Annotated in this window: 60 protein-coding genes and 2 tRNA genes (2 of these 62 cut by a window edge); 31 read left to right on the forward strand and 31 right to left on the reverse strand. The window is 59.9% G+C overall.

Annotated elements, in window-relative coordinates:
• On the forward strand, window positions 1-446 hold the 3' portion of the coding sequence (locus tag KUW67_RS00205) for an N-acyl homoserine lactonase family protein (RefSeq protein WP_224823251.1). It extends 349 nt beyond the left edge of the window; 446 of the gene's 795 nt are visible here — the last part of the coding sequence; the start codon falls outside the window, past its left edge; it ends in the stop codon at window positions 444-446.
• On the opposite strand, the gene KUW67_RS00210 is transcribed toward KUW67_RS00205, so the two are convergent.
• Complete coding sequence (locus tag KUW67_RS00210) at window positions 443-1,657, reverse strand: FAD-binding domain-containing protein (RefSeq protein WP_224823252.1); 1,215 nt, start codon at window positions 1,655-1,657, stop codon at window positions 443-445. The two genes, KUW67_RS00205 and KUW67_RS00210, sit on opposite strands and share 4 nt — an antisense overlap.
• Before the next feature lie 176 nt (window positions 1,658-1,833).
• On the opposite strand from KUW67_RS00210, the gene KUW67_RS00215 reads away from it, so the two are divergent.
• The 5 genes from KUW67_RS00215 (at window position 1,834) to KUW67_RS00235 (ending at window position 5,118) form a co-directional block, all read left to right on the forward strand.
• Window positions 1,834-2,463 carry an ATP-dependent Clp protease proteolytic subunit gene (locus KUW67_RS00215; protein WP_224823253.1) on the forward strand — a complete coding sequence of 210 codons (630 nt, stop codon included), beginning with the start codon at window positions 1,834-1,836 and terminating at the stop codon, window positions 2,461-2,463.
• Between the two features lie 114 nt (window positions 2,464-2,577).
• On the forward strand, window positions 2,578-3,843 hold the full coding sequence (gene clpX / locus KUW67_RS00220) for an ATP-dependent Clp protease ATP-binding subunit ClpX (protein WP_224823254.1): 1,266 nt from the start codon (window positions 2,578-2,580) through the stop codon (window positions 3,841-3,843).
• A gap of 64 nt (window positions 3,844-3,907) precedes the next feature.
• The gene (locus KUW67_RS00225) at window positions 3,908-4,291 is read left to right on the forward strand and encodes an NADH:ubiquinone oxidoreductase subunit NDUFA12 (RefSeq protein ID WP_224823255.1); all 384 of its coding nucleotides are present in this window, start codon (window positions 3,908-3,910) and stop codon (window positions 4,289-4,291) included.
• 27 nt (window positions 4,292-4,318) lie between these two features.
• Window positions 4,319-4,765, forward strand: a complete 447-nt coding sequence (gene mlaD / locus KUW67_RS00230) for an outer membrane lipid asymmetry maintenance protein MlaD (RefSeq protein ID WP_224823256.1) — start codon at window positions 4,319-4,321, stop codon at window positions 4,763-4,765.
• Entirely contained in the window at window positions 4,762-5,118 is a 357-nt protein-coding gene (locus KUW67_RS00235; protein WP_224823257.1) for a DUF2155 domain-containing protein, read from the forward strand. The genes mlaD and KUW67_RS00235 overlap by 4 nt, the downstream gene beginning before the upstream one ends.
• On the opposite strand, the gene aat is transcribed toward KUW67_RS00235, so the two are convergent.
• The 8 genes from aat to KUW67_RS00275 all read right to left on the reverse strand — a co-directional run bounded on the left by aat (window position 5,082) and on the right by KUW67_RS00275 (window position 13,126).
• The gene (aat, locus tag KUW67_RS00240; protein ID WP_224823258.1) at window positions 5,082-5,723 is read right to left on the reverse strand and encodes a leucyl/phenylalanyl-tRNA--protein transferase; all 642 of its coding nucleotides are present in this window, start codon (window positions 5,721-5,723) and stop codon (window positions 5,082-5,084) included. The genes KUW67_RS00235 and aat overlap by 37 nt on opposite strands.
• Window positions 5,724-5,750: 27 nt before the next feature.
• Window positions 5,751-7,097: an acetyl-CoA carboxylase biotin carboxylase subunit gene (accC, locus tag KUW67_RS00245; protein WP_224823259.1), complete on the reverse strand. Its 1,347-nt coding sequence runs from the start codon at window positions 7,095-7,097 to the stop codon at window positions 5,751-5,753.
• A 9-nt stretch (window positions 7,098-7,106) separates the two neighbouring features.
• A complete protein-coding gene (gene accB, locus KUW67_RS00250) occupies window positions 7,107-7,607 on the reverse strand; it encodes an acetyl-CoA carboxylase biotin carboxyl carrier protein (RefSeq protein WP_224823260.1) in 501 nt (166 codons plus the stop codon).
• 194 nt (window positions 7,608-7,801) lie between these two features.
• Window positions 7,802-8,557 carry an ABC transporter ATP-binding protein gene (locus KUW67_RS00255; protein ID WP_224823261.1) on the reverse strand — a complete coding sequence of 252 codons (756 nt, stop codon included), beginning with the start codon at window positions 8,555-8,557 and terminating at the stop codon, window positions 7,802-7,804.
• Window positions 8,558-8,569: 12 nt separating this feature from the next.
• Window positions 8,570-9,325, reverse strand: coding sequence for an ABC transporter ATP-binding protein (locus KUW67_RS00260; RefSeq protein WP_224823262.1), 756 nt, complete (start codon window positions 9,323-9,325; stop codon window positions 8,570-8,572).
• 13 nt (window positions 9,326-9,338) lie between these two features.
• Window positions 9,339-10,589, reverse strand: coding sequence for a branched-chain amino acid ABC transporter permease (locus KUW67_RS00265; RefSeq protein ID WP_224823263.1), 1,251 nt, complete (start codon window positions 10,587-10,589; stop codon window positions 9,339-9,341).
• Window positions 10,590-10,592: 3 nt separating this feature from the next.
• Entirely contained in the window at window positions 10,593-11,624 is a 1,032-nt protein-coding gene (locus tag KUW67_RS00270; protein ID WP_224823264.1) for a branched-chain amino acid ABC transporter permease, read from the reverse strand.
• A gap of 143 nt (window positions 11,625-11,767) precedes the next feature.
• A complete protein-coding gene (locus KUW67_RS00275) occupies window positions 11,768-13,126 on the reverse strand; it encodes a substrate-binding protein (protein ID WP_224823265.1) in 1,359 nt (452 codons plus the stop codon).
• A 223-nt stretch (window positions 13,127-13,349) separates the two neighbouring features.
• Between KUW67_RS00275 and KUW67_RS00280 the strand changes: the two genes are divergently transcribed.
• The 5 genes from KUW67_RS00280 (at window position 13,350) to KUW67_RS00300 (ending at window position 19,122) form a co-directional block, all read left to right on the forward strand.
• Window positions 13,350-14,657, forward strand: coding sequence for a helix-turn-helix transcriptional regulator (locus KUW67_RS00280; protein WP_224823266.1), 1,308 nt, complete (start codon window positions 13,350-13,352; stop codon window positions 14,655-14,657).
• Window positions 14,658-14,765: 108 nt separating this feature from the next.
• The gene (locus KUW67_RS00285; RefSeq protein WP_224823267.1) at window positions 14,766-15,137 is read left to right on the forward strand and encodes a response regulator transcription factor; all 372 of its coding nucleotides are present in this window, start codon (window positions 14,766-14,768) and stop codon (window positions 15,135-15,137) included.
• A 1-nt stretch (window position 15,138) separates the two neighbouring features.
• Window positions 15,139-15,429: a hypothetical protein gene (locus tag KUW67_RS00290; protein WP_224823268.1), complete on the forward strand. Its 291-nt coding sequence runs from the start codon at window positions 15,139-15,141 to the stop codon at window positions 15,427-15,429.
• Window positions 15,429-18,119 carry an ATP-binding protein gene (locus KUW67_RS00295; protein WP_224823269.1) on the forward strand — a complete coding sequence of 897 codons (2,691 nt, stop codon included), beginning with the start codon at window positions 15,429-15,431 and terminating at the stop codon, window positions 18,117-18,119. Before KUW67_RS00290 ends, KUW67_RS00295 begins: the two co-directional genes overlap by 1 nt.
• A 58-nt stretch (window positions 18,120-18,177) precedes the next feature.
• On the forward strand, window positions 18,178-19,122 hold the full coding sequence (locus tag KUW67_RS00300) for a FliM/FliN family flagellar motor switch protein (RefSeq protein ID WP_224823270.1): 945 nt from the start codon (window positions 18,178-18,180) through the stop codon (window positions 19,120-19,122).
• Between the two features lie 3 nt (window positions 19,123-19,125).
• On the opposite strand, the gene KUW67_RS00305 is transcribed toward KUW67_RS00300, so the two are convergent.
• On the reverse strand, window positions 19,126-19,557 hold the full coding sequence (locus KUW67_RS00305) for a TIGR01244 family sulfur transferase (protein WP_224823271.1): 432 nt from the start codon (window positions 19,555-19,557) through the stop codon (window positions 19,126-19,128).
• A gap of 246 nt (window positions 19,558-19,803) precedes the next feature.
• On the opposite strand from KUW67_RS00305, the gene KUW67_RS00310 reads away from it, so the two are divergent.
• Both KUW67_RS00310 and KUW67_RS00315 read left to right on the forward strand, forming a co-directional pair.
• Window positions 19,804-20,049 carry a hypothetical protein gene (locus KUW67_RS00310; RefSeq protein ID WP_224823272.1) on the forward strand — a complete coding sequence of 82 codons (246 nt, stop codon included), beginning with the start codon at window positions 19,804-19,806 and terminating at the stop codon, window positions 20,047-20,049.
• 125 nt (window positions 20,050-20,174) lie between these two features.
• Window positions 20,175-22,208: an enoyl-CoA hydratase-related protein gene (locus KUW67_RS00315; protein ID WP_224823273.1), complete on the forward strand. Its 2,034-nt coding sequence runs from the start codon at window positions 20,175-20,177 to the stop codon at window positions 22,206-22,208.
• On the opposite strand, the gene KUW67_RS00320 is transcribed toward KUW67_RS00315, so the two are convergent.
• Window positions 22,197-23,216, reverse strand: a complete 1,020-nt coding sequence (locus KUW67_RS00320) for a nuclear transport factor 2 family protein (RefSeq protein WP_224823274.1) — start codon at window positions 23,214-23,216, stop codon at window positions 22,197-22,199. The genes KUW67_RS00315 and KUW67_RS00320 overlap by 12 nt on opposite strands.
• 93 nt (window positions 23,217-23,309) lie before the next feature.
• Between KUW67_RS00320 and KUW67_RS00325 the strand changes: the two genes are divergently transcribed.
• Window positions 23,310-23,834, forward strand: a complete 525-nt coding sequence (locus tag KUW67_RS00325; RefSeq protein ID WP_224823275.1) for an ester cyclase — start codon at window positions 23,310-23,312, stop codon at window positions 23,832-23,834.
• 3 nt (window positions 23,835-23,837) lie between these two features.
• On the opposite strand, the gene KUW67_RS00330 is transcribed toward KUW67_RS00325, so the two are convergent.
• Complete coding sequence (locus KUW67_RS00330; protein ID WP_224823276.1) at window positions 23,838-24,053, reverse strand: hypothetical protein; 216 nt, start codon at window positions 24,051-24,053, stop codon at window positions 23,838-23,840.
• Between the two features lie 129 nt (window positions 24,054-24,182).
• Between KUW67_RS00330 and KUW67_RS00335 the strand changes: the two genes are divergently transcribed.
• Window positions 24,183-24,440 carry a DUF2312 domain-containing protein gene (locus KUW67_RS00335; RefSeq protein WP_224823277.1) on the forward strand — a complete coding sequence of 86 codons (258 nt, stop codon included), beginning with the start codon at window positions 24,183-24,185 and terminating at the stop codon, window positions 24,438-24,440.
• Window positions 24,441-24,457: 17 nt separating this feature from the next.
• Here KUW67_RS00335 and KUW67_RS00340 read toward each other — a convergent pair whose 3' ends face one another.
• Window positions 24,458-24,802 (reverse strand): Lin0512 family protein, encoded by a 345-nt coding sequence (locus KUW67_RS00340; RefSeq protein WP_224823278.1) that lies wholly within the window; start codon window positions 24,800-24,802, stop codon window positions 24,458-24,460.
• Window positions 24,799-25,149, reverse strand: a complete 351-nt coding sequence (locus tag KUW67_RS00345; RefSeq protein WP_224823279.1) for a Lin0512 family protein — start codon at window positions 25,147-25,149, stop codon at window positions 24,799-24,801. Before KUW67_RS00345 ends, KUW67_RS00340 begins: the two co-directional genes overlap by 4 nt.
• Before the next feature lie 90 nt (window positions 25,150-25,239).
• Here KUW67_RS00345 and KUW67_RS00350 point away from each other — a divergent pair, with 90 nt between their 5' ends.
• Window positions 25,240-26,115, forward strand: coding sequence for a DMT family transporter (locus KUW67_RS00350; RefSeq protein WP_224823280.1), 876 nt, complete (start codon window positions 25,240-25,242; stop codon window positions 26,113-26,115).
• On the opposite strand, the gene KUW67_RS00355 is transcribed toward KUW67_RS00350, so the two are convergent.
• From KUW67_RS00355 to KUW67_RS00370, 4 genes are all read right to left on the reverse strand, one after another.
• Window positions 26,112-26,987, reverse strand: a complete 876-nt coding sequence (locus KUW67_RS00355) for a hypothetical protein (RefSeq protein ID WP_224823281.1) — start codon at window positions 26,985-26,987, stop codon at window positions 26,112-26,114. The genes KUW67_RS00350 and KUW67_RS00355 overlap by 4 nt on opposite strands.
• Window positions 26,988-27,067: 80 nt before the next feature.
• Window positions 27,068-28,474 carry a carnitine 3-dehydrogenase gene (locus KUW67_RS00360; protein WP_224823282.1) on the reverse strand — a complete coding sequence of 469 codons (1,407 nt, stop codon included), beginning with the start codon at window positions 28,472-28,474 and terminating at the stop codon, window positions 27,068-27,070.
• Window positions 28,471-29,379 carry a 3-keto-5-aminohexanoate cleavage protein gene (locus KUW67_RS00365; protein WP_224823283.1) on the reverse strand — a complete coding sequence of 303 codons (909 nt, stop codon included), beginning with the start codon at window positions 29,377-29,379 and terminating at the stop codon, window positions 28,471-28,473. Before KUW67_RS00365 ends, KUW67_RS00360 begins: the two co-directional genes overlap by 4 nt.
• A gap of 151 nt (window positions 29,380-29,530) precedes the next feature.
• Window positions 29,531-29,614: transfer RNA gene (locus KUW67_RS00370), tRNA-Tyr, on the reverse strand.
• 102 nt (window positions 29,615-29,716) lie between these two features.
• Between KUW67_RS00370 and rlmB the strand changes: the two genes are divergently transcribed.
• The 4 genes from rlmB to KUW67_RS00390 all read left to right on the forward strand — a co-directional run bounded on the left by rlmB (window position 29,717) and on the right by KUW67_RS00390 (window position 32,122).
• A complete protein-coding gene (gene rlmB / locus KUW67_RS00375; protein ID WP_224823284.1) occupies window positions 29,717-30,499 on the forward strand; it encodes a 23S rRNA (guanosine(2251)-2'-O)-methyltransferase RlmB in 783 nt (260 codons plus the stop codon).
• A gap of 9 nt (window positions 30,500-30,508) precedes the next feature.
• Window positions 30,509-30,823, forward strand: coding sequence for a hypothetical protein (locus tag KUW67_RS00380; protein ID WP_224823285.1), 315 nt, complete (start codon window positions 30,509-30,511; stop codon window positions 30,821-30,823).
• 114 nt (window positions 30,824-30,937) lie between these two features.
• Window positions 30,938-31,402 carry a YHS domain-containing (seleno)protein gene (locus KUW67_RS00385; RefSeq protein WP_224823286.1) on the forward strand — a complete coding sequence of 155 codons (465 nt, stop codon included), beginning with the start codon at window positions 30,938-30,940 and terminating at the stop codon, window positions 31,400-31,402.
• Window positions 31,403-31,651: 249 nt separating this feature from the next.
• A complete protein-coding gene (locus KUW67_RS00390; RefSeq protein WP_224823287.1) occupies window positions 31,652-32,122 on the forward strand; it encodes a CoA-binding protein in 471 nt (156 codons plus the stop codon).
• Between the two features lie 36 nt (window positions 32,123-32,158).
• Here KUW67_RS00390 and KUW67_RS00395 read toward each other — a convergent pair whose 3' ends face one another.
• The 4 genes from KUW67_RS00395 to hisA all read right to left on the reverse strand — a co-directional run bounded on the left by KUW67_RS00395 (window position 32,159) and on the right by hisA (window position 35,824).
• Entirely contained in the window at window positions 32,159-33,817 is a 1,659-nt protein-coding gene (locus tag KUW67_RS00395) for an ABC transporter substrate-binding protein (RefSeq protein ID WP_224823288.1), read from the reverse strand.
• Between the two features lie 202 nt (window positions 33,818-34,019).
• On the reverse strand, window positions 34,020-34,328 hold the full coding sequence (locus KUW67_RS00400; RefSeq protein ID WP_224823289.1) for a phosphoribosyl-ATP diphosphatase: 309 nt from the start codon (window positions 34,326-34,328) through the stop codon (window positions 34,020-34,022).
• Entirely contained in the window at window positions 34,325-35,086 is a 762-nt protein-coding gene (gene hisF / locus KUW67_RS00405) for an imidazole glycerol phosphate synthase subunit HisF (RefSeq protein ID WP_224823290.1), read from the reverse strand. The genes KUW67_RS00400 and hisF overlap by 4 nt, the downstream gene beginning before the upstream one ends.
• 9 nt (window positions 35,087-35,095) lie before the next feature.
• Window positions 35,096-35,824 carry a 1-(5-phosphoribosyl)-5-[(5-phosphoribosylamino)methylideneamino]imidazole-4-carboxamide isomerase gene (gene hisA / locus KUW67_RS00410; RefSeq protein ID WP_224823291.1) on the reverse strand — a complete coding sequence of 243 codons (729 nt, stop codon included), beginning with the start codon at window positions 35,822-35,824 and terminating at the stop codon, window positions 35,096-35,098.
• A gap of 136 nt (window positions 35,825-35,960) precedes the next feature.
• Between hisA and KUW67_RS00415 the strand changes: the two genes are divergently transcribed.
• The gene (locus KUW67_RS00415; protein WP_224823292.1) at window positions 35,961-36,347 is read left to right on the forward strand and encodes a DUF2147 domain-containing protein; all 387 of its coding nucleotides are present in this window, start codon (window positions 35,961-35,963) and stop codon (window positions 36,345-36,347) included.
• A gap of 1 nt (window position 36,348) precedes the next feature.
• On the opposite strand, the gene hisH is transcribed toward KUW67_RS00415, so the two are convergent.
• Window positions 36,349-36,987, reverse strand: a complete 639-nt coding sequence (gene hisH, locus KUW67_RS00420) for an imidazole glycerol phosphate synthase subunit HisH (protein WP_224823293.1) — start codon at window positions 36,985-36,987, stop codon at window positions 36,349-36,351.
• 3 nt (window positions 36,988-36,990) lie between these two features.
• Window positions 36,991-37,578, reverse strand: coding sequence for an imidazoleglycerol-phosphate dehydratase HisB (hisB, locus tag KUW67_RS00425; protein WP_224823294.1), 588 nt, complete (start codon window positions 37,576-37,578; stop codon window positions 36,991-36,993).
• A 157-nt stretch (window positions 37,579-37,735) separates the two neighbouring features.
• Here hisB and otnK point away from each other — a divergent pair, with 157 nt between their 5' ends.
• Genes otnK through KUW67_RS00440 form a run of 3 tightly spaced genes read left to right on the forward strand, consistent with a single transcriptional unit; the run spans window position 37,736 to window position 40,397 of the window.
• The gene (gene otnK / locus KUW67_RS00430; RefSeq protein WP_224823295.1) at window positions 37,736-38,983 is read left to right on the forward strand and encodes a 3-oxo-tetronate kinase; all 1,248 of its coding nucleotides are present in this window, start codon (window positions 37,736-37,738) and stop codon (window positions 38,981-38,983) included.
• Entirely contained in the window at window positions 38,980-39,642 is a 663-nt protein-coding gene (locus KUW67_RS00435; protein WP_224823296.1) for an aldolase, read from the forward strand. The genes otnK and KUW67_RS00435 overlap by 4 nt, the downstream gene beginning before the upstream one ends.
• Before the next feature lie 2 nt (window positions 39,643-39,644).
• Window positions 39,645-40,397 carry a hydroxypyruvate isomerase family protein gene (locus KUW67_RS00440; protein ID WP_224823297.1) on the forward strand — a complete coding sequence of 251 codons (753 nt, stop codon included), beginning with the start codon at window positions 39,645-39,647 and terminating at the stop codon, window positions 40,395-40,397.
• Between the two features lie 181 nt (window positions 40,398-40,578).
• On the opposite strand, the gene KUW67_RS00445 is transcribed toward KUW67_RS00440, so the two are convergent.
• From KUW67_RS00445 to KUW67_RS00460, 4 genes are all read right to left on the reverse strand, one after another.
• Window positions 40,579-40,653: transfer RNA gene (locus KUW67_RS00445), tRNA-Gly, on the reverse strand.
• Between the two features lie 73 nt (window positions 40,654-40,726).
• Window positions 40,727-41,113 (reverse strand): MAPEG family protein, encoded by a 387-nt coding sequence (locus KUW67_RS00450; RefSeq protein ID WP_224823298.1) that lies wholly within the window; start codon window positions 41,111-41,113, stop codon window positions 40,727-40,729.
• The gene (locus KUW67_RS00455; protein WP_224823299.1) at window positions 41,114-44,557 is read right to left on the reverse strand and encodes a pyruvate carboxylase; all 3,444 of its coding nucleotides are present in this window, start codon (window positions 44,555-44,557) and stop codon (window positions 41,114-41,116) included.
• Between the two features lie 96 nt (window positions 44,558-44,653).
• Window positions 44,654-45,787 (reverse strand): alpha-hydroxy acid oxidase, encoded by a 1,134-nt coding sequence (locus KUW67_RS00460; protein WP_224823300.1) that lies wholly within the window; start codon window positions 45,785-45,787, stop codon window positions 44,654-44,656.
• Window positions 45,788-45,965: 178 nt separating this feature from the next.
• Here KUW67_RS00460 and KUW67_RS00465 point away from each other — a divergent pair, with 178 nt between their 5' ends.
• Complete coding sequence (locus KUW67_RS00465; protein WP_224823301.1) at window positions 45,966-48,506, forward strand: ATP-dependent helicase; 2,541 nt, start codon at window positions 45,966-45,968, stop codon at window positions 48,504-48,506.
• 91 nt (window positions 48,507-48,597) lie between these two features.
• On the opposite strand, the gene KUW67_RS00470 is transcribed toward KUW67_RS00465, so the two are convergent.
• The gene (locus tag KUW67_RS00470; protein ID WP_224823302.1) at window positions 48,598-49,194 is read right to left on the reverse strand and encodes a LysE family translocator; all 597 of its coding nucleotides are present in this window, start codon (window positions 49,192-49,194) and stop codon (window positions 48,598-48,600) included.
• A gap of 73 nt (window positions 49,195-49,267) precedes the next feature.
• Here KUW67_RS00470 and KUW67_RS00475 point away from each other — a divergent pair, with 73 nt between their 5' ends.
• Window positions 49,268-49,720 carry an Lrp/AsnC family transcriptional regulator gene (locus tag KUW67_RS00475; protein ID WP_224823303.1) on the forward strand — a complete coding sequence of 151 codons (453 nt, stop codon included), beginning with the start codon at window positions 49,268-49,270 and terminating at the stop codon, window positions 49,718-49,720.
• Here the strand turns inward: KUW67_RS00475 and KUW67_RS00480 are convergent.
• Both KUW67_RS00480 and KUW67_RS00485 read right to left on the reverse strand, forming a co-directional pair.
• Entirely contained in the window at window positions 49,717-50,103 is a 387-nt protein-coding gene (locus KUW67_RS00480) for a VOC family protein (RefSeq protein WP_224823304.1), read from the reverse strand. The genes KUW67_RS00475 and KUW67_RS00480 overlap by 4 nt on opposite strands.
• Before the next feature lie 154 nt (window positions 50,104-50,257).
• Complete coding sequence (locus KUW67_RS00485) at window positions 50,258-50,473, reverse strand: DUF1127 domain-containing protein (RefSeq protein WP_224823305.1); 216 nt, start codon at window positions 50,471-50,473, stop codon at window positions 50,258-50,260.
• Window positions 50,474-50,718: 245 nt separating this feature from the next.
• Here KUW67_RS00485 and KUW67_RS00490 point away from each other — a divergent pair, with 245 nt between their 5' ends.
• The 5 genes from KUW67_RS00490 to KUW67_RS00510 all read left to right on the forward strand — a co-directional run.
• Window positions 50,719-51,792, forward strand: a complete 1,074-nt coding sequence (locus tag KUW67_RS00490) for an Mrp/NBP35 family ATP-binding protein (protein WP_224823306.1) — start codon at window positions 50,719-50,721, stop codon at window positions 51,790-51,792.
• A gap of 663 nt (window positions 51,793-52,455) precedes the next feature.
• A complete protein-coding gene (gene mraZ, locus KUW67_RS00495; protein ID WP_224823307.1) occupies window positions 52,456-52,959 on the forward strand; it encodes a division/cell wall cluster transcriptional repressor MraZ in 504 nt (167 codons plus the stop codon).
• Between the two features lie 3 nt (window positions 52,960-52,962).
• Window positions 52,963-53,946, forward strand: coding sequence for a 16S rRNA (cytosine(1402)-N(4))-methyltransferase RsmH (gene rsmH / locus KUW67_RS00500; protein ID WP_224823308.1), 984 nt, complete (start codon window positions 52,963-52,965; stop codon window positions 53,944-53,946).
• A complete protein-coding gene (locus KUW67_RS00505) occupies window positions 53,947-54,312 on the forward strand; it encodes a cell division protein FtsL (protein WP_224823309.1) in 366 nt (121 codons plus the stop codon).
• A protein-coding gene (locus KUW67_RS00510; protein WP_224823310.1) for a penicillin-binding protein 2 crosses the window boundary here: on the forward strand, window positions 54,309-54,935 show its 5' end (the start). It continues 1,158 nt past the right edge of the window; the window shows 627 of its 1,785 coding nt (coding positions 1-627); the start codon lies at window positions 54,309-54,311; its stop codon lies beyond the right edge, outside the window. The genes KUW67_RS00505 and KUW67_RS00510 overlap by 4 nt, the downstream gene beginning before the upstream one ends.

The raw sequence follows: 54,935 nt of genomic DNA on the forward strand, positions 1-54,935 counted from the left end.
CTTTCGCGACAGGGCCGTGCATGTGTCACGACACGCTGCGCATGCCCTACACGGCAGAGCATATTTGCGAGGCGATCAAGCGGCTCTATACCGGGCGGATGGTCTTTCACGAGGGTGACGGGCAGGTCGCCGATGGCGTCACAGTTCACCGGATTGGCGGGCATTCGCAGGGTCTTCAAGCGGTGCGGGTCAAGACGTCCGAAGGATATATGTGCCTGGCGTCTGATGCAGCGCATTATTATGAAAATGCGTTTGCAAACAAACCCTTCCCAATCGTTGTTGATGTGCAGGATATGCTTGAAGGATTTGGCAAGATCGTCGCTTTAGCGTCCAGCCCGAAGCTGATGATACCCGGTCATGATCCGCTTGTCCGCGAGATTTTTCCGCAAGATCAAACGGACTTTATTTACAGGCTCGACAAAGGGCCAACGCGCTGGCCGTTTTAGGCCGCTTTCAGGCCTTTCAATCGACCGACCAATTTCGGGATTTTTTCTTTGAAGCGGAAGAACCCGTGGGTCGCGTGCGGCCAGGCTTCGGTGTCGAAATCACGCAAGGCGCGGATGAGTGTGATCCCTTTGGGCTGCAGACGACGCGCCAGTTCTGACAGGGTCTCTGCGGTAGGTCCCACCGGCGCGTAGGGTGTCACAATCTGAACAATTCCCGCCTTGGCCGCCCAATTCTCTATAGCATCAAGATTGGGCAACAGGCCTTTGCTATCGTTGAAGGATTCCTTGTACCGAACCAGACAATCGTCCATCGCTGCGGCTGTGAAATTCTCTACAACGGGGCTTGTTGCGAGCGGGCTGCGCTTGTCCGTACATAGAAGTGCTGCTGTTGTTGCAGGCTTGAAACTGCTGCCTAGAATGTAGCCGGGGCTCATGTCCTCTTCGGTCAGCAGCAAGCCGGTGGGCGCGGTTCTGTCCCAGCTTTCCGGCATCGGTGGGTTGATCCGATCTGGATGAGGATCACCATCTAACGGTTCCGCAAAGCTGGATAATTCACCTTCTGGGTTAAATCGACCTTCTGTGTAGCGGGCGATATTTGACGGGCGCGCAAGGTAGGTTTTCCCTTTGGTTTGCAATCCCGCAACCCAGCGCCAGCCCAGCGTGTTGGAGGCCGGGTCCCCGTCAATCAGATGGCGCAGGAAGAAATCTGCGCCCAGCTCCCAAGGCAGCCGCAGCGTAAAAATCCAGATGGAGGCGAACCACATCCGCGCATGGTTGTGCAGATAGCCAGTCTCGACCAACTCTTGCGCCCAGTGATTGAACGCCGCGATGTCGGTCTCCCCCCGACACGCCTCCTCCCATGCCGCGCGCAAGCCAGCCTCAGTCTGCACCCGGTTCAATGCGCCCTGGACGCCTGCGCGATAGGATGTCCACACGGATGGCCGCATCTCCAACCAGCCTTTCCAATATGTGCGCCAGTACACCTCCTGCACGAATTTCTCAGCGGTTGAGAGCGCATAGCGCCCCAGCACCGCCTCAAGCACCTCCTGCTCGGTCACCATGCGGTGGCGGATATAGGGCGACAGGCCTGACACATGCGGATGGCCTTCCAGATCGTAGTTCCGCTTGCTCGCATAGGCCGAGGTTTTCGGCACAAATGCTTGCAATCGCTCCAAAGCGGCGGTGCGGGTCGGGGTGAAGGCTGGTTGCATCGGGCTCTCGCTACGCTTACGTCGGTCCTCCGCGATTTAAACCGCGTAAGCGCTGGGTCAAAGGCAAGGCAAAGCTGTCTTATTCTCGGGGTGCCCTTGCAGGCCCCCAAAGGCAGGCCTAAGACTCTGTTAGCTTATCCCAGCTAGAACCCTTTTTGACGTTTGAGGCAGGCACAATGCATGATCCCGTAAACACCTACATGAACCTCGTCCCGATGGTGGTCGAACAGACCAGCCGCGGCGAACGTGCCTACGACATTTTCTCGCGCCTGTTGAAGGAGCGGATTGTCTTCATCAACGGCCCGATCCACGACGGCATGTCCCATCTGATCGTGGCGCAGCTGCTGCACCTTGAGGCGGAGAACCCGACCAAGGAAATCTCGATGTATATCAACAGCCCCGGCGGTGTTGTAACCTCGGGTTTGTCGATCTACGACACGATGCAATATATCAAACCGAAGGTTTCCACGCTGTGTATCGGGCAAGCGGCCTCTATGGGGTCAGTGCTGCTGGCGGGTGGCGAAAAGGGCATGCGTTTCTCGTTGCCCAACAGCCGCATCATGGTCCACCAGCCTTCGGGGGGATATCAGGGCCAAGCCTCTGACATCATGATCCACGCGGCCGAGACGCAGAAGCTGAAGGATCGCCTGTACGACATTTATGTGAAGCATACGGGCCAGACCAAGAAATCCGTGGAAAAGGCGCTGGATCGCGACAATTTTATGTCGCCTGAAGAGGCAAAAGACTGGGGCCATATCGACGAGATCGTCGAGAGCCGCAAAACAGACGACGCTGACGACAAGTAATCTCCACGGATTTTGACGTTGTAGACCGGAAATGGCTGTCCTAAGCTGCCTGCTAAGGACAGCCTATTTTGGCAAATCTGATGACAAATGGGGCCCGGCCCCGAGAGGTATGTGATGTCGAATTCGTCGAGCAGCGACAGCAAAAACACCCTGTATTGCAGCTTTTGTGGCAAAAGCCAGCATGAGGTCCGCAAGCTGATTGCAGGTCCGACAGTGTTCATCTGCGATGAATGTGTTGAGCTGTGCATGGACATCATCCGCGAAGAGACCAAGACCGCCGGCCTGAAAGCCAGCGACGGTGTGCCGACCCCGCTCGAGATTTGCGAAGTGCTTGACGATTATGTGATCGGTCAGGCCCACGCCAAGCGCGTGCTGTCGGTTGCGGTGCATAACCACTACAAACGGCTCAACCATTCCGGGAACTCGTCCGAGATTGAGCTGGCGAAATCCAACATCATGCTGATCGGTCCGACGGGCTGCGGTAAGACGCTGCTGGCCCAGACGCTCGCGCGCATTCTGGACGTGCCGTTTACCATGGCCGATGCGACCACGCTGACCGAGGCTGGCTATGTCGGCGAAGATGTCGAGAATATCATTCTGAAGTTGCTGCAAGCCTCGGAATACAATGTGGAACGCGCGCAGCGCGGCATCGTCTATATTGACGAGGTCGACAAGATCACGCGCAAGTCCGACAACCCCTCGATCACCCGCGATGTGTCGGGCGAGGGCGTGCAGCAGGCCCTGCTGAAGATCATGGAAGGCACCGTCGCCTCCGTTCCGCCGCAAGGCGGGCGTAAGCATCCGCAGCAGGAATTCCTGCAGGTGGACACAACGAATATCCTGTTCATCTGTGGCGGCGCGTTTGCGGGTCTTGAAAAGATCATCGCGCAACGTGGCAAGGGTTCTGCCATGGGCTTTGGTGCCGATGTGCGCAACAATGATGACCGCGGCGTGGGTGAAATGTTCACCGAGCTTGAGCCGGAGGATTTGCTGAAATTCGGTCTGATCCCGGAGTTTGTTGGCCGCTTGCCCGTGATCGCGACCCTGCAAGATCTGGATGAAGATGCGTTGGTCACGATCCTGACCCAACCCAAGAACGCCCTGGTTCGCCAGTACCAGCGTCTGTTTGAATTGGAAGACACCAAGCTGACCTTCACCGAGGATGCGCTTTCCGCCATCGCCAAGCGCGCGATTGAGCGTAAGACCGGCGCGCGGGGCCTGCGCTCTATCCTTGAGGATATCCTGCTGGATACGATGTTCGATCTGCCCGGTATGGACAGCGTCACCGAGGTCGTGGTGAACGAAGAAGCGGTCGGATCGGATGCCCAGCCGTTGATGATCCACGGCGAGGGCGAGAAAGAAAGCGCCAGCGCAAGCTGATCCATCCACTGGACGAATGCGAGTGGATCGGGCATAGCTGAGCCAACGCAAGCCGGAGGCCCCGATGGGTATCTTGAACACACTTCTGCGCGCCGTGACGTGGTGGAATAGCCAGACCCTTGGCACACAGCTTTGGACATGGCGCAAAGGTGTGCGCGTTGGCGAAGATGCTGACGGCAATGTGTTCTACAAAAACAGCGATGACAGCCGCCGCTGGGTGATTTTCAACGGGGAGGCCGAGGCCTCACGCGTGTCGCCCGAATGGCATGGCTGGCTTCACCGCACATGGGACACGCCGCCGACCGAAGCACCTTTGCCGCGCAAAACCTGGGAAAAGCCCCATCAGGAGAACCTGACGGGCACAGCGATGGCTTATGCGCCTGCAGGCTCGATCCGGCGCAAGACGCCGGAAGCGAAATCCGATTACGAGGCGTGGAGCCCGGAATAACAACAGCGATTAAGGCTTGGGTGGGTCATGTCTGAAAACAAAACCGAAGTGATCGTCGGCACTGCCGTTTTGGCCGCCGCCATCGGCTTTCTCGTCTATGCGGGGCAGGCCACCGGCTATAGCAACGACACTGGCGAATATGATCTGATCGCAAGCTTCCGATCGGTTGAGGGGATTTCTGTTGGCACCGATGTGCGAATGGCGGGTGTGACAGTAGGTAGCGTCAAAGCCCTTGATTTGAATGCAGAAACTTTCCGGGCGGACACAACCCTCGCCATTTCGGATAGCATTGTTGTGCCGGATGATACCTCTGTCGCGATTGCATCTGAAGGGTTGCTGGGCGGCAATTTTGTCGAGCTTGTGCCAGGTGGATCGCCCTTCAATCTTGAGCCGGGGGACGAGATTATCGACACCCAAAGCTCGGTCAGCCTGATCTCGCTCCTGCTGAAATTCGTCTCGGGTAGCGGCGAATGAAGGCACTTTGGGCTGCAGCGTTCATCGCATGTGCCGGAATGGCGTCGGCCCAACAGGTCAGCAATGCCCCTGGGGCCACGATCCGTGGTCTTGATAAAGTCACCGGGGCGCTTGTTGATATGACCCTGTCGACCGGAGAGGCCAAGATGGTCGGGCGGTTGCAGGTCTCCCTCGGCCAGTGTCGTTATCCGACGGACAATCCGGCGGGCAACGCCTACGCTTGGCTTGAAATCTACGATGCGGTTGAGCGGCAGATGGTTTTTTCCGGCTGGATGGTCGCGTCGGCCCCGGCGCTGAACCCGCTTGATCATCCGCGCTATGACGTTTGGGTGTTGCGTTGTAGCACCGAATAGCCGTCTGGCACCGCATCCTGCGCATAGAAATCGGCATCCGCTTCTATCGCTGCCTCGAGTTTTTCGCGATAAGCCGCGCGCGATATTTCCTGCGCGCCAAGGCTGACCAGATGCGGCGTGACGAACTGCGTATCGAAAAGCTGAAAGCCGCCCATCCGCAGCCGATCCACCAGATAAGCCAGCGCGATCTTTGAGGCATCGCGCCGTTTACTGAACATGCTTTCCCCGAAAAACGCGGCCCCAATAGTGACGCCATAGACTCCCCCCACCAGTTCAGGGCCGTCCCAAACCTCTTGGCTTTGTGCAAAGCCAGCACGATAAAGCGTGCTGTAAAGCTCTTGAATGGTGGGATTAATCCAGGTTTCATCCCGATCTGCGCAAGCCGAAACCACGCTATCAAACGCTTCGTTCACGGTTAGCAAGTAAGGCTCTTGCCGAATGCGACGGCCCAAAGAGCGCGAGATATGAAAGCCATCCAAAGGCAGAATGCCACGACGCTTTGGGTCAACCCAGAACACCTCTGGATCATCGCGGCCTTCAGACATCGGAAAGATGCCCATCGTATAGGCGCGCAGCATCAATTCCGGTGTTAGAACGGCGTCCATGTCGTCTCCAGGCTGGACGCCCTCAGGCTATTCCAGGTTCGTCTCAAGCCATTTTTCGAGCCAGTGGATATTATAATCCCCGGTTTGCACAGCCTCTTCGGCCAAAAGTGCGTGGAAAAGCGGCACGGTGGTGTCGATCCCGTCGACAATCAGCTCTCCCAACGCGCGGTTCAATCGGGCCAGCGCCTCGGGCCGGTCGCGACCATGCACGATCAGTTTGCCGATCAGACTGTCGTAATAGGGCGGGATCCGGTAGCCGTCATACAGCGCGCTGTCCATGCGGACGCCAAGGCCGCCGGGGGCGTGATAAGCGGTCACCGTGCCGGGGCAGGGCGAGAAATTCGGCAGCTTTTCCGCGTTGATGCGCACTTCGATGGCATGGCCGTTCAGCTCAAGCTCTTCTTGGGTGAAGGACATGGGCAGTCCTTCCGCGACGCGTATCTGCTCGCGCACCAGATCAACGCCGAAAATCGCTTCGGTCACAGGGTGCTCCACCTGCAGGCGCGTGTTCATTTCGATGAAGTAGAACTCGCCATTCTCATAGAGAAACTCGATCGTGCCCGCACCGATATAGTTGATATCGGCGACCGCATCCGCGCAGACCTTACCAATCTTGGCGCGGGTTTCCGCATCAATCGCGGGGCCGGGGGCCTCTTCGAACACCTTCTGGTGGCGCCGTTGGAGCGAGCAATCGCGTTCGCCCAGATGCACTGCATTGCCCTTGCCGTCGCCAAAGACCTGGATCTCGATATGGCGCGGCGTGCCGAGGTATTTCTCGATGTAAACCTCATCATTACCGAACGCCGCCTTACCCTCCGAGCGGGCATTATGGAACGCGTCTGCCAGATCATCGGCAGTTTTGGCCAGCTTCATGCCGCGCCCGCCACCACCTGCGGTGGCTTTGATGATAACCGGGTAGCCGATCTCTTCGGCGACGGTCCGGGCGGTGTCCAGATCAGGAACGCCACCATCCGAGCCGGGAACGCATGGCACTCCCAGTTTTTTCATCGTGTCCTTGGCGGTGATCTTGTCGCCCATGATGCGGATATGCTCGGCCGTGGGGCCGATAAACGTAATGTCGTGATCCTCGACGATCTGCACGAAATTGGCGTTCTCCGAGAGGAACCCGTAGCCGGGATGGATCGCCTGCGCGCCGGTGATTTCACAGGCCGAGATGATCGCTGGGATCGACAGGTAGCTGTCAGTGCCAGCGGGCGGGCCGATGCAGACGCTTTCATCGGCCATGCGCACATGCATCGCATCCGCATCCGCAGTCGAGTGCACGGCAACCGATTGGATGCCCATCTCGCGGGCGGCGCGGATCACCCGCAGCGCAATCTCGCCCCGGTTCGCAATGAGGATTTTGTCAAACATATCCGCGCCTTATTCGATGATGACCAGTGGCGCGCCAAATTCGACAGGGGCGCCGTCTTCGACCAGAATGCGGGTCACCGTGCCGGATTTGGGCGCGGGGATCTGGTTCATCGTTTTCATCGCTTCGATAATCAGCAGCGTCTCGCCTTCTTTGACCTGTTGACCGGTCGAGATGAACGACGGCGCGCCCGGTTCGGCTTGCATATAGACGGTGCCAACCATGGGGGAGGTCACAGCACCTGGGTGGCTGGCAGGATCATCGCCTGCCGGTGCAGCGGCTGCAGCTGGCGCTGACGCGGCCTGAGCGGCAGGTGCCGGGGTCGCAGCAGGCGCAGCCGGAGCGGCAACGTGTTGAACGACTTGCTGGGTCCGTGCCACGCGCACATCCAGAGAGTTGTCCTCACCATATTCGCGGCGCACTTCCAGTTCTGTCAGATCATTTGCGCGCAACAGTTCTGCCAGCGCCTGAATGAACTCTACGTCGCCGTCATGGGATTTTGTCTTTGTCATTTTGTGTTTTGCCCTCGTGGTCCCCAACAGGCCTTTGGCCCTGATTTCGGACAGGTATAGTGCAAGGTTGACGTAGTGAAAAGCGCCATGCCTTGTCAATATGTGGGGGAGGGATTGGGAATTGCGAGGGGAAAGACCCGTATGGCTTCCCCGGCATTCGCGAGGCCCCCGGGGCAAGCCCGGGGCGCGCTGATTTAGATGGCTAGGTATTCGGCCCGCAGTTCGGCGTTTTCAAGCACTTCGGCAGCAGCGCCATCAAACACGATGCCGCCAGTGTCGAGGATCACGGCCCGGTCGGCCAACTCCAAAGCCCGGATCGCGTTCTGCTCGACGATCACCGTTGTCATGCCCTGTTCCTTGATGTGAATAAGCGTCTTTTCGATCTCGTCCACGATCACAGGGGCCAGACCCTCGTAAGGTTCATCCAGCAAGAGCACCTTGATATCACGGGCCAGTGCACGAGCAATCGACAGCATCTGCTGCTCGCCGCCCGACAAGGTCGTGCCTTCCTGGTTCTTACGCTCGCCAAGTCGCGGGAAAAGGTCATAGAGACGCTCAATCGACCAGCCAATGGGCGGGGCGATCTGTGCCAGCTTGAGGTTCTCTTCAACCGTCAAGCCCGCGATGATCCGGCGATCCTCTGGAACAAGGCCAAGGCCCACACCGGCGGCTTCATGGCTGGCCATGTTATGCAGCGGCTTGTGATCGAGCCAGATTTCCCCATGGGTGACCTGCGGATCGCCAAGCCGTGCAATCGACCGCAAGGTCGAGGTCTTGCCAGCCCCGTTACGGCCCAGAAGGGCAAGGATTTCGCCTTCATGGACATTAAAGCTGATGCCCTGCACGATGTAGCTTTCGCCGTAATAGGCGTGCATGTCCCAGACCGACAGAAAAGCCGGAGCAGTGGTCGCCATATTGGCGTTCTTCGAGAAGTCGGGTTTGACGTTCATCTGATATGCTCCTTACGCGCTTTCACCAAGATACGCTTCGCGCACTTTGGGATGGCCTTTGATGTTCTCGGGGCTGTCCTCAACCAGCGGTGTGCCTTGGGCCAGCACCGTGATCCGTTCGGCCAAGGAAAACACAACGTGCATGTCATGCTCGATGATGGCGATGGTAATATCGCGCTTTTCCTTGATCTCTTTGAGCAGGTCGATCGTGTTGTTCGTGTCGGCCCGCGCCATGCCCGCTGTGGGCTCATCCAGCAGCAGCAGGCGCGGCTCTTGCGCCAGACACATCGCGATCTCAAGGCGGCGTTTGTCGCCGCGCGACATAGCGGCGGCGTGCATGTCCCGCTTCTCATAGAGGTTCATATCCTCAAGCATCGTCTTCGCCTTTTCGATGACGTCCAGCTGGTGACGCACTGCGCCAAAGCCGTTCATCTCGAACGAGCCATCGCGTTTGGCAAAGCACGGGATCATCATGTTCTCCATGACGCTGAGATCGGCAAAAATCTCAGGGGTCTGGAACACGCGGCTGATGCCCATCTGATTGATTTCATGCGGGCTGCGGCCCAGCACGGACTGCCCATCAAACATCACAGATCCGGTATCAGGGATCAGCTTACCCACAAGGCAGTTCAGCAGCGTCGACTTGCCCGCCCCATTCGGCCCGATGATCGCGTGCACGGTGTTTTCGGCAACGCTCAGGTTCACATCGGACAACGCCTGCAACCCGCCAAAGCGCTTGCCGACATTTTTGACTTCAAGAATTCCCATCTGTCAGCACTCCTTATTCAGCGGGTTTCACATCGGCGTCGGCATCGGACTTCTTGTCCTTTGCCTTACGCCCACGCAGGGCAGCCATGATGCGCTGTCCGCCTTCCACAAGCCCACCGGGCAGGAAGATCACGACAGCCATGAACATCAGACCCAGCGTCAGGTGCCAGCCTTTACCGATAAACGGATAGATCAGCGTCACGACCAGATCCTCAAGCCCGTCGGGCATCCATGCGAACCACTGGTGCAGGATTTCCGAATTGATCTTGGACAGGATGTTTTCCATGTACTTAATCAGACCTGCGCCCAGAACCGGCCCGATCAGCGTGCCGACACCACCAAGGATGGTCATCAGAACCACCTCGCCCGAGGCCGTCCAGAACATCCGCTCAGGACCGGCCAACGGGTCCATCGCGACCATCAGACCACCGGCAAGGCCTGCATACATGCCCGACACCACAAAGGCGGCCAGCATGTAAGGCTTGGGGTTCAGGCCGGTATAATTCAGCCGTTGCTGGTTCGATTTGATCGCCCGCAGCATCATCCCGAAAGGCGAGCGGAAAATACGGATCGAGATATAAAAAGCGATCAGCATCACGAAGGCGCTGAAGTAATAGCCTGCCGAGAAGGTGAAAACCCAGTCACCCACATTCATCTCGGTCGCGCTGCGCATCTCGATGCCAAAGAAGTTTGGCACAGGCGTGTTGCCATCAGCGCCGGCCTTCGCACCCAGAATACGCGGGTCTTGAACCGAAAGCTGAAGACCTGTCTCACCACCGGTTAGGCCTTTCTGCATCAGGCCTTGCTTGTCAGGGCCGTCCATATCGGTGGCCAGCACCGAATAGGCCAGCGCATAGGACATCATCGCAAAGGCCAGCGTCAGGATCGAAAAGTAAATGCCGGAGCGCCTTAGGCTGATATACCCGATCAGCACTGCAAAGAGACCGGACAGAACAACCGACAGCAGCAGGGCAGGGACCACGTTCATCCCAAAGAGCTTGAACATCCACATTGCGGCGTAAGACCCGACACCCAGGAAAGCGGCGTGTCCGAAGCTGAGATAGCCGGTCAGGCCGAACAGGATGTTAAAGCCAATCGCGAAGATACCGAAGATCACAAAGCGCTGCATCAGGTCGGGATAGCCCGCATTGAACTGCGCCATCTCTGATCCCTCGGGGAAGGGGTTCAGCAAGAAAGGTGCCAGCATCGTCAGACCGATCACGATCAGGAAGAGGCGCGTGTCTTTTTTCTCAAGTCCAAGCATCGCTTAGTCCTCCATCACGCCTTTGCGGCCCATCAGGCCACGCGGACGTGTCAGCAAAATGATGATGGCGACCAGATAGATGATGATCTGGTTGATGCCGGGAAGCAGGTCGACGACCTGGCGCATGGACGCAAAGCTCTCCAGGATGCCCAGCAGGAAGCCCGCCAGCACAGCGCCCGGAAGCGATCCCATACCGCCGACAACGACCACGACGAAACTCAGGACCAGAAAGTCCATGCCCATATGGTAGTTCGGACTGTTGATGGGCGTGTACATCACGCCTGCCAATCCCGCGACGCAGGCCGCGATTGCAAACATGATGGTGAAGCGCTTGTCGATATTGATGCCCAGCAGGCCCACGGTCTCGCGGTCTGCCATCCCGGCGCGGACGACCATCCCGAAGGTGGTGAATTGCAGGAAGGCAAAGACACCGGCAATGATGATCATGGCAAAGAAGAAATAGACCAGACGCCAGTAAGGATAGATGATCGTTCCCGGCTCAAACCCGAGCATCGTGCCGAAGTCAAAGCTGCCCGTGAAGGCGGGCGGGGCAGGCGTCGGGATCGGGTTTGCACCGTAGAAATACTTGATGATCTCCTGCAACACGATGGCCAGACCGAAGGTCACAAGGATCTGGTCTGCATGGGGGCGCTTGTAGAAATGCTTGATCAGACCGCGCTCCATGATGAAGCCCACGGCGATCATGATCGGGATCGAAAAGAGGATCGCCAGCGGCACGGACCACTCGATGATCGAGGCCCCGACTTCGGGGCCAAACCAGTCATAGATGTAAGGCACTTCCACGCGCAGCGGATTGCCCAAAAAATCTGTCTGCGTTTCGTCGACAATCTCATGGCTCAGCGACAGGATGTTATTCAGGGTGACCGCGCAGAACGCGCCCAGCATGAACAGCGCACCATGGGCGAAGTTGACCACGCCCAGCGTGCCGAAAATCAGCGTCAGACCAAGGGCGATCAACGCATATGCGGATCCCTTGTCCAAGCCGTTGAGAATTTGCAGGAGGATGGCGTCCATGGATGTCACCTTTGTTCAATGATAGAGCCAACTGGCGAGGCTGGGTCGTGTGGGTCAGTCGAAAATTGCGGCTGACTTTGGGTGCTGCTCTTTGAAAAAACCTGCGCGAGTTGCCCCGCGCAGGCTCTGTTCACTCGTTACGCTTACGCGCCGGGGTTACAGGCACCCAGCTGACCGCCTGCAAACTGCGGGTGGTCGGGCGCATAGGTGACCTGAGCGGCCGGCGTGACTTCCACGATCTCCAGAAGATCGAACTCGGAGGTCGGGTTCTCTTTCCCTTTCACGACCAGTACGTCTTTGAAGCACTGGTGATCTTCGGCGCGATACAGCGTCGGGCCATTGCCCAGACCGTCGAACTCGAATCCTTCAAGGGCTTCGACAACCGCACAAGGGTTGAACGACCCCGACCGCTCGACAGCGTCTGCATAAAGCATCGTCTGCACGTAGCATGTGTGCGCGGCCTGCGACGGCGGGAAGCCGTATTTGGTGCCGAAGGACTGAACGAACGCTTTTGAGCCTTCGTCCTGCAGCGACCAGTGCCAGTTGGTGGAGCCGAAGATGCCTTTCACGTTGGCACCGGCACCCTTGGCCATCAAACGGCTGTAGAGCGGCACGATGATCTCGAAGTTCTTGCCGTTCACGACGCGATCCCGCAGGCCGAACTGAACAGCGTTCGTCAGCGAGTTGACCATGTTGCCGCCATAGTGGTTCAGAACCAGCACGTCTGCATCAGACTGTAGAACCGGCGTGATGTACGACGAAAAGTCGGTCTGTGTCAGCGGTGTCAGCACCTGACCAACAGTTTCCCAACCCATCGCTTCTGTCGACGAGCGCACGGCCTCTTCGGTCGTGTAGCCCCAGTTGTAGTCAGCGGTCAGGTGATAGGCCTTGCGGTCCGTGCCGTAGTTGTTGGCAAGGATCGGGGCAAGGGCTGCACCGGACATGTAGCTGTTGAAGAAATGGCGGAAGCCGTTGCGACGACGGTCTTTACCGGTCGTGTCGTTCGAGTGGGTCAGACCCGCCATGAAGATCACGCCAGCCTCTTGGCAGAGCGCCTGCACGGCCACAGCCACACCCGAGGACGAGCCACCGGTGATCATGATTGCGCCGTCTTTTTCGATCATCGACTTGGCAGATGCACGCGCCGCGTCAGACTTGGTCTGCGTGTCGCCCGTCACATACTCGACCTTCTTGCCGAGGATGCCGTTGCCTTGCAGCGCTTGACTGCTGAAGGTCGACATCATGCCACCATCGCCTTCACCGTTCAGGTGCTCGACTGCAAGCTCATAGGCGCGCAGTTCGTCTGCGCCCTCGTCAGCATAGGGGCCGGTTTGCGGTACGTTGAAGCCCAGCGTGACCGATCCGCCTTCCGGCGCATTGGTGAAGCCTGTGCCAGCTTGTGCCCAGGCTTGGCCGTCAAAAATGGTGGGAACCGCAAGGCCCGCACCGGCAACCGCACCTGTCTTGAGCACGCCGCGGCGTGTCACATTCGTCTTGGACATAGAAATCCTCCCGATTTTTTTGAATGCCCGTCATGCCTCCTCCAGCGCGCGGGCGATGCTTTTTACAGCGTATCGGCAGTATCAGGCCGAAATAGAAAATCTCGCAACAAATACATCATTTTATTGAATTTTTTTGTGAAGAAATACACAATGCTTTGGTATACAGTGTAAACGATTTTTCTCGCAGGTGCAGAAAGCCTCTGAAAAGGTAAGGAAAAACCCAATGCCGCGCAACGCACTTACCGGCAGCCGCATTCGCGACAGACGCACCGCTAAAGGTCTGAAACAAGCCGATCTGGCGCGCCAAGTGGGGATTTCTCCGAGCTATCTGAATTTGATCGAGCATAACCGTCGCAGAATCGGCGGTAAATTGCTGATTGATTTGTCGCGCGTCCTTGAGGTCGAAGCCACCCAATTGACCGAAGGGGCCGAGGCCGCCTTGCTGACCCGGATGCGGCAGGCCGCGGCGGATACAGCCAAAACCGGCGCCGAGGAAGATCGCGCCGACGAGTTTGCGGGCCGCTTTCCTGGCTGGGCCGGTCTGGTTGCCGCACAGCACGACCGCATCGCGCAATTGGAGCGGACAGTGGAAACCCTGACCGACCGGCTCACTCATGATCCGTTCTTGTCGACGTCGCTTTACGATGTCGTCTCATCCGTGACCTCGATCCGTTCAACCTCGTCCATTCTTGCGGGCGAGGAAGATCTCGACGACGAATGGCAATCCCGGTTTCTGCAAAACCTCGACAATGACAGCCGCCGGTTGGCTGAAAGCAGTCAGGCGCTTGTGGCCTATCTCGATGGGGTGGGCGACGCGCAAGGTGGCGCCACCTCGCCGCAAGAAGAGCTGGAGGGCTATCTGCTGCGCAACGGCTATCATTTGCCCACGCTTGAAGATGGCAGTGCCACACCGCAAGATCTGGTGGCGGATGCGGCCCTCGCTTCCGAGCCCGCGCAGATCCTCGCACTGGCCTATTTCACGCGGTATGAAGCCGATGCCTTGCAGCTTCCCCTCGAAGGGTTTTTGGAACGGTTCGGCACAACACCTGACCCTGCAGCCCTGGCTCAAAGCTACCGCACGGATATCGCAACCATCTTGCGCCGCATCGCGACGATGCCCGACGAGGGTGCCGAGCAGCGGATCGGTCTGGTGACATGCGACGCCTCTGGCACGCTCACATTCCGCAAGGAAAGTCCCGGCTTCTCGATCCCCAAATTCGGCGCGGCCTGTCCACTTTGGCCACTTTATCAGGCGCTGATCCGACCGCATACACCGGTTGAGGCGGTGGTAGAGCAGGCCAGCCGTACCGCGCCCCTCTTTCGGTGCTACGCGATTGCGCAACCGCTGCGGCCTGCCAGCTTTCACGGGCCCGATGTGATCGAAGCCACGATGCTGATCATCCCGCTGGAAGGTGCGCATGAACTGGCCGCAGGCGCGAAAGCGCAACCGATTGGCTCCAGCTGCCGCATCTGCCCGCGCGAAGCCTGCATCGCCCGGCGCGAGCCCTCCATTCTGGCCGATGGATTTTAACGCGCCCACCTTCGCGCGCCGCGCCTTGTTCCAAAGTTTTGACTTGGCACGACCGGCGCGCCATAAAAGTCCTAACAACAATAAGAACATCATGGGAGGAACGGCAGAATGGGCAAACATGTCCTTCTGATCGAAGATGAACCGAACATCATCGAAGCGATACGGTTTATCCTGTCGCGCGACGGCTGGTCCGTGGATACCCATTCCGATGGGGCCAACGCGGTTGAGCGCGTGCAATCCATGCGCCCCGATCTCATCATCCTCGACGTGATGCTGCCCAACAAATCGGGCTATGACATCCTGCGCGATCTGCGCGACGATCCGATGACGGCCAAGCTGCCCGTCTTGATGCTGACCGCGCGCGGCCAGACCAAGGACCGCGAGCTGGCCGAACGGCTGGGCGTGAACGAGTTCATCACCAAGCCCTTCTCCAACAGTGATATTCTGGCCAGCGTGCGCGCACTGGCCGGGGCAGGCTAGGGTGGCCGCCCCTCGCGAGCCGCTTTTTCTGGGGCGCGACAGCTACCGCCGCCGCCGTCTGACCGATGCCGCACGGCTATTGCCGCTGGTCGGTGTAATCCTTCTGACGATCCCGCTTTTGTGGGGAGAGCGCGATGGGCAGGCACCCTCAACGGCGACAGCGGGCCTCTATGTTTTTGGCGTCTGGGTAGGGCTCATTCTGTCGGGGTATCTTCTGGCTTTGCGCTTGAACCAGACCGAACCTGACGCGCCCCAAGATGACCCGGACGCCGATGCTCCGGAGGGTCGCTGATGGTGACCTTCAACCTTCTGATCCTCGTCTCTTTGGCCTATGTCATTTTCCTGTTCGCGGTTGCGTTTTTCGCCGAACGCCGCGCGCAACAAGGCCGGACCGGGTGGATGCGCGCGCCTTTGATCTACACGCTGTCGTTGTCGGTCTATTGCACCGCCTGGACGTTTTACGGCGCCGTCGGCTATGCGACACGGTCGGGGTTGGAGTTTGTCACGATCTACCTTGGCCCCACGCTGGTCATGATCGGCTGGTGGTGGATCTTGCGCAAACTGGTGCGGATCGGCCGGACCCATCGGATCACCTCTATCGCGGACCTGATCTCGTCGCGCTTCGGCAAATCCACGGCTCTTGGTGTCTGCGTGACCGCCTTTGCTGTGATCGGCACCACGCCATATATCGCGCTGCAATTGCAATCCGTCACGCTCAGCTTTGATGCGTTCAACGGCACCGCGCGCGCGGATGAACAAGCCTTGCAGTCAACCGCGTTCTGGATCGCAGCGGGCCTCGCGATCTTCACCGTGATCTTCGGCACGCGCAATCTGGACGCCAACGAGCGCCATCACGGCGTTGTCATGGCGATCGCCGTCGAGGCTGTCGTCAAACTCGCAGCCCTCGTTGCCGTCGGCGTTTTTGTTGTCTGGGGGCTGGGCGGCGGTCCGCTGGCTACCATGGCGACAATCGACGCCTCTCCCATGGCCGATCTGGAGCTTCAGACCAGCCGCTGGATTGGCATCACCTTCACCGCAGCGGCAGCCTTTCTATGTCTGCCGCGTATGTTCCAGGTGATGGTCGTCGAGAACGCGGATGAACGTCACCTCGGCACCGCAAGCTGGGCTTTCCCGCTTTACATGATGCTCATGAGCCTCTTTGTCATCCCTATCGCGGTGATTGGGTTGGACCTGATGCCCGCAGGCTCAAACCCCGATCTGTTCGTGCTCACGCTGCCGCTCTCCCAAGGGCGCGAAGACCTTGCAATGCTCGCCTTCCTGGGCGGTTTTTCGGCGGCGACCTCTATGGTGATCGTTGCGGCCATTGCGCTCTCCACGATGGTGTCAAATCACATCGTCATGCCGATCTGGCTCAGCACGCAGAAAGACGGCGCGACGGTCTCGGGCGATGTGCGCCATGTCTTGCTGCGTTCGCGTCGCCTGTCGATTATCGCCATCCTGTTTCTGGGATACGTCTATTATCGTCTTTCAGGCGGCGGCACGGCGCTGGCTGCCATCGGCTTGATCTCCTTTGCGGGTGTCGCGCAATTCCTGCCGTCTATGTTGGGCGGCATTTTCTGGCGCGGGGCCACACGCGTGGGTGCGCTCGCCGGGCTGTCGACCGGTTTCGTCATCTGGATGTATACGATGATGCTGCCCTCAATCGGGGTGGCCGGGGTCTTTCCCGACGCATGGATGCAAGGCGGGCCTGCCGATCTGCACTGGCTGCGCCCTCAAGCGCTGTTCGGGATTGAAGGGCTTGATCCGGTCGTTCACGCGGTTTTCTGGTCTCTGACCCTGAACACAGCCGCCTTCATCATCGGGTCCATGCTCAGCTTCCCCAGCCCGCTGGAGCGTTTGCAGGGCGCGCAATTCGTCAATGTCTTCGACCATTCCACCGGTCCCCGCGGTTGGAGCCACACAGGAGCCGCCGCAGAAGATCTGATGATGATGGCGCAGCGCATTCTTGGCCCCAGCGAGGCGCAACAGCTCTTTCAGGCGGAGGCCAAGCGTCAGGGCAAGGGTGATGATCTGCCCGACCCTTCGCCGGAATTTATTGACCGGCTAGAGCGGGAACTGGCGGGCTCTGTTGGCGGGGCCACAGCCCATGCGATGATCTCGCAGATCGTGGGCGGTGCGACAGTCTCCGTGCAGGATCTCATGGCGGTGGCCGATGAAGCCGCCCAGATCATGGAATATTCGAACCAGCTGGAGGCCAAATCCGTCGAGCTGGAAAACACCGCCGGCAAATTGCGTGACGCCAACGAAATGCTTACTGCGTTGTCAGTGCAAAAAGACGCCTTCCTGAGCCAGATCAGCCACGAGCTGCGCACGCCCATGACGTCAATACGCTCATTCTCGGAAATCCTGCGCGACGGGGACGATCTGACCCGGCCCGAACGCTCCAAATATTCCGATATCATCCACGCAGAGGCGATACGGCTGACACGCCTTCTGGACAACTTGCTCGATCTCAGCGTTCTGGAAAACGGCCAGATTGACCTGGAGCTTCAACGCGGCACCCTGCGCCAAGTGCTCGACCGGGCGCTCGCGTCATCTGAGGCCGCGACCGAAGGATTGAAGATCACTCTTGATGTGACCGGCACGGATGATGTGATCGAAACTGATCTGGATCGTCTCACTCAGGTCTTCATCAATCTCATAACCAATGCGGCCAAATATTGCACCGCAGAAGACCCGCATCTGCGTATTCGTATCCATGAGGATGGCCAGATCCGACATATAGATTTCATCGACAACGGAATGGGCATCCCGCAAGCCAGCCAGTCGCTGATCTTCGAGAAGTTCTCCCGCCTATCCGATCAGGCAGCGGCGGGCAGCGCTGGTCTGGGCCTTGCAATTTGCCGCGAAATCATGAGCAAACTTGGTGGCGAAGTGCGTTATCTTGATGGCACGAACGGCACGGCGTTTCGTGTGAGCTTGCCCACCGGTGTCAACGTCGCTGCCGCTGCAGCGGAGTAGCGCTAACCAGTTGGTAACCTCACCGCTCTAAGGTCAAACCACGAGCGGGATCGAACCAATGGCCTCACAAGACACCACTTCTGTTTTGCGCCGAATGCTGGCGCAGGCACCGACGCAAGGCGCGTCCGGTGTGGCCGCGCCATTCAAGCCGTTCGCTTCCCTCGTCGAAAAGCTGGCCGATCGCAGCTTGTCTTTACCTCTCGGCGTGGCATCCGTCACCCAAACCACACTAAGCCGTGATGCGGTTTTGGCCAATTTCGGGCCTCCTGCGTTGATGCTCCGTCTACGCTCTGCCGCAGGTGGCGTGGGAATGGCGGGGCTGTGTCCGCAGCTTCGCGCGGCCTTGATCGAAGTGCAGACGACCGGGAAGGTTGCGACGACACCGCCGCCGGATCGTCCCGCGACAGATGCCGATGCTGCGATTTGTAGCGGTTTCATCGGGGATCTGATCGCGCAAGCCAATGCCGGGCTCGCGCGGGAGCCGACGACTGCATGGAACACCGTGTTCACACCCGCAGGTCGGTTTGAGAGCCAGCGGGCTTTCGCCTTGGCTTTGGAAGACACACCGCTTTGCCACCTGTCTTTGCAGCTTGATCTGGGCGGCGGGGCGCGTCAGGGCGTCCTGCAACTGCTGATCCCGCAACCCGCACCGCGCGCTTCCGCAAAACCCACTGGCGGCTGGAAAGACGCCATGCAGCACGCGGTCAATGACGCGCCTGTGCCGCTTGAGGCCGTGTTGCACCGCATGGTGGTTTCATTGGCGGATGTCGAAGCGCTGAAAGTAGGCGACATGCTTACGTTGCCCCGCACGGCTGCTGCCACGATTATGTTGGAAGCGACTGAAACCTCCGTCGGGCCCTTCAAGCTGGGCCAGATTTCCGGTCAGAAAGCCTTGCGACGTGTGATCGACCCGCAGCCAGCTGATCCGGCACCGCAGCCCGCGCCGACGCTGACCGACCCAGCAGAACCCCTGTTGGCAGAGGCGCCCCAGACCTCAACCTGACGGCTAGCCCTTTTGGGCCGCCATCGCGTCAATCTGAGGGCGCATGTGATCCAGCTGATAGCCACCCCGCGTCGTCGCGGCGATAATGTCATCGGTGCTCATCTGACCGGCTTGCGACAGGCTCCAGACAACCGAAGACCGCGTGCCAGAGGCGCAGTAAGCCAACACCGGCCCCGTCGCCTCGGCCACAGCCGCGCCTTGGCTCGTGACATTTTCCATCGTCATGGCGCCGCCCAACACGGGGTTTTCAACAAATGTCAGACCAGCCGCCTCTGCCGCGGCCTTCATAACGCTTGCATGATGCGAGGGCGGTATTTCCCCGTCCGGCCGGTTGCAAATGACAGTGGTGTAGCCGGCCTCGGCGATGGCGGGCATATGCTCCGGATCAATCATCGGAGAGACGGCGTAGTCGGGGGTCAGGGCGCGAATATCCATGTGCCCTTTGTTATGCGATGGCGCAAAAATGTCCAGCAGTGGCGCGTTTTAAACCCAACGCTTCGATAGCCTTGACGGATCACTCAAAAGCCCACGATTCGAGCGATATTCTGCAGTTTTTCTCAGAAAATTACCGCTAACATGCTGTTCCGGCAGATGGAATTGGGCACTTGATCTAGAACAAGTGTGAAAACCTCACTTAGCGTTACCCTTTAAGGAGAACTGCTGCACAAAAGGGAGACTGGGATGAGTGTTGCTGATTTTCGTATCGAACCCGCTGCTGGTCCGTATGTGTTGGGCCCCGATGGTCGCTTGCAACCGCTCGACCGCAAAAAAGACCTGCGCGCGCGCATCCGTGCCGTCTTGCGCAATCAGGGTATCGTTGCAGATGTGGCGCGCGGGTTGGAGGCGCGCGCAGAGATGGCAGCGCCGCTTTGGGCGCATGCTGTAGACATGCAAGATGACGCAGAGGTCGAGACTCAGGTCGCCTGAGGCAAGGCGATCCGACCAAATCGCGCCAGCGCAATCAATGACTTGCGCTGCGCTTCTTTGTGCCTACTAATCAACGCGATGGAGCAGGGGCACCACACATATATGATGCGATATCGGGGGCCGCGGTGGCAGACCTGATCGACGTCTCTTCACAAGACGGGGTCACTGTCGTGACGTTGACAGACCCGCCTGTGAACGCGCTGGGCGGTGCGATGCGCCAAGCGCTCTGGACCGCTTTCGAAAACCTGCCCGACGATGACACCGCCGTGGTCTTGATCGGTGACGGGGCCTGTTTTTGCGGCGGCGTCGATCTGCGCGAGTTGGAGCCGCGCGCCGGGGTGCCGAGTTTCACCGATTTGATGACCCGGATCGAAGCCTCTGATCGTTTTGTGATCGCCGCGTTGCATGGCGCTGCGACAGGCGGCGGGTTGGAATTGGCGCAGGCCTGCCACTACCGGATCGCCGCGCAAGGAACACGCCTCGGCCAGCCTGAGGTGACGCTTGGTTTTCCGCCGGGCGGCGGGGCCACGCAACGCTTGCCGCGTCTGATCGGGGTGGAACAAGCCCTCTCTTTGCTGCTCTCTGGTCAACCCATCCAAGACAGCCGTGCGCTTGAGATCGGCTTGATCGATGCCCGTGCCAAGGGCGATTTGCGCAGCTTTGCAGTGCATTTCGCGCGCAGCATTGCGGCGCAAAACAACCACCCGCGTCGCACGCGCGACCAGCGCGAGATGTTGCGCGACGGCGCTGCCAATCAAAAGCAACTCACCCAGTTCCGTGCCCGCGTCGCAAGCACGCCGCTCCACGCGCCCAAGCGGATCATCGACTGTGTCGAAGCCGCTTTGCTGCTGCCTTTTGACGCCGGTATCGCCTTTGAACAAACCGCGTTTGAAGAGGGGGTTGCCTCTGCCCAATCGGAAGCGCTGCGCCACGCTGCCATGGCCGAGCGCCGCGCCCTGTTCCTTCCCGAAGCCAAGGGGTTAACCCCAAAGCAAATCGCGCGGGTTGGGCTGTTGGGGCAAGGCAAGCGCGCCCTTGATTTAAGCGCGATGTTGCTACGCGCAGGCGTCGAGGTCACGCTGGCGGGGCCGTCCGATATGGCGCTGCCCGGTCATGTGCAAACCTGGTTTCAACGGGCCGTCACTGCGGGGCGTTTGAACGCCGATCAAGCAACACGGGCAACAGACCGGCTGCGGGGCCCTGTCCCGCCAGAAGCGCTGAGCGAAGTTGATCTGATCCTTGATGCGGCTCCGACCGGGGCGGTGAATTATGCCGATCTACCGGTCGATCCCGGCGCGCTTTTGGTTTTCGCCCATGACCGACCCAGTTTCGACAACCTGCCTGACGGTGCGTCCGGTCTTGCGCTTGGTTTCGGGGTGCCTGCTGTGACCAGCGATCTGATGGTGCTGGCAAAAGGTCCCGACACCTCTGCCGACGCGCTTCTGGCCCTGTCACATCTTGCACGCCGTCTGGCCAAGCAAACCGTCATCAGCAACGATGCCAAGATCGACCTGACCGCCCGGATGCTGGGGGTGTGGCGCTTGGCGGCAGACACCTGTCTGCGCGATGGGGCAACGCCTGCTCAGGTGGATACCGCTCTGCGCGCGCTGGGCTGTCCGCGCGGCCCGTATCAGTTGCTTGATATGGTGGGGCTGAATAGTGCCGCCGCTCATATGCGCCCGCGCAAAGCGGCGCGTCAGCCTTTGCCCGATCTAATTGCGGTTCTGCGCGACATGGATCGCCCCGGTCGCCGTGCCGTGAAAGGGGTTTACCTCTATGATGCCGAGCATCCCCATGGCCGCGAGGATCCCGAGATCTCCGCGATCTGTGCCCGTCTACGCAAAGAGCAAGGCTTGCCCGAACGACAAATCTCGGACGGTGCGATCCAGCGGCGCTGTCTGATCGCGCTCGCAAACGAGGCCACTTATCTTCGTGCCGAAGGTGTCGTCACGCGCGGCACTGATCTGGATGTCGTGATGCTCCACGGGCTTGGCTTTCCGCGGTGGCGCGGCGGGCCGGTGCTGATGGCCGATCAGGCGGGCTTGCTGGCCATGCGCCGCGATCTGGAGCGTTTGGCCGCTCATGATCCGTTCATCTGGGAACCCGCGCCGCTGCTGTCCGACCTCATCAAGAATGGCGCACGTCTGTCAGAGGCTTAGGCGCGGCTTACCGGTCATGTGGCGCACGCGCTCGAATGCATCGACACCCATTTGTCTTGCAATATCAATGATGTCTATCGGAACCCAGTTTTCGCGGATGCGCCCGTCGGCCAATCGGTAGAAATCCATCACCCGCATATTGATCCGTTTTCCAGTCGCAGGCATGCCAAGCCACGGACCCAGATGCGTGCCGCTGACCGACGGCCACCCGCCCGTCACAGCGTAGTCGCCATCACTGATGCGAATGTAATGCCCCGCACCAGCGCGGTCGGGAAAACCTGTCAGAAAGGGGATCTGGTGATGGGCGCGAAACTCCTCCAGCCCGCGGGTGGTGCCGATGCCGGCAGGCCCGTACCACATGAAATCAGGGTGCCAGTAATCCGCGTGTGGCATCGACTCGAGCGATTTGCCGTCAAAGCGAAGAAGGGCGGCATGCATTGTCAGAACCACGTCCATGGATGCGGTATCGGTCGCATTACCCTCCAGCCGCAGACCGTCAGATGTGGCGGGCCCATACCATTGCTGTTCAGCGCCCAACGCGCGCACGAAAGGCCAGACGCCCGCCTGCAACATCAGATCGGCCAGATCAAGCATCAGATAGGTCGTCGCGATCTTCCCATCGACCAACTCATGCGCCTCACAAAAGCGGAGCGTAACGGTCTTCCCAGTGGCCGGAATATCGCAAAGATCAGCCAGAAATCGGCCTTGAAAGTGCCCCATCGCCGCGACCAGATGCGCCGCCCGCGGGGTGCTGACGCGGGCGTCCGGCAGGTTCGGGCCTGCCAGATGCGTCAGGCTGCGTCGCTCAAGATCGGGAAGCGCCGCGCGCAGCTGGGTCCAGACATCCGCAATCGCCTCGATGCCAATGCGTTCATTGAATGGATGCACGCCAAAGAACCGCGCGTTGGGGTGATAAATCTCAGCCACATCCCGGCCCTCCGACAAGTCGGACAGCAGCTGGTAACTGGTCTGGCGCAAATCATTCAGATCAAGGAGGGAGGCGGGCATGTGTTTTCCTTTGCATAGGTGTGCAAAAAAATATTGCGCAGAACCGGGCGTGCTGTCTAGACCTGCCGTGACAACGCATCAAAGGAGAGACCGATGAAAGGCAGCCGCCCCGAACAGGCCATTCTGACCCGCGACACTGACATGAGCAAAACCGAAGCTACCCGCGCCGTGATCGAAGGCATGGTGGACGGTCTCAACGACCACCGCATCGCTGATATCGGCGAGTTCTTTTCAGAAGGGTTCGGCTGGTATGGCAACACCGGCTGCGGCACCAAAAAAGGCCTGCGGGAGTTTCAGGACAACTGGCAAAAGCCCTTTCAGGCGGCGTTCTCAGACAAAAGCTGTGTCGACGAAGCGCGGCTTTACATGGGCGAGTGGGCGGCGGCTTTCGGGCGGCAAGAGGCCACCCATTCCGGTGACTTTATGGGTGTCACAGCAACCGGCAAGCGGGTCGAAATCCGCTACATGGATTTCTGGAAAGTCGTGGACGGCAAGATCGTCGACAATTGGGTGATGGTCGATTTCCCCCATGTGCTGGCCCAATTAGGCGTTGATGTTTTCAACGGTGAAGGCTGGGAAGCCTTTGACCACGGTGAGAAAACGCCGCCCAACCCTTAGCGCTCAGGCCAGAAAAATACCCACGATCACCAGCATCAGGCCCAGCACTGACAACAATAATGCGCCCAGGTTCAGCGGGATCACCCGTGCGAGCTTGGCGCGCATTTCCGCGTCGTCCAGCTTGGCCCGTTTGGCCCGCGCCACGATGACAATACAGGCCATCAGGCCCACAAGGCCCACCAGCGAAATAACAGCGCCGATCCAGACAAGATATTCCATGGGCCGCTCCTTGATTGCGTGCCTGCGCGTAAATCAAAGCGCGGGCGTGCTCAACCCCTTGAAGACCCCTTGAAGGGCGCGGACGGGGCCGTTAGTCAGGCATCTGACCCAAATCAGGAAATCTGAGTGATGAGCGATATGTCCAGTGACACCTCCTACCGCGTGACCGCCGATGAGCTGCGCCAATTCGTAGAACGCGTCGAGCGTCTCGAGCAGGAGAAAAAGGACCTCGCCGATCAGGTCAAAGAGGTGATGGCCGAAGCCAAAGGGCGTGGCTATGACACCAAGGTCATGCGCAAGGTGATCGCGCTGCGCAAGCGCGACCAGAACGATATCGCCGAGGAAGAGGCGGTTCTGGAGATGTATAAAGAAGCGCTGGGTATGTAAGCTCTCGTGGTCGCCGCTCAAGCCTGACGTGGCAAGAACGCCTCGACCGCCGCAGATGCGATGACCAGCGTGGACCCGGTATCCGGGTTCTCCACATTCAGCCCGCCAAAGACCGCGCGCACCTTCGCCCGTCCGCGCGGCAGCTTTTCGGCCAATGCAGTGCAATCGACCTGATCCGGGTCTTGAACGCCAACGGTCACCTGCACCCGCATCTCGTCATGGGACAGACCCGTTGCCTCAAAAAGCGGGATCGACGAATGCCGGATCGCGTCTTCAATCGCGCGGGCCGCGGCCTTGGTGTAGTCCATACCGTAGAGGTCATTGCCCATGCCCATCTCAATGATGAACCGCTGATCGCTCATGCGGCCCCCTCCAGATCAAGCGCGATAGAGATTGCGACATTGGCAATCACCGTCGGCTGCCCCCCATCCTCGCGCGGCACGTCGAGGCCCCCTTTGCGCGGCACAACCGTGATCTGGCCATAGGGAAAAATCGCAGCAATCGCATCCTTGTCCACTGCATCCGGGTCTTGCACGCCGACCTCTACGGTGATCTGCATCGCGGACTTATCCTTGCCGTAAAGCTCAGCCAGATTGATCGAATTATGCCATAGCGCGTCTTTCACGGCGCGTTTTGCGGCCTCTGTATAGTCCAGTCGGCGCAGGGACGATCCCATCCCGAACTCGGTCAGCAGGCGTTTGACGGGCATGGCGGCTCCTTCCACAGGGCTTGCATGGGCGAAGCATGCGCATCGCCGAGAGACTTTGCCAAGCCCCGCATCCTCGTTTAGGCGGGGGCCATGCTCCAGACCCGCCCCTCCGCCATTGCGACGCTTATTGTCATCTCTACCGGTATCTTGTGGGGGTTCTACTGGTTGCCCGTGCGCAGCCTGCAAACCGCGGGCCTGACCGGCGCATGGGGCACGTTGGCCATCACCGGCGCGGCGGCAATTATGTTGGCGCCTTTTGTAGCGATGCGCCGCCGCCGCGTGGACAGGTCTGATCTTGTGGCTATCGTCGGCATCGCGCTGGGCGGAGCGGCCTTTGCGCTTTACTCCATCGGGTTTGTCTATGGGCGTGTGGCCATCATCATCCTGCTGTTCTTCCTGACCCCGGTCTGGAGCACGCTGATCGGCCGCTACATCATGGGCTGGCAGACGCCGGCCCTACGGCTTGTCGCGATTGCCATAGGGTTGCTGGGCCTCGGCGTCATGCTCAGTGCAAACGGGCAGGTGCCCATCCCGCGCAATATCGGCGAATGGATGGCGTTGGCCTCAGGTCTGCTGTGGTCGGCCTCTACCACCTGCATTCGCAGTAAATCGCGACTGGCCCCGCCCGAAGCCGCGTTCACTTTCGCTGGTGGCGCAACCCTTGTTTCTTTGATTCTCGCGCCGCTTCTGGCTCCGTGGCCCGACGCGACTGAGGCCCCGGTTGCGCTCATCTTTGTTACCGGGGGGCTGTGGTGGGCCTTGTCGATGCTTGGGCTGATGTGGGCCACTTTGCGGCTTGATCCGGCCCGTGTCGGCATTTTGCTGATGAGCGAAGTTCTGATCGGCATCGCGTCAGCTGCCTGGCTGGCCGGAGAAACCCTGACCCCGGTCGAGATGCTTGGCGGCGCGCTTGTTCTGGGCGCGGGCGTTCTGGAAATCTGGCCGCAGCGGGCCAAGAGCGTCTAAGGCGTAATCATGGTCACGCCGGGCATCCGCTCGATCGTGAACAGATCGTCTTCATATTGCTCGGTCATGAACTCGACCATATCCTCGGTCCAGCCGGGCAGGTCCAACTCTTCTTCAATTGCGTCTTCCATCGCGTATTTGTCGAGGAACGCGGCCATGATCCGACGCTTTTGCAACTCCGTCTGTGGCGGGTTGGCCTTGAGATAAGCGCGCAACCGACGCATGCCGGGTTTGCTCATAATCTCGGTCAGCAAATCGAACCCGCCCGAGATAGGCGTCAGCGGATCAATCCCGGACAGCTCGCGGATCAACTGACCCCAGATCAAAGGGGTATCTTCATTGGCCCAAACGGTGATTTGCGCATGTTTGCACGCCGCGCGCATCTCGGCGATCACACTGGACCAGCGTATCGTCATCGGATCATTGCCAGACAAGAACTGGTCATAGGTCTTCTTGGCGACCTTGTCGAAAAGCGCCGGCAGGAAGGTCGCCGGATTGCGTACAGCTATGAAAAACTCAATCTCGTCTTCGGCAAAAAGCTCTTCAAACCGGGCGCATTTGAGCGGGGCCTGACGGTAAAACTGACCATCCTCCAACGCGCGGTTCGGCACGCAGATGAAGTTGGAGTTCGACATGACCAGCCGGTCCACATGGTCTTCGTGCAGGATCGCATCCAGCATCACATCGCGGGCATCCTCGGCCAGTGGATTGCGATGCATACTCTGCAAGGTCTCGCGCACGATACGCCGGTAGCGCCCCGGTCCCGGCACCGCCACGCCTTGCTGCACCAACGCTTCCTTGTTCTTGAGAAGAGATCTCAGAAGCGCATCGTCGTCTGTGCAATGCGGTCCGATATGACAGGCAATCTGCATGAGAAGCGAGGCAATCCTTTGAAGTCACGCGAAGATAACATGCTTTAGCGCGCTCGCGGCGACGATACCAGAGCCCCGGTTTATTCCGTCGCCCCATGTTGCCGCGCCAACGCGCCGAGCTTGGCCAGAACCGTCGGAGCGGGCGGGCAGGAGGCGCGCGTCTCCAGACTGACATGCAGCAAGAACTGATCACAGCTCGCCAGCACCGTGTCGTCCGCACTGCGGATCATCTCATGCCAGAGGCGCAGTTTCTTCCCGTCCGCAAGCGTGATCCGGCTGGCCACATGAACGCGCTCTCCCGCATGGGTCTCCTTGAGATACTTCACCGTAGTTTCGACCGTAAAATAGCTCAAACCACCCGCGATATAGGTGGCATCTGCGCCAATCTCGGCCATCACCGCATCCGCCGCGTCCGAAAAGATCTGCCCGTAGCGCCCTTCATTCATATGCCCGTTATAGTCGGTCCAGTCGACAGGGATCACCCGCTCGACCGACCTTAAAGGCACCTGTTCAGGCGGCTTCGGCAAGGTCGCCTCATGCGCATTCAACAGCGCCCCCGCCGCCGCATCGCGTTGCTTGAGCGCGCGCATCATCGCCACCAGATTATCGTCGCGCAGCCGTTCCAAAGCGCGTATATCCAGCGCGCCGGATTGCGCATCGGACTGCGTGGCGATCAGATCAACCAGCTCAGGCGTGAACTCCGGCACATCCATCAGCTTGGTCCAGGGCCAAGCAAGTGCTGGGCCAAACTGCTCCATGAAGTGCTTCATGCCGGCCTCGCCACCGGCAATTCGGTAAGTCTCAAAGAGGCCCATTTGCGCCCACCGTAACCCAAACCCATAGCGGATCGCATTGTCGATTTCCTCGGTCGTGGCGATGCCGTCGCTGACCAGCCAAAGCGCCTCGCGCCAAACCGCCTCCAACAGGCGATCCGCGATATGGGCATCAATCTCCGCCCGCACGCGCAGCGGAAACATCCCCAGCGAGGTTAGGATGCTGTCGGCTTTCTCAAGCATCTCGGCGTCATTTTCAGCCGATCCGACGACCTCCACCAGCGGGATCAGATAGACCGGGTTGAACGGATGCGTCACGATGATCTGCCCGGGTCGCGCCGATCCTTCCTGCAATTGCGACGGCGTGAAACCACTGGTCGACGAGCCGATCACAGCCTCCTCTGACACCACATCCTGCAGTGATTTCAGAACGCTATGCTTCAAAGCTAATCTTTCTGGCACGCTCTCCTGAACCCAGGCAGCCCCCGCGACCGCCTCTTCCAGCGTGTCGCAAAATGTCAGCCGCCCCTCGGCAGGCAACGCCCGATCATAAAGCATCGGCAGCGCCCGTCGCGCCCCCAAAAGCACGTCATTGATCTTGCGCGCGGCCTCGGGGTCCGGGTCGAAAACCGCCACGTCCCAGCCGTTCAGCAGGAACCGCGCGGCCCAGCCGCCGCCAATGACCCCGCCGCCAATAATCGCCGCGCGGCTCATCGCGGCGCTCGCTTCACCAGCCCCAACCGCTCACGCACAGCTTGTGGTCCGATCACCGTGGCCCCCATCCCTTCGATGATCCCACACGCCCGCGTCACCAGCGCTTCATTCGTCGCCAGCTTCCCTTTGCCAAGCCACAGGTTATCCTCCAACCCGACGCGCACATTGCCGCCCGCAAGCACCGCTGCGGCCACATACGGCATCTGGTTCCGCCCAATGGAAAACGCCGACCAGGTCCAATCCGGCGGCACCGCATTGACCATTGCCATCAGCGTATTCAGATCGTCCGGCGCGCCCCAGGGGATCCCCATGCACAGCTGGAGCAAGGCCGGGCTGTCCAGCACGCCTTCCTCGACCAGCGATTTGGCGAGCCACAAATGCCCGGTATCAAACGCCTCGATCTCCGGTTTCACGCCCATCTGGGTCATCATCGTACCCATCGCGCGCAACATGCCCGGCGTGTTCGTCATCACGTAATCCGCCTCGGCAAAATTCATCGTGCCGCAATCGAGCGTGCAAATCTCGGGCAAGCAGTCGGCCAGATGTGCAACGCGCTCCTCGGCGCCGATCATATCCGTGCCGTCGGTCAGGGGCAGGGGGCTAGAGGCGGACCCAAAGGTGAGATCGCCGCCCATGCCTGCCGTCAGGTTGAGCACGACATCGACATCGGCATCGCGCACCCGCTCGGTCAATTCCCGATACAAAGCCGGATCGCGTGACGGCGCACCCGTTTCGGGATCGCGCACATGGCAATGCGCCACCGCCGCCCCCGCCTTGGCCGCAGCAATCGCGCTTTCGGCAATCTGCTTTGGGGATCGTGGCACACGAGGAGACCGGTCCTGCGTCGCCCCCGATCCCGTTACCGCACAGGTGATGAACACCTCTTTATTCATAGCCAATGACATGCCGTCCTCCCAAACAGTCTGGCCACGTAACACCGATTCCAGTCGGTCACGCAATGGATGTCGGAGGGGTGGAGAAATGGGGCAGGCCCTATCGGTGATTTGCTTTGCAAATTCACCTTTCGGTTCACATTTTCATTTCATGAAAAGAGAATGGTGGGCGACCCTGGAATCGAACCAGGCGTGCGTCTCCGCGAGGGAGTTACAGTCCCCTGCCACACCTTGCGGCCTGTCGCCCACTGGCGGACCGAATACGCAAGGCGCCCAACCCCGTCAAGACGAAATTCGCTTGCACCGCGCGCGCGCAGACGCCATGCCGGATGCAACGAAAGGGACCCCCATGAAGAAACCCAAATGGGTCATCGAGAAAGAGCAATCGCGCCGTGCATCCGCCGCCGAAACCGTCTGGCTTTTCGGTTTGCACGCTGTGCGCGATGCGCTTGAAAACCCCGCCCGCGAGCGTCTTCGCCTCGTCCTCACGCTGAACGCCCAAAGCAAACTGGCCGATGCCATCGCCGCCTCGGGCATGGAACCCGAGATCAGTGATCCGCGCAAATTCGCGGCCCCGCTGGACCCGCAATCGGTCCATCAGGGGGCCGCATTAGAGGTCAAACCGCTGCACTGGGGCAGCGTCGAGGAACGCTGCCTCGCCGCCGACGGCCAGACCCCGCGCGTCGTCCTGCTGGACCGTGTGACCGATCCGCATAACGTCGGCGCGATCCTGCGCTCCGCCGAGGTGTTCGGGGCCCGCGCCGTCATTGCCCCGCAACGCCAGTCCGCGCCGGAAACCGGTGCGCTCGCCAAAACCGCTTCCGGCGCGCTCGAACGCCAACCTTATCTGCGCGTCAAGAACCTTGCCAACGCGATGGAGACGTTGCGCTCCATGGGCTACATCCTGCTGGGTCTCGATGGCGAAGCGGGCACCACCATCGACGCCGCCATGCAGGGCAGGGCGGACCGCCCCGTCGCCTTGGTCTTGGGCGCAGAAGGGCCCGGACTGCGCGAAAAAACCAAGGAAACCTGCGACATGCTGGTCAAAATTGACGCGAAGGGGGCTTTCGGCTCCCTCAACGTCTCAAATGCCGCCGCCGTCGCCCTATATGCTTCCACACGAGACGAGTAGGAAGCGCCGATGCCCGCCACCAAAGTTGCCACCTGTTGTTACTGCGGCACCCGCGCGGCCCTCGTGCTGCGCGGCAAGGTCCAGCATGAACTCAGTTGCCGGGGCTGTGGTGCGCCGCTTCATGATCTCAAGATGATTCCCCGTTCCGACAAGGGCGAACAGCGCGAATTGGTGAAACCCTCGCGCATCCGCAACCGACCGGAAGACCCGATCAAAGGGTATAAATGGGACGAGCGGAAACGCAAAAAGCGCAAAAAACGCAAATCTTTGGGCCGAAAAGTGCTGGAAGAGGCGTGGGATGTGCTCGAAGATATCTTCGACTGAAACATTCCTCACGGCTTTCGCGATCCCGATCACGCTCCGGCGAGGGGGGTTTTCAGGGTGCATCCTGCGGAGCATCTTGAGGGCAAGACGAAATCAACCCTCGGAGCCTGCCTCATGTCCACCCCCTCTCGCCGCGCTTTTCTTGGCCTTCTGGTCGCCATCCCCGTCACCGGAACGCTGATCCGCCCCGCCTTGGCCGAAGAGCCGTGGATCTTCGCCTCGGATGGCGTCGCCATCAACGGATATGACCCCGTTGCCTATTTCACCGAAGGCAAGCCTGTTCAGGGCTCTGCCGAACATGCGGTCGAATGGAAAGGCTCCACCTGGCATTTCGCCTCTGCCGAGAACCGCGCGACGTTCGAGATGAACGCCGATGGCTACGCGCCTCAATACGGGGGCTATTGCGCTTATGCCGTCAGTCAGGGCTACACCGCCAAGACCGATCCCAATGCGTGGACGGTGCACGAGAACAAGCTCTATCTGAACTTCTCCAAAGGGGTGCGCCGCCGCTGGCTGCGTGATGTGGAAGGCCATATTGAAGCGGCTGACGCCAATTGGCCCTCTGTTCTTGGTGCTTAACGCTTCGTTCACAGAATCGTGGCAGGGTCTTCAAAGTCGGTGCAACCACCCTATTTACTAATGTAGAAGCGCAGGCTGGAACTCTTGTGTTTCACTTCACTGTCCCTCGTTCCACACCTAGCGCTCGGGTCCCCCCCGGGCGCTTTTTTCTTGGATGGGCATCTGGCAGGGCACCATTGCCGCTGAGCGCGCAGTGGTTGTAATGTCGATCAAACCGTCTGTCAGCAGAGCCGGGACAGAAAGAGCAAGATGATGACCTATTCCGATGCCCACCTGCGCAACGTTCTGAAATCCACCAAGACGGTGGCGGTCGTCGGCGTGTCGATGAACCCGGTGCGCCCAAGCTATTACGTAGCCCGCTATCTCGACCTCAAGGGCTACACGATTATTCCGGTGAACCCTGGCCATGCAGGCAAAACGCTTTTCGGGGCCGAGGTGAAGGCCGCGCTTGAAGACATCACGCAGCCTGTCGACATGGTCGACATTTTCCGCCGCTCGGATGCCGTTCCGCCTATCGTGGACGCCGCACTTGCCCATTTCCCCGACCTCAAAACCATCTGGATGCAGATCGGTGTCGAGCACCCGCAGGCCGCCGCCAAAGCCGAAGCGCGCGGCGTCACGGTTATCCAGAACCGCTGTCCAAAGATCGAATATCAGCGCCTCTTCGGCGAGCTGCGCATGGGCGGCTTCGCGACAGGCGTCATCAGCTCAAAGCTGTAGGGGCAGGGGCCTCACCGTAGCAAGGCCCCAACCAAATCAAGCCGCCAAGGCCAGCTTGTAGACATGGATCTCGAATGTCGGGTGCATCTCGGCCCCGATGACATTTTCCTTGTGATGCCGGTAGGTCGAGCGCCAATACGGCTGCACAACCACCCCTTCATCGCGCATGATCGTCTGGATCTCCGCCATCGTCTCCCGCCGCGTATCCGCATCGGCAATCGAGAGCGCCTTATTCAAGGCTGCATCGAAATCAGCATTTGCAAATGCGCTCTCATTCCACGCCTCACCAGACCGGTAGGCCAGTGCCAGAACCTGCACGCCCAAAGGTCGCTGCGCCCAATCGGTCGTCGAATAAGCATAGCCCGCCCAATCATTCCAGAAGGTCGAGCCGGGCAGGATCGTCCGCTTCACATTGAACCCCGCATCTCGCAACTGCGCGGCCACAGCGTCTGACGTGTTCTTGCGCCAATCATCGTCGATCGAGATCAGCTCATGCTCGAAATCGGCCATCCCGGCTTCCTGCATCAACTGCATCGCCTTGACCGGGTCATATTCCGACGGGCCGATATCGGCATATTCCGGGTGGATCGGGCAAACATGGTGATTGGCCGCCAAGGTGCCCTGATCCGCATAGCCCAGCGTCAGACAGACCTGATTGTCCACCGCCAGCGCCAAAGCCTGCCGCACGCGCTTGTCGGCATAGGGTTGCATGCCGTCCACTTCGGCTTGCTGATTTGGGCGCACAACCAACGTGTTCGCGGTAACCGCTTCGGATTTCGTCCAGCCGATCGCATCGAAAATCTCAACAAACTCGCCCAGAGATTCGTAAATCATATCGACTTCTTCGGCGTCCGCCGCCGCAAGGATCGAGGCCTGATTGGTGCCGTAATCGACATATTCAATCCGGTCCAAAGCCGCCTCGCCGATGACGCCCTTTCCCCACCAGTCATGCTCGGTGTTCTTGACCAGAACAGCCCGCACCGACACCTCGAAGCTTTCGGGCATATAAGGTCCGGTCCCGATTGGATTGCTCAGAGGATCGCCGTCAAAGCTCTGGTGAACGACCGGCGCGGGATAGTCCGAAAAGCCCGCAATCAGCGTAATGTCAGGCGAATTCAGAACCAGCTTCACGGTTTGCTCGTCAACCACCGTGATGGCCCCTTCGCGCGCCAACCCGGTCTCATCATCAATCAGGGACGACATCCGGCTTGCCATCGAGTTGCCTTCCACGCCCTTTTCGCACCAGCGTGCAATGTTGAAAGCCACATCCTCTGCGGTGAACGCGTCGCCATTGCTCCAGGTGACGCCGGGGCGCACATTCAGCGTGTATTCGGTGGCGTCCTCGTTGATCTCCCAACTGTCCAGCAGGATGCCGCGGAACGTGCCGTCTGCGTTGTATTCCACCAGATATTCCAGCCAGCCTCGCGTGAAGTTCGACATTTGTGGCCAGTCAAATGTGCGCGGATCTTTCAGCGCCTTGACCGTGCTCTCAATGCGCAGCGTGCCGCCTTCCTGGGCTTGTGCGACTGCGGGTGTCGGCAGCGCTGCACCCAAAAGCCCATAGGCCGCTGCGGCACTGACCCCAAGCGATGTCGCGCGGGTCAAAAACTCCCGACGCGTCAATGTTCCGGCGCGAACCTCTGCCGCATAGGCATGAGCAGCAGGGTGAATCGTAGACGTATTTTTAGAAGGCATAATAGGACATCCTATTGCAGATAAAGGGAAAATCTTAGTCGGGCCTGAAGGTCAATGGCGGCTCTAACCCTATGGTGAGCAAAACAGGCACGCCACGAATTAAGCCAGAGCCGTCGCAATCATGCAAGGCGATTGAAGATTTGGCCTTCGCTTTGGCAAAAATATCCCCGCCGGAGGCGAAAATGATAAAAAAGAATGCGCGTCAGCGCGCCGCTTTTTCAGCGACACCTGAGGTGCCCTCACGACGCTCCAGCTCTGCCAGAACATCGGCCAGATCGACGTCGCGTGCGCGCAGCATGACCAGCAGGTGATAGAGCACATCTGCCGCCTCTGCCGTCAGCGCAGCACGGTCACCTTTGACCGCATCGATGATCGCTTCGACCGCTTCTTCCCCGAATTTCTCGGCGCATTTTTCGGGGCCCTTGGACAGCAGCTTGGCCGTCCAGCTGTCCTCACCACCCTCTGCCGCCCGGGCCGCAATCGTGGCGTTCAGCCGTTCCAAAACGCTCATGACAACCTCATCGGAATGCCCGCAGCGGCCATATGTTCCTTGGCCTCGCGGATCGTGTAATCGCCGAAATGAAAGATCGACGCGGCCAGCACCGCACTTGCGCCGCCCTCGGTCACGCCTTCGACCAGATGGTCCAGATTGCCCACACCGCCCGAGGCGATCACCGGCACGCTCACTGCATCCGAAATGGCCCGCGTCAACGGCAGGTTGAAGCCCGCGCGTGTGCCATCGCGGTCCATGGATGTCAGCAAGATCTCTCCCGCGCCCTTGGCCACGACGGTTTTCGCGAACTCAACAGCATCAATGCCGGTTTCGCGCCGCCCGCCATGGGTGAAAATTTCCCACTTGCCGGGGCTGACGGTTTTCGCATCAATCGCCACGACAATGCATTGCGACCCGAACCGGTCGGCTGCTCGCGCCACCACATCGGGGTCCGCCACAGCGGCCGAGTTGAACGAGACTTTATCCGCCCCCGCCAACAGCAAGTCGCGCACATCCTCTGGCGTGCGCACGCCGCCGCCGATGGTCAGCGGCATAAAGCATTGCTCTGCCGTGCGGGTTGCCAGATCAAACATCGTGCCGCGGTTTTCATGCGTGGCGTGAATATCCAGAAAACACAGCTCATCCGCGCCAGCGGCATCATAAGCCTTGGCGCTTTCCACCGGGTCGCCCGCGTCGATCAGATCGACGAAATTGACGCCTTTGACGACGCGCCCATCGGCGACGTCCAGACAGGGAATGATGCGTGTCTTTAACATGAGCGTCTTCTACGCGCTCGGAGCCAGCGCCGCCAAGGCTTCTTTCAGATCCAGCGCGCCGTCATAAAGCGCGCGCCCCGAAATCGCGCCATTCAGGTTTGCCCCGCAGTCGCGCAGCGCCACGATATCGGCCAGTGAGGATACACCGCCCGACGCAATCACCGGAATGGACACAGCCCGCGCCAGCGCCGCCGTCGCTTCGACATTCGGGCCTTGCATCGCCCCGTCGCGGTTAATGTCGGTATAGATGATCGCCGCAATCCCGGCGTCCTCGAACCGGCGCGCCAGATCGGTGACGGTTTGATCCGTCTCCTCAGCCCAGCCGCGTGTCGCGACCATGCCATTGCGGGCATCAAGCCCCACCGCAACCTTGCCCGGAAACGCCGTTGCCGCTTCGCGCACCAGATCGGGGTTTTCCACGGCGACCGTCCCAAGGATCACCCGTGCCAAGCCCTTGTCGATCCAGCGCTCAATCGTCGCCATATCACGAATGCCGCCGCCCAGTTGCGCGGGCACTTTCGTGTGCTCCAAGATCGCCTCGACCGGGGCTGCGTTCACCGGCTCGCCTGCAAAAGCCCCATTGAGATCAACAAGATGCAGCCACTCGCAGCCTGCCTCCACAAAAGCCATCGCTTGCGCGGCGGGATCGTCATTGAATACCGTCGCCTGATCCATCTCGCCTTTGACAAGGCGCACGGCTTGCCCGTCTTTCAGGTCAATCGCAGGGTAAAGGATCATCACAGAGCACTCCAATTTCGCAGTCGCGCACCCTATGGCACGACGCGGCGGCACATGCAAAGCGACCCTACGTTAGACTTGATCGGGCAGGCGGGCTTGCGCTTTCATCGCGCAAAACGTCTAGGGAGGACACCACATGAAACGCATCACCCTCATCGCAGCCGCTTGCCTTCTGGCCGGCGCCGCATCCGCCGATCCTGTTGCCGGCACTTGGAAAACCCAGCCCGGTGATGATGGCGCTTACGGTCATGTTACCGTTGCCCCCTGCGGCAGTGCGATTTGTGGCACTATTGCCAAGGCCTTTAACGCCTCCGGCCAAGAGATCGCCTCCGACAATATCGGCAAGCGGATGATCTGGGACATGAAAGCGAAAGGCGGCGGCAGCTATTCCGGCGGCAGAATCTGGGCTCCGGACCGCGACAAGACTTACAATTCCAAGATGAACCTGTCGGGCAATTCACTGAAGGTCGAAGGCTGCGTTCTGGGCATCTGCCGCGGCCAAACCTGGACCCGCGTGAACTAAGCTACGGTTTCCAAGTCAGGAAATTCGCAATCATCCGGAGACCAGCCTCCTGGCTTTTCTCCGGGTGAAACTGCAGACCGATCATATTCTGCGTGGCCACGATCGCGGTGACATCGCCGCCATAGTCCACATGCGCCAAACGACTTGAGCTTTGCTCGACAACCATATGATAAGAGTGGACAAAGTAGGCGTGATCGCCTGTCTCAACGCCCTCCAGAACCGGATGCTGAGCCTCCAGTACCAAGTTGTTCCACCCCATATGCGGCACTTTCAAAGACGCATCTGACGGCGTGATCTTCACAACCTCGCCCGCAACCCAGCCAAACCCGTCCGTGTCGCGATATTCGCGCCCGACCGTGGCCATCATCTGCATGCCAACGCAAATCCCCATAAAGGGTTTTGCACGCTCCACAGCCCCCTCGCGGATCGCCTCAAACAGCCCGTCCCGCGCCATCAAGGCCTCGCGGCACGCCGGAAACGCCCCATCGCCCGGCAGCACAATCCGGTCCGCACGCGCCACGTCGTCGGGGCGGTCGGTGACAATAACCTCGCCCCCGCCCACTTCCGCCGCCATCCGCTGAAACGCCTTCTCAGCCGAGTGCAAATTGCCGCTGTCGTAGTCAATCAGAACGGTCAGCACCGCTTACAACGCCCCTTTGGTCGACGGGATCGCATCCGCCTTGCGCGGGTCCGTCTCCAACGCATCGCGCAGCGCGCGGGCCACCGCCTTGAACGCCGCCTCTGCGATGTGGTGCGAATTCAGCCCATGCAGCTGATCGACGTGCAGCGTGATCCCGCCATGGGTCGCAAACGCCTGAAAGAACTCGCGCACCAACTCGGTATCAAATGTCCCGATCTTCGCTGTCGGCATCTCGACATTCCACACCAGGAAAGGCCGTGCCGACAGGTCCAGCGCCGCCCGAACCAGCGCATCATCCATCGGCAAAAGACAGGCGCCATAGCGCACGATTCCGCGCTTGTCGCCAAGCGCCTCAGCCAAGGCCTGACCCAAAGCGATGCCCGTATCCTCAACCGTGTGGTGATCATCAATATGCAGATCACCCTTGGCGCGCACGGTCATGTCCATCAACGAATGGCGTGCAAGCTGATCCAGCATATGATCAAAGAACCCGACCCCCGTCTGGTTGTCGTAAGCCCCTGTTCCGTCAAGATTAATCTCAACGGTAATCTGGGTCTCGGCTGTGTTCCGGCTGACGCTCGCTGTCCGCATATCCGCTCTCCTTTGGCGGCCTTATACGCAGCGATCACGCCTCCGAAAACCCGCGATTTTTCCAAGCGGGCCGCGATGTTACCCAATTGCCCGCCTGCAAATCGGGGCTACCCTTCGCGGCCCATCCACGGCAAGGTGCGCGACAGGGAGACAAACCATGACCATCCGCCTGGGCTGCATCGCAGACGACTTCACCGGAGCCACTGACCTGGCCGGTCTTCTTGCCCGGTCCGGCTTGCCCGTCTCTTTGCGCATCGGCACCCCTGAAAAGACCACCGATCTCGCCCCGTTCGAGGTTATCGCGCTGAAAATCCGCACCAACCCGGTGGAGGATGCCGTGGCCCAATCCCTCCAAGCGCTTGACTGGCTCAGGGCAGGGGGGGCTGCGCAAATTTTCTGGAAATACTGTTCCACCTTCGACAGCACGGCGCAGGGCAATATCGGCCCCGTGTCCGAGGCACTGATGGACGCCCTCGGCACCGATCAAACGATCTATTGTCCTGCATTTCCCGAAAATGGCCGCAGTATCTTCATGGGAAACCTCTTTATGGGCGAAGATCCTCTTGCCGAAAGCCCGATGAAGGATCACCCGCTGACCCCCATGCGCGACAGCAATCTCATGCGTCTGCTGGCCCCTCAAGTAAGCAAACCCGTCGGCCTCGCCAATCGCCTGACCGTCGCGGCGGGCGCTCAAGCCCTCCGCGACCGCCTTGCCGATCTCAAGGCCCAAGGCGTCGCCCATGTCATCACCGACGCCGTTGCCAATGACGACCTGCACATCATCGCGGAAGCCTGCCGCGACATGCCACTTCTCACCGGCGGAAGCGCCGTCGCCATGCCGCTCCCCGCGCTTTTCCAACAAGACGGCACGCTTGAGAACGCAGCCCCCTTCAAAGCCCCGCAAATCGACAACACGCCGGTCATTCTCTCCGGCTCCTGTTCGGCCATGACCAACGCCCAGGTCGCTGCTTTCACAGGCGAAAAGCATCGCCTTGATCCGCTGGACATCGCTGAGAATGGCCCACAAGCTGCCATAGAGTGGCTCCTCCAGCAGCCTACTGGCATGCCCAAACTTCTTTACGCCACCGCCGATCCGGCGTCCGTCAAAGCTGCCCAAGCCAAGCTCGGCACCGCCGCCGCAGGCCAGCTCATCGAAGACACCCTCGCGACCCTCGCGCAAGAAGCCCTAAAGACCGGCCACCGCCGCTTCATCGTCGCGGGTGGCGAGACCTCGGGTGCCGTCACCCAAGCCCTACAAGTCTCCCGTCTCGCCATCGGTCCCGAGATTGCCCCCGGTGTCCCTTGGACTTTCGCCGCCAGCGCAGGCCACCCCATCGCGCTGACGCTCAAATCCGGCAATTTCGGCGCGGAAACCTTCTTCCAAGATGCTCTGGAGGCCCTATGACCGCCGACACAAAAGCCGACAACAAGCTGCGCGAGGATATCTGCATCCTCGCCAAATCCATGTTTGATCGGGGCCTGACGATGGGCAGTTCCGGCAATATCTCCGCCCGCATCTCCGATGGCCGCCTGCTCGTCACACCCACCGGTTCCTGTTTCGGGCGCCTTGACCCCGCGCGCCTGTCGGTCCTTGATGGCACAACCCATGTCGAAGGCGACGCCCCCACGAAAGAGGTTCCCCTGCACACAGCCTTCTACGACACGCGCGGCGACAAGACCGGCGCCGTCGTGCACCTGCATTCCTGCCATGCCACAGCCCTCTCCATGCTGCCGGACACCGACCCCGACAACATGCTGCCGCCCATCACCGCCTACGGCATCATGCGGCTCGGAAAGGTCAAACTACTGCCTTACTTCATGCCCGGCGATCCTGCGATGGGGCAGGCCGTGCGCGGCCTCGCAGGCAAGCGCGCTGCAGTCGTTCTGGCCCATCACGGCCCCGTCGTCGCGGGCAAGGATGTGGAGGCCGCCTGCTACGCCATGGAAGAACTGGAAGAGACCGCAAAGCTCACCCTGATGACCCGCGGTCTGTCCCCCAACATGCTAAACCAAGCACAAATCCAAGGGCTTGTCCGCAACTTCAATGTCGAGTGGGAGGACTGAGCATGCCTAAATTCTCCGCCAATCTCGGCTTCCTCTGGACAGAACTGACCCTCCCCGACGCCATCCGCGCGGCCCATAAAGCCGGCTTTGACGCTGTTGAATGCCACTGGCCCTACGACACCGATCCCGCTGCGATTGATGCCGCATTGGAGCAGACAGGCTTGACGATGCTGGGCCTGAACACATCGCGCGGTCACGCAGGCGAAAACGGCCTCTCCGCACTGCCGCTGCGCGAAACCGATGCCCGCGCCGCAATTGATGAGGCCATCACCTATGCCCTCCGGATCGGCACACCGAACATCCACGTAATGGCCGGTTTCGCAAAAGGTCCGCAAGCCGAAGCGACCTTCAAAGCGAACTTGCAATATGCCTGCATGCAAGCCGCACCCCACGGCATCACGATCCTGATCGAGCCGCTCAACCACCGTGACGCCCCCGGCTATTTCCTCAGCACCAGCAGTCACGCCAAGACCATCATCGAGGCCGTCGGTCAGCCCAACCTCAAGCTGATGTTCGACTGTTATCATCTGCAAATCATGGAAGGCGACATCACCCGCCGCCTCACCGATCTGATGCCGATCATTGGCCACATCCAGATCGCCTCGGTCCCCGACCGCGCCGAGCCTGACCATGGTGAGCTGGATCACCAGTACCTCTTCGCTCATCTTGACGCGCTGGGTTATGATCGTCCCATTGGTGCCGAATACAAGCCACGAGCCACAACTGATGCGGGCCTCACCTGGCTCCCCCGCTAATCCTTCGCTTTTTCCAAATATCCCGGGGTCTGGGGCAGAGCCCCAGCACGGCGACACACGCAGTGCGGCGCTAAGCCTTTGAAAAACCCGACAGCCGCTCTTGGTGATGTCTTTCAGACATACATCTGCCGAGCAGTACGCATTAAAAAAGCCCCCTCGTTTCCGAGGAGGCCTTTTTAATTGGAGCGGGCGAGGCGATTCGAACGCCCGACCCTAACCTTGGCAAGGTTATGCTCTACCCCTGAGCTACGCCCGCTTCCTTGGGTAGGGCGGATTTATAAACTGCAGCCCGTGCCTGCAAGGGAAAAATTCAGCGAAACGGAAAAAAGTCACACCAAGGCATGCGCGATCAGGCCAATGGCGCTCAAAGCGATCATGCCCGTGGTCAGCAACACGCCAGCCACGCGCAAGTTCATCACAGGCGGGCTTGCAGAAAACCCATAAGCATGAGCAACGCGACCCAAAAGCAGCGTGATCCCCAAACCATGCACGACCCATCCGGGCGCGCCTTGGGCCTCTACCAAAGCCAGCAAGATCAGCCCGATCGGTGCATACTCCGCGCAATTGGCCTGCGCGCGTATGCGTTTCAGCAGGCTCTTGTCGCCCGCATCGCCGAGCCCGATCTGATTGCTCCGCCGATACCCGATCACGCGAAACGAAAGCACCAGGAAGACCAGCGCAATCAGTCCCGCATAAAGAGCCGTGATCCCCAACATTTACTCGAACTCCACCAGCAAGTCCTTGGCGTCGATCTGCCCACCGGCCTGCACATGCACCGCCTTCACGACCGCATCACGCTCGGCATGAATGCCCGTCTCCATCTTCATCGCTTCAATCGTCAGCAGCAGATCGCCTTCCTTGACCTCCATGCCAACCATCGCCGCGACAGAGGCCACAACCCCCGGCATCGGCGCGCCGATATGGTTCGGGTCACCCTCAATCGCCTTGGGCCGCGCCGCCGTTGTCGCCTTGACCATCCGGTTCGGCACACGGATCACCCGCGGCTGACCGTTCAGCTCAAAGAAACACTTCACATCACCGTCTTCATTGGTCTCGCCAATGGCTTGCAGGCGAATTTCCAGCGTCTTGCCGGGATCAATCTCGGCTGTGATCTCTTCGCCGGGCGTCATCCCGTAAAAGAACGTCAATGTTGGCAACGTCCGTACCGGTCCGTAGGTCCGATGGCGCCCCATGTAATCCAGAAACACCTTCGGATACATCAGATACCCGTTCAGATCCTCGTCATCGACAGGCTTGCCATCCAGCTCCTTTTGCACCTTGGCGCGGATCTTCTTCAAATCCACCGGCTCCAGATGCTTGCCCGGACGCTCCGTATCCGGCTTCTCGCCTTTCAGCACCTTCGACACGATCCCCTTCGGAAACCCGCCCGGAGGCTGGCCCAGATTACCGCGCATCATGTCCACGACGCTGTCGGGGAAGGCCACATCCGTCTTCGGGTCCTCCACCTGACCGCGTGTCAAACCCTGAGACACCATCATCAAAGCCATATCGCCCACGACCTTGGACGAAGGTGTCACCTTCACGATATCGCCGAACATCTGGTTCACATCCGCATAGGTCTGTGCGACCTCGTGCCAACGATCTTCCAACCCCAGACTACGGGCCTGAGCTTTCAAATTCGTAAACTGCCCACCGGGCATCTCGTGCAGATAAACTTCGGAGGAGGGGGCCTGCTGCCCCGTCTCAAACGCCGCATATTGTGCGCGCACGGCCTCCCAATAATCGCTGATCTGACGCACTGCGCCCGGATCAATCCCGGTATCGCGCTCTGTATGGCGCAGAGATTCCACAACCGTGCCCAGCGTCGCCTGGGACGTATTCCCCGACAGCGCATCCATCGCGCAATCCACCGCATCCACACCCGCTTCCGAGGCCGCAAGGATCGTCCCACACGCCACGCCAGCCGTGTCATGGGTGTGGAAGTGGATCGGTAAACCGACCTCTTCTTTCAACGCCTTAACCAGAACCGAGGCCGTCGCCGGTTTCATCAAACCGGCCATGTCCTTGAGGCCCAGCACATGCGCGCCGGCCTTCTTCAACTCCTTGGCCATGCCGACATAGTATTTCAGGTCATACTTGGCCCGCGCGGGGTCCAGCATGTCGCCTGTGTAGCAAATCGTGCCTTCGCAGACCTTGCCCGCGTCAATCACCGCATCCATCGCAACGCGCATATTCTCGACCCAGTTCAGGCTGTCGAAGACGCGGAATACATCGACACCGGTCTCGGCGGCCTGTTTGACGAAAAACTGCACGACGTTGTCCGGGTAGTTCGTATATCCAACCCCGTTCGAGGCGCGCAAAAGCATCTGCGTCATGACATTCGGCATCGCCGCACGGATATCACGCAGCCGTTGCCACGGGCATTCCTGCAAGAAACGATACGCCACATCAAACGTGGCACCACCCCAGCATTCGACGCTGAAAAGCTGCGGGATATTCGCCGCATAGCTCGGTGCAACCCGGATCATATCAATCGACCGCATCCGCGTCGCCAGAAGCGACTGATGCCCGTCGCGCATCGTCGTATCCGTAATCAGCAACTGCTTCTGCGCGGCCATCCAGTCCGCGACGGCCTGCGGCCCCTCGGCCTCCAACAACGTGCGCGTGCCGGGGGCGGGGTTTTCCACATACGACACAGGCGGTTTCGGCGCTTTCGCCTCGGCCGATGGCATGGCCCGCCCTTCGGTCTCGGGATGCCCGTTCACCGAGATATCCGCGATATAGGTCAGGATTTTCGTCGCCCGGTCGCGCCGCTTCTTGAACTGGAACAGGTCCGGCGTCTCGTCGATGAATTTCGTGGTGTATTCATTGTTAAGGAAAGTCGGGTGCTTCAACAGGTTCTCGACAAAGGCGATATTGGTGCTGACCCCGCGAATACGGAACTCCCGCAAGGCCCGGTCCATCCGCGCAATCGCGGCCTCTGGGGTTGGAGCCCAAGCCGTCACCTTCTCCAAAAGCGAGTCGTAATACCGCGTAATCACAGCGCCTGAATAAGCCGTGCCGCCATCCAGACGAATGCCCATGCCGGTAGCACCCCGATACGCCGTGATCCGGCCATAATCGGGGATGAAGTTGTTCAGCGGGTCTTCGGTTGTGACCCGACACTGGATCGCATGCCCGTCCAGCTTCACATCATATTGCGAGGCCGTGCCGGTGGCATTCACCAGCGATTTGCCCTCGGCAATCAGGATCTGCGCGCGCACGATATCAATGCCCGTGACTTCCTCGGTCACCGTATGCTCGACCTGCACACGTGGGTTCACCTCGATGAAGTAAAACTCGCCCGAGTTCATATCCATCAGGAACTCGACCGTGCCCGCACACTCATAATTCACATGCTGGCAAATCTTCTTGCCCAGATTACAAATCTGCTCGCGCTGGGTGCCGCTCAGATACGGGGCAGGGGCGCGTTCCACGACTTTCTGGTTGCGCCGCTGGACCGAGCAATCGCGCTCGTAAAGATGGTAAATATTGCCCTCTTTATCGCCCAGAATCTGCACTTCCACGTGCCGGGCACGGGTGATCATCTTTTCCAGATAGCCCTCGCCATTGCCGAACGCGGCCTCGGCCTCGCGACGGCCCTCAAGGACCTTCTCTTCCAACTCGTCTTCGTTGAAAATCGGACGCATCCCGCGCCCACCGCCACCCCAGGACGCTTTCAGCATCAGCGGATAGCCGACCTCGGCGGCCTCTTTCTTGATGGCGTCCATGTCGTCGCCCAGAACTTCCGTGGCCGGGATCACTGGAACACCCGCCTCGATTGCCACGCGTCGTGCAGAGGCCTTATCGCCAAGCGCGCGCATCGTCTCGGCCTTCGGGCCGATAAACGCGATGCCATTCTCGACGCAGGCATCCACAAAATCGGGGTTCTCCGACAACAAGCCATAACCCGGATGGATCGCATCCGCCCCACATTGCTTGGCCACACGGATGATCTCGTCGATGCTCAGATAGGCCGCGACCGGCCCCAGACCCTCGCCAATCCGGTAGGCCTCATCAGCCTTGAACCGGTGCAGGCTCAGCTTGTCTTCTTCGGCGTAGACGGCAACGGTGCGTTTCCCCAGTTCATTGGCAGCCCGCATGATGCGGATGGCGATCTCCCCACGGTTGGCGATGAGGATTTTCTTGAACTCGGGCATGGCAGGTTCCCTGACTTAAGTACGATTGCCGCACCGTCTATGACGTTTGGGCAGCCTGAGCAACGCGTAGAAGTGGGTAGACCCCGTGGTTTAGCGCTAAACCAGAGCTTGCCCGCGCAGATCAGCAAGGCGTTGCGCACCGATCTGCTGCATGTTCGCGATCAGGTCTTTCTCGAAAATCTCGGCCACATGGGCCAACCCTTTCGCCCCGAACGCCGCCAGTCCGTAATGCCAGGCCCGCCCCAGCATGACAAAATCCGCGCCCAAGGCCAGCGCCCGCATCACGTCCAGCCCGCCTTCGACCCCACTGTCGAAAATCACCGGCAGGTCAGTCGCCGCGCGCACCCCCGGCAAAGCTTCAATCGTCGCCGGAGCCGCATCAAACTGCCGCCCCGCATGGTTCGACACCCACACCGCATCAACGCCAACCCCCGCCATCTTTGCCGCATCCTCGGCCCGCAAAATACCTTTCACAACCAAAGGCCCGTCCCACGCCTCCCGCAACGCCTGCAAATACGCCCAATCCGGAGAGGTCCGCAGCAGATACCCCGCATGCGCATTTGACGGCAGCAACCCACCGGGCTTCATGTAACTGTCGATAAACCGCAGCCGCGGCATCCCGTGGCGCAGCGTCCCCACGCTCCACGCCGGGCACATTGCCGCCTGCGCAATCATCTTGCCCCGCAGCACCGGAGGCTGCACCAGCCCGCCCCGCGTTTGCCGCTCCCTGCGCGACGGCCCCGGCACATCGACCGTTAGAATGAGCGTATGAAACCCCGCATCCTTGGCACGCCGCAGCATGTCATCGCGGATCTCCGGCTCCGCAGGTGGATAGAGCTGAAACCACCCCTGATCCCCCGCACATGGCCCCACATATTCAGGCGTCTGGCTGGCCACCGTCGACATCCCATACGGCAAGCCCGCTTCCGCCGCATACCGCGCCAGCAACCGCTCCGCATCCGGCCAGATCAAACCCGACATGCCGACGGGCGAAATCCCGATCGGCACGGCATAGTCGCGCCCCATCAGGCTGCATGACAAATCCGGAGCCACCGGCCCCTGCAACACAGCTGGTTCAAACAGCACCCGGTCCAATGCCGTGCGATTGCGCGCCAATGTCCGCTCATTGCCTGTGGCACTGTCCAGATATTCCCAGACAAAATGTGGAATACGTCGCCGCGCGCGGGCTTTGACGTCAGACAGGGCAGGGTAGTGTGAGTGCAGATCCATAGGCTTGAATTACCGCGCAATCGGCTGATCCCAAAGCGTTTTTACGCGGATAGCCTCCATCGACCTTACGGCGATTGCAGGCAATCCCCTATCGGTGGGCATTTGCTATGCAATTGCCCTGGAACAGACCGCGAACACCCTCTTTCCCTCGCACCCAAACCGCGCTACCTTCCCTTGCATGAGCACTTTCGACGAAAACGACGCCTTCGAGGCCGCCGTCCCGCTATCCCAACGCGCCATGCAAGCGCGCGGCGCGCCCTATCTCGAAGACCTCAACCCCGCCCAACGCGAAGCGGTCGAGAAACTCGATGGCCCCGTCCTCATGCTCGCGGGCGCAGGCACCGGCAAGACCAAAGCGCTCACCACCCGCATCGCGCATCTGCTGATGACCGGCACCGCGCGGCCCAACGAAATCCTCGCCGTGACCTTCACCAACAAGGCCGCGCGCGAGATGAAACTCCGCGTCGCCCGCACGCTCAATCAGGACATCGAAGGCATGCCCTGGCTCGGCACTTTCCACGCGATCTGTGTGAAACTGCTGCGCCGTCATGCGGAATTGATCCCCGTAGACGGGTCGGTCGTTTCGTATACTCAAAGCGGTGACGGTGACGGTGGCGGTGAGGCCGAGGTTGAGGAATTAATTGACGATGAGCCATTGAGTGCACAGGAAGAGTTGGGCCCCCCGCTCAGAACTCCTACCTCAGAGACTGCGACGCCAAGCTATACTGTTGTTAGACGCGCGTCTCCGCATCTCAAATCCAACTTCACAATCCTCGATACTGACGACCAGATCAGGCTCCTGAAACAACTCCTTGCGGCCGCTAACATCGACGACAAACGCTGGCCCGCAAGGATGCTTGCGGGCATCATCGACGGCTGGAAAAACCGCGCCTGGACGCCCGAAAACGTCCCCGCCGCCGAAAGCAATGCGTTCGACGGCAAAGCTGTTGAGCTATACGCGCAGTATCAAGCGCGCTTGATCCAGCTAAACGCATGTGATTTCGGAGACCTGCTGCTCCACATGGTGACGATCTTCCAGCAAAATCAGGACGTTCTCGACCAATACCGCCGCTGGTTCCGCTACATCCTCGTGGACGAATACCAGGATACCAACGTCGCCCAATACCTCTGGCTGCGCCTGCTCGCTGATAGTCACAAGAACATCTGCTGCGTCGGTGATGATGACCAATCCATCTACGGATGGCGCGGGGCTGAGGTCGGCAACATCCTGCGGTTTGAAAAAGATTTCCCCGGCGCCCATGTCGTCCGCCTTGAGCAAAATTACCGCTCCACCCCTCACATCCTCGCCGCCGCCTCCGGCGTGATCGCCGCCAACAAGGGTCGCCTCGGCAAGACCCTCTGGACCGCCGAGGAACACGGCGAAAAGGTCCGCCTGATCGGTCATTGGGACGGGGATGAGGAAGCCCGCTGGGTCGGTGACGAGATTGAGGCGATGCAATCGGGTACCCGCGGCCTTGACCCCTACAACCTCGACCAAATCGCCATTCTCGTCCGCGCCTCCCACCAGATGCGCGCCTTTGAAGACCGCTTCCTGACCATCGGCCTGCCCTACCGCGTCATCGGCGGCCCGCGCTTTTACGAACGGATGGAGATCCGCGACGCGATGGCTTACTTCCGCCTCGCCGTTTCCCCCGCCGACGACCTTGCGTTCGAGCGGATCGTGAACACGCCCAAGCGGGGCCTCGGCGACAAAGCCCAGCAGAAAATCCAGATGATGGCGCGCTCCAACGGGGTGTCGCTGCACGAAGGCGCGCGCCTTCTGGTCGCCACGAAGGGCTTGGGCGGCAAGGGCGGCACCGAACTGGCCAAACTCGTCGACGGCATCGACCGCTGGGCCGCCATGGTCCGCGATGAAAAGCAAAGCCATATTGAAACCGCCGAGATCATCCTCGACGACAGCGGCTACACGGGCCATTGGCAAAACGACAAAACCCCCGAAGCGCCCGGACGCCTTGAAAACCTCAAGGAACTCGTCAAAGCGCTCGAAGGGTTCGAGAACCTGCAAGGCTTCCTCGAACATGTCAGCCTGATCATGGACAACGAATCCGACGCCGAAGAGCCAAAGGTCTCCATCATGACGCTCCATGCCGCCAAGGGTCTCGAATTTCCCGCTGTGTTCCTACCCGGCTGGGAAGACGGCCTCTTCCCGTCCCAACGCTCCATGGATGAATCCGGCCTCAAGGGCTTGGAAGAAGAACGCCGCCTCGCCTATGTCGGCATCACCCGCGCCGAAGAGGTTTGCACGATTTCCTTCGCCGCCAACCGCCGCGTTTATGGCCAATGGCAAAGCTCGATCCCCTCGCGTTTCATCGACGAATTGCCCGAAGAACACGTCGATGTCCTCACGCCCCCCGGCCTCTACGGTGGGGGCTACGGCGCAGCTGCCCCGGCCTCCGCCATGGACCAAGCCGTGTCTGAGGCCAACGTCTACAACTCCCCCGGCTGGCGCCGCTTGCAGCAACGCGCAGGTCAGCGCGGCATGTCTCAACCCGCTGAGTCCAAGAACATCGTTATCGACGCCACCGCCGTCAGCGCCCACACCGCGGGCGACCGGGTGTTCCACACCAAATTCGGCTACGGCACGATCATGGGGCTCGAAGGCGACAAGCTGGATATCGAGTTCGACAAGGCGGGCAGCAAAAAGGTCGTCGCGAAGTTTGTCGTGGCCGCCGATATGGCCGATGATGTGCCGTTCTAGGCGGCGGGCATCGCCAGGAAGTGTATGTACAGGTGCCATACCCAAGCCATACGCAAACCAGACCCGAACCATACAGCGTGTCGGGCTGGTTTCAGGGCCATAAAATCGGCCACAGCGACGCCACCAAAAGCACCGCCATCGTGATATTGAACACCCGCAATTTGCGCGGGTCATCCAGCACACGGCGCAATTGCTGGCCCATCCAAGCCCACAGACCCACCGACGGCAAATTGATTGCGCCAAAGACGACGCCCACCAGAAAAATCCCCCAAAATCCGGCACTGGGCACCGCGTAGACGCTGATTGCGGTCAAAGCCATCGTCCACGCTTTCGGGTTCACCCATTGAAAGGCCGCCGCTTGGAAAAACGTCATCGGCGTGCCCGTCGGCTCTTTCGCATCCGGTGCGGCGGCGGTGGCGATTTTCCACGCCAGATATAGCAGGTAGCCGACCGAGACGATCTTCAAGACTGTGTAACTCACTGGGAATGCGTCAAAAATCTGGATCAGCCCAACGCCCACCAGGACGACCATAAAGACGAATCCCAAAGCCACGCCCAGCATATGCGGCAGAGTGCGCCACACCCCGTAATTCGCGCCAGACGCCATCAGCATCAGGTTGTTTGGCCCCGGTGTGATCGAACTGACAAAGGCGAAGGCGGCGAGGGCGGTGAGAAGATCATAAGTCATACGCGCAATTTTATGGCGTCATACGTGCAATGAAATTGCAAAGCTCATAGCTTTTGCGATAATATCGCAATATATGGCGAAAATAGATGATATAACCGACCGAATATTGCACGAGCTGTCCCGTGATGGGCGGCTCAGCAATATTGAGCTCGCCGACCGCGTTGGGCTGTCGCCCTCTGCCTGCTTGCGCCGCGTGCAAGAGCTTGAAAAGACGGGCCTTATCAAAGGCTACCGCGCTATCCTCGATCGCGATCAGTTGGGGCAGGGCTTCACGGTTTATGTGATGGTCGGCCTCTCGGACCACTCCAAAGCCTCGCAAGAGCGTTTCGAATCCGCGATGCGCACCGCCCCAGAGGTCACGGAATGCCATAACGTGTCCGGCGTGTTTGAATACCTGTTGCGGGTCGAGGTGCCTGATCTGGCATCCTACAAGACCTTCCATACGGACAAGCTGGGCCAAGTCCCCAACGTCAACGCGATCAACAGTTACATGGTGATGGGCTCGCCCAAGAACATGCGCGGCTAACCCCAGCTTGGTGGCTCGGTGGAGGGGGCGTAGCTGCCAAAGCTCCATTCATGTCCTTCGGGATCTTTCGCGCGGTAGCGCCATGTGCCCCATTCGGTTTGCTCGGGTGGATAGACAATCTGTGCCCCGGCTGCCTTTGCCGTATCGAAATGCGCCTGCACATCCTCAACGACAAGGTAAATGCCCGGCGATCCTTTCGCCATATCGGCTGTCCCCATCATGATGACCCCATTGCCAAAGCGCATTTCGGCATGTTGGAGCACACCATTCTCGTCGTCATAGCTTTGCACGACAGACAGACCAAAAGCCTTTGTGAGAAAGGCCATCGCGGCTTTGCCGTCGGCATAGCTCAGATAAGGAACAATGGATGGGGTGTGGGACATGATGCAAACTCCGGGTCAGGATGGACCCAGTCTAGCACATGAATTGTCACGGCAAAAAAAAGGCGGCGACACCAGGGAGGAGGAGAGGTGCCGCCGCTAATTTTCAGACGTCCCAGGGAGGAGGAGAGGAACGCCTGATCTCGAAATTTCGGGCCTACGCGTCGTAGGCAGCTTCCATCGCAACGCGCTTGAGCATCGACCGGCTCAAGCCCAGGTCGTTCAATTCGCGGTTGGACAGGGTGCGCAGCTCAGTCAGAGTGCGACGGTAAGTGCGATATGCAGCGTAGCGGGAGGCCAGCGAGGACCAAAGCGCTTTGGATTTTTCGACGTGGCTATCGGAGCCAACTGATGTGTGCGTGACGTATGCCATTGTTTCGCCTTTGATTTCGTGCTCGGTTGCGCAAGTGTTTCTAGCGCCGTTGGGTTAAATATGGGTGAATGCTGCAGTTGCACAATGCCTGAATGATGCAAACCTGATATGCACGGGACGCATGGGACAATGCTGGGCGAAATCCAGGGCTGTTGCCTCATTTGCGGGCGGCTTATGTATTAAAGAGCGTCATCACTCGGAATAGAGCGGTTGCGAATGAGGCGGAATGCGTAAAGGGCGTGCAGATGGCGATAACACGAGATCAGATCGAAACAGCACTCGGCAAGATCGCGCTGCCTCAAGGCGGCACATTGGTCTCTCAAGACATGGTTCGCGCGCTGACAATTGACGGCGGCACGGTGAGATTCGTGCTCGAAGCACCGTCACCAGAGATCGCCCAGAAGATGGAGCCGATCCGCGCCGCCGCCGAACAGATGGTCGCCGCCTTGCCCGGCGTCGATCAGGTTTCCGTCGCGCTGACCGCTCATGGGCCTGCGCCGAAAGCGCCCGAGCCACCGTCGCTGAAGATCGGCGGCCATCCCAAGCCGCAAGAGGGGCCTTTGAAGGTGCCGGGCGTGGATCGCATCCTTGCTGTCGCCTCTGGCAAAGGCGGTGTCGGCAAATCCACCGTTTCCTCGAACCTCGCCGTGGCGCTGGCCCGTCAAGGGCGCCGGGTCGGACTGCTGGACGCCGATATCTACGGCCCCAGCCAGCCACGCATGATGGGGACGAGCAAACGCCCTGCCTCTCCAGATGGCAAAACGATCATCCCGCTAGAGGCCCATGGCGTGACCTTCATGTCCATCGGTCTGATGGTTGACGCGGCCAAGGCCGTTGTCTGGCGCGGCCCGATGCTGATGGGCGCGTTGCAGCAGATGCTGGGGCAGGTGCAGTGGGGTGATCTCGATGTGCTGATCGTTGATCTGCCACCCGGAACGGGCGATGTGCAACTGACGCTCTGCACCAAGGCTGAACTGACGGGCGCGCTTGTGGTCTCCACGCCGCAGGATGTGGCGCTTCTGGACGCGCGCAAAGCGCTCGACATGTTCAATACTCTGAAAACGCCTGTTCTGGGGTTGATCGAAAATATGTCCGGCTATGTCTGCGAAAAATGCGGGCATGAGGCACATATTTTCGGGCAAGGCGGGGTCGAGGCCGAAGCGGCTGCATTGGGTCTGCCGTTCCTTGGCGCGCTGCCCATTGATCTGGAGACCCGCGTGGCCGGAGACAGCGGCACACCGATTGCAGTGGGCGACGGTGTCGTGGCGCAAGCCTACAGCGCGCTGGCCCGTCGTCTGGTCGATGGCGGGATGGCCTGATCCGGCAGCGTCCACCTCCGGCGGACATTTCCTTTTCTGATGTGGTGTGTTTGAGCACTGGGATCGCCATGGGAATTCATGGGTCTGCTTTGGGCTGGGCTGGTCAAAGCGCCGAATCGAAGCAAGCCATGGTCTTCGATTTTGGTGGATTTGCTCAGATTTTGCGACTAGATCGGCCTCAGAATTGAGGTAATATCAATTTTTCTGGGAAAAGATGGGAAAATTCTGAGCGTCCTTAATTTCACTATATATTGTGCCTTGATAGACTATAAATACATAATGAGGGTCTCAGTAAGCAATTTTCATACTATATCTTGTTTTTCAGCACCCTCTGAAATATGATCTTGTTGCTCTTAGGTCAATTTTTTCATTGATTACCATGAAATCCCATGTCATCCCTTATGTATCGGATGAGGGACGGGCTTCAGGGGCAGATCAAGAACCCCGAACAAAAAGCACCAAGTCAGGTTTCATACAGGCACCCGCTTTCACCGAACAAAGAGATCCGGCGCGCGAGCGAGCAGACATCCCCCCAGGTGGCGCGCGCAGTCGGACATCCCGCAAGGGAAACGGGCGGCGGATTGGGCAGTGGCAGCAGCTCAATCCGCCGTTCCCATTTCAAGCCCCCGGTTTTCGGGGCAGGCATAGAAGGGCTACGGGACAGTGGTTCGCAGGTTCAGAGGCGAGTTCGACCAGAAGGTCGATGGAAAGGGGCGGGTGTCTATCCCGGCCTCTTTTCGCCGTGTTCTGGAGGCGGGCGATCCGCAATTCACCCAAGGTCTGAGCCCTGAACTGGTGATCGTCTATGGCGATCACCGCCGCAAATATCTTGAATGCTACACGATGGATGCCATCGCCGAGGTGGACGACAAGATCGACGCGCTTCCCCGTGGTTCGATGGAGCGTAAGATGCTTCAGCGTCTGTTCCATGGCCAGTCCTTCCCAACCAGCGTTGACGAGACCGGCCGCATCGTGCTGCCCGCCAAACTGCGCAACAAGATCGAACTGGATGACGCGGCTTTCTTCATCGCTGCAGGCGACACGTTTCAGATTTGGAAGCCGGACACCTATCAAAGCGAAGAAGCCGCGCGCACCGACGAGTGGCTTGATGATTTACCCGAGGATTTCGACCCGCTGATCTATCTGGATCAAGCGAAGGAGGGTTGAGCGATGGCAGCCAGCGCCGCCATCACACCGCCTGCGCCTCATATCCCTGTCTTATTGCGCCCGCTTTTGCGCGCCGTCGCGCCAGTGACCGGCGTTTGGCTGGACGGTACATTCGGGGCCGGGGGCTATACCCGGGCGCTTTTGGCTGCGGGGGCGGACAAGGTGATCGCGGTGGATCGCGACCCGTCGGTCTTCAAGATGGCCGAAAGCTGGGCCGCGCCCTATGGTGACCGGCTTGAGATGGTCGAGGGCACGTTTTCGCATTTGGACAAATACGGTGCCGATCTGGACGGCGTTGTTCTGGATATCGGCGTCAGCTCCATGCAGCTTGATCAGGCAGAGCGGGGCTTTTCCTTCATGAAGGACGGCCCGCTGGATATGCGGATGAGCGCGCAAGGCATGACCGCGGCCGATCTGGTGAACGAGGCCGATGAGGTCACGCTGGCCGACATTCTGTATACCTACGGCGAAGAGCGCGCCTCGCGCCGGATTGCGAAAGCCATCGTCGCGGCGCGCCCGATCACGCGCACACTAGAATTGGCCAAGATCATCGAAGGGTGCCTGCCGCGCCCCAAGCCGGGCCAAAGCCACCCCGCGACCCGCAGCTTTCAGGCGCTGCGCATTGCGGTGAACGACGAATACGGCGAACTGGCTGATGGGTTGGAGGCCGCAGAACGCGCGCTCAAGCCTGGCGGCAAACTGGCCGTGGTCAGCTTTCATTCGGTCGAGGACCGGATGGTCAAGCGCTTCATTCAGGCGCGTTCCGGCACTGGCGGTCGGGTGAACCGCTATGCGCCCGAGCCGGAACAGACCAAGGCACAGTTCAGCCCGGTGACACGCAAGGCGGTCGGCCCGGACGATCAGGAACTGCTTGAAAACCCACGTGCCCGGTCGGCGAAACTGCGCATCGCAGAGCGTACGGATGCGCCTGCGGGGGCAGTGGATCGCAAAGCCATTGGAATGCCTTTTTTGTTGGGGGACAGATAGATGCGCGGCTTTCTTTATGTAATTTCAGCACTTGCCGTCGTGGCGCTGGCCTTTTGGGCCTACCAGCAGAACTACGCCACACAACAGGCCCTGCGCGACGTGCGCGGGCTGCAAAACGAGATCGCGACCCAGCGATCCCATTTGGCCGTTCTGCGCGCCGAATGGGCCTATCTCAACCGCCCCGACCGGCTGCGCGATCTGGCCGAGATCAACTTTGACCGGCTGGGTCTTTTGCCCCTGATGCCCGAGCAGTTTGGCCTTGTGGATCAAGTTGCTTACCCGCCCGAGCCGCTACTGCCGATCACCAACCCGGTTGAGACGCGCGCAGGTCCCACCACCGATGACGAAGAGGTTCAGCTGCCATGATTCGCACCCCTTTGCGCCCTCTGGCGCGCGTCCTCAAAGCCCGCCAGACCGGCGAAAACCCCGACGCAATTGAACGCGAGAACATCCGCCTGCGGCACGAGGAAATGCGCGACAAGGCGCGTTTGCGCGCTCAAGGCCGCTTGCTGGTGCTCAGCGTGTTTTTTCTGGGCGCGTTCATGACGGTCGGCGCACGCATGGGCCATCTGGCCGCGTCTGAGCCGATGGAGCCGCAAGCCCGCGCATCCGGCTCGCAAATTCTGGCTCAACGGGCCGACATCGTGGATCGCAACGGGCGCATTCTGGCGACCAATCTGGAAACGCACGCGCTCTATGCGCAGCCCCCCATCATGATCGACAAGGAAAAGGCTGCGCGCGAGTTGGCCGTGATCTTCCCCGATCTTGACGAAAAAGAGCTGCTGGAAGACTTCACCGGCAAGCGCGAGTTCCTCTGGATCAAAAAGAAACTCAGCCCCGAACAGAAGCAGGCCGTCCATGATATCGGCGATCCCGGCCTGCTCTTTGGCACCCGCGAAATGCGCCTGTATCCCAATGGCAGTCTTGCTGCACATATTTTGGGTGGCGCATCTTTTGGGCGCGAAGGCGTACACAGCGCCGAAGTGATC

It is taken from the genome of Cognatishimia sp. MH4019, assembly GCF_020177595.1.
Taxonomy (GTDB): domain Bacteria; phylum Pseudomonadota; class Alphaproteobacteria; order Rhodobacterales; family Rhodobacteraceae; genus JAHTBL01.

Coding starts and splice junctions, on each gene's coding strand:
- KUW67_RS00210 (WP_224823252.1), bottom strand. CDS start 1,657: ATGCAACCAGCCTTCACCCCGACCCGCACCGCCGCTTTGGAGCGATTG.
- KUW67_RS00215 (WP_224823253.1), top strand. CDS start 1,834: ATGCATGATCCCGTAAACACCTACATGAACCTCGTCCCGATGGTGGTC.
- clpX (WP_224823254.1), top strand. CDS start 2,578: ATGTCGAATTCGTCGAGCAGCGACAGCAAAAACACCCTGTATTGCAGC.
- KUW67_RS00225 (WP_224823255.1), top strand. CDS start 3,908: ATGGGTATCTTGAACACACTTCTGCGCGCCGTGACGTGGTGGAATAGC.
- mlaD (WP_224823256.1), top strand. CDS start 4,319: ATGTCTGAAAACAAAACCGAAGTGATCGTCGGCACTGCCGTTTTGGCC.
- KUW67_RS00235 (WP_224823257.1), top strand. CDS start 4,762: ATGAAGGCACTTTGGGCTGCAGCGTTCATCGCATGTGCCGGAATGGCG.
- aat (WP_224823258.1), bottom strand. CDS start 5,723: ATGGACGCCGTTCTAACACCGGAATTGATGCTGCGCGCCTATACGATG.
- accC (WP_224823259.1), bottom strand. CDS start 7,097: ATGTTTGACAAAATCCTCATTGCGAACCGGGGCGAGATTGCGCTGCGG.
- accB (WP_224823260.1), bottom strand. CDS start 7,607: ATGACAAAGACAAAATCCCATGACGGCGACGTAGAGTTCATTCAGGCG.
- KUW67_RS00255 (WP_224823261.1), bottom strand. CDS start 8,557: ATGAACGTCAAACCCGACTTCTCGAAGAACGCCAATATGGCGACCACT.
- KUW67_RS00260 (WP_224823262.1), bottom strand. CDS start 9,325: ATGGGAATTCTTGAAGTCAAAAATGTCGGCAAGCGCTTTGGCGGGTTG.
- KUW67_RS00265 (WP_224823263.1), bottom strand. CDS start 10,589: ATGCTTGGACTTGAGAAAAAAGACACGCGCCTCTTCCTGATCGTGATC.
- KUW67_RS00270 (WP_224823264.1), bottom strand. CDS start 11,624: ATGGACGCCATCCTCCTGCAAATTCTCAACGGCTTGGACAAGGGATCC.
- KUW67_RS00275 (WP_224823265.1), bottom strand. CDS start 13,126: ATGTCCAAGACGAATGTGACACGCCGCGGCGTGCTCAAGACAGGTGCG.
- KUW67_RS00280 (WP_224823266.1), top strand. CDS start 13,350: ATGCCGCGCAACGCACTTACCGGCAGCCGCATTCGCGACAGACGCACC.
- KUW67_RS00285 (WP_224823267.1), top strand. CDS start 14,766: ATGGGCAAACATGTCCTTCTGATCGAAGATGAACCGAACATCATCGAA.
- KUW67_RS00295 (WP_224823269.1), top strand. CDS start 15,429: ATGGTGACCTTCAACCTTCTGATCCTCGTCTCTTTGGCCTATGTCATT.
- KUW67_RS00300 (WP_224823270.1), top strand. CDS start 18,178: ATGGCCTCACAAGACACCACTTCTGTTTTGCGCCGAATGCTGGCGCAG.
- KUW67_RS00305 (WP_224823271.1), bottom strand. CDS start 19,557: ATGGATATTCGCGCCCTGACCCCCGACTACGCCGTCTCTCCGATGATT.
- KUW67_RS00310 (WP_224823272.1), top strand. CDS start 19,804: ATGAGTGTTGCTGATTTTCGTATCGAACCCGCTGCTGGTCCGTATGTG.
- KUW67_RS00320 (WP_224823274.1), bottom strand. CDS start 23,216: ATGCCCGCCTCCCTCCTTGATCTGAATGATTTGCGCCAGACCAGTTAC.
- KUW67_RS00325 (WP_224823275.1), top strand. CDS start 23,310: ATGAAAGGCAGCCGCCCCGAACAGGCCATTCTGACCCGCGACACTGAC.
- KUW67_RS00330 (WP_224823276.1), bottom strand. CDS start 24,053: ATGGAATATCTTGTCTGGATCGGCGCTGTTATTTCGCTGGTGGGCCTT.
- KUW67_RS00335 (WP_224823277.1), top strand. CDS start 24,183: ATGAGCGATATGTCCAGTGACACCTCCTACCGCGTGACCGCCGATGAG.
- KUW67_RS00340 (WP_224823278.1), bottom strand. CDS start 24,802: ATGAGCGATCAGCGGTTCATCATTGAGATGGGCATGGGCAATGACCTC.
- KUW67_RS00345 (WP_224823279.1), bottom strand. CDS start 25,149: ATGCCCGTCAAACGCCTGCTGACCGAGTTCGGGATGGGATCGTCCCTG.
- KUW67_RS00350 (WP_224823280.1), top strand. CDS start 25,240: ATGCTCCAGACCCGCCCCTCCGCCATTGCGACGCTTATTGTCATCTCT.
- KUW67_RS00355 (WP_224823281.1), bottom strand. CDS start 26,987: ATGCAGATTGCCTGTCATATCGGACCGCATTGCACAGACGACGATGCG.
- KUW67_RS00360 (WP_224823282.1), bottom strand. CDS start 28,474: ATGAGCCGCGCGGCGATTATTGGCGGCGGGGTCATTGGCGGCGGCTGG.
- KUW67_RS00365 (WP_224823283.1), bottom strand. CDS start 29,379: ATGTCATTGGCTATGAATAAAGAGGTGTTCATCACCTGTGCGGTAACG.
- rlmB (WP_224823284.1), top strand. CDS start 29,717: ATGAAGAAACCCAAATGGGTCATCGAGAAAGAGCAATCGCGCCGTGCA.
- KUW67_RS00380 (WP_224823285.1), top strand. CDS start 30,509: ATGCCCGCCACCAAAGTTGCCACCTGTTGTTACTGCGGCACCCGCGCG.
- KUW67_RS00385 (WP_224823286.1), top strand. CDS start 30,938: ATGTCCACCCCCTCTCGCCGCGCTTTTCTTGGCCTTCTGGTCGCCATC.
- KUW67_RS00390 (WP_224823287.1), top strand. CDS start 31,652: ATGATGACCTATTCCGATGCCCACCTGCGCAACGTTCTGAAATCCACC.
- KUW67_RS00395 (WP_224823288.1), bottom strand. CDS start 33,817: ATGCCTTCTAAAAATACGTCTACGATTCACCCTGCTGCTCATGCCTAT.
- KUW67_RS00400 (WP_224823289.1), bottom strand. CDS start 34,328: ATGAGCGTTTTGGAACGGCTGAACGCCACGATTGCGGCCCGGGCGGCA.
- hisF (WP_224823290.1), bottom strand. CDS start 35,086: ATGTTAAAGACACGCATCATTCCCTGTCTGGACGTCGCCGATGGGCGC.
- hisA (WP_224823291.1), bottom strand. CDS start 35,824: ATGATCCTTTACCCTGCGATTGACCTGAAAGACGGGCAAGCCGTGCGC.
- KUW67_RS00415 (WP_224823292.1), top strand. CDS start 35,961: ATGAAACGCATCACCCTCATCGCAGCCGCTTGCCTTCTGGCCGGCGCC.
- hisB (WP_224823294.1), bottom strand. CDS start 37,578: ATGCGGACAGCGAGCGTCAGCCGGAACACAGCCGAGACCCAGATTACC.
- otnK (WP_224823295.1), top strand. CDS start 37,736: ATGACCATCCGCCTGGGCTGCATCGCAGACGACTTCACCGGAGCCACT.
- KUW67_RS00435 (WP_224823296.1), top strand. CDS start 38,980: ATGACCGCCGACACAAAAGCCGACAACAAGCTGCGCGAGGATATCTGC.
- KUW67_RS00440 (WP_224823297.1), top strand. CDS start 39,645: ATGCCTAAATTCTCCGCCAATCTCGGCTTCCTCTGGACAGAACTGACC.
- KUW67_RS00450 (WP_224823298.1), bottom strand. CDS start 41,113: ATGTTGGGGATCACGGCTCTTTATGCGGGACTGATTGCGCTGGTCTTC.
- KUW67_RS00455 (WP_224823299.1), bottom strand. CDS start 44,557: ATGCCCGAGTTCAAGAAAATCCTCATCGCCAACCGTGGGGAGATCGCC.
- KUW67_RS00460 (WP_224823300.1), bottom strand. CDS start 45,787: ATGGATCTGCACTCACACTACCCTGCCCTGTCTGACGTCAAAGCCCGC.
- KUW67_RS00465 (WP_224823301.1), top strand. CDS start 45,966: ATGAGCACTTTCGACGAAAACGACGCCTTCGAGGCCGCCGTCCCGCTA.
- KUW67_RS00470 (WP_224823302.1), bottom strand. CDS start 49,194: ATGACTTATGATCTTCTCACCGCCCTCGCCGCCTTCGCCTTTGTCAGT.
- KUW67_RS00475 (WP_224823303.1), top strand. CDS start 49,268: ATGGCGAAAATAGATGATATAACCGACCGAATATTGCACGAGCTGTCC.
- KUW67_RS00480 (WP_224823304.1), bottom strand. CDS start 50,103: ATGTCCCACACCCCATCCATTGTTCCTTATCTGAGCTATGCCGACGGC.
- KUW67_RS00485 (WP_224823305.1), bottom strand. CDS start 50,473: ATGGCATACGTCACGCACACATCAGTTGGCTCCGATAGCCACGTCGAA.
- KUW67_RS00490 (WP_224823306.1), top strand. CDS start 50,719: ATGGCGATAACACGAGATCAGATCGAAACAGCACTCGGCAAGATCGCG.
- rsmH (WP_224823308.1), top strand. CDS start 52,963: ATGGCAGCCAGCGCCGCCATCACACCGCCTGCGCCTCATATCCCTGTC.
- KUW67_RS00505 (WP_224823309.1), top strand. CDS start 53,947: ATGCGCGGCTTTCTTTATGTAATTTCAGCACTTGCCGTCGTGGCGCTG.